The sequence below is a fragment of the Microbacterium sp. MYb66 genome, assembly GCF_002979435.1.
Taxonomy (GTDB): domain Bacteria; phylum Actinomycetota; class Actinomycetes; order Actinomycetales; family Microbacteriaceae; genus Microbacterium.
In genome coordinates this window covers 55,510-111,336 of the sequence record NZ_PCOV01000009.1, presented here as the reverse complement: position 1 = coordinate 111,336, position 55,827 = coordinate 55,510, and the positions used below count along the sequence as shown (strand labels likewise).

Sequence of the window (55,827 nt, the reverse complement as noted above, 5' to 3'; positions counted from 1 at the left end):
CGCCGGTGGTGAGTTGACGGCCTGCGAGTGGATCGGCCACTCCATGTTGTAGAGGTTGAAGATGGGGAGCGTCGAGATCAGGTCACGGTGCGCGTCGAAGAACGAATCGATCGTCCCCACGTCCCGCCAGTACGACCGGTCTCGCGGCGAGGAGCCGGGGACATCGTTCTGCTTCATGTCGTAGTACCCGGCCTCGCCGCGCTCGACGAAGTAGGGGACGATGTCTCCGCCCATGTCGTGCCCGGACACCGGTGACTCGCCGTCCGCCTCGACCGCAGCGATCAGGGCGTCCGCGTCGAAGATGTAGTTGCCCATCGATGCGAGCACCTCATGCGGCGAGTCCTCGAGTCCGGCGATGTCGGTCGGCTTCTCCAGGAACTGCTTGATCCGTCCGGATTCCGCGTCGGCGTCGATGACTCCGAACTGCGACGCGAGAGCCAGCGGCTGGCGGATGCCGGCCACGGTCGCCTTCGCCCCGGACTCGATGTGCGCCTCCAGCATCTGCCGGAAGTCCATCCGGTAGACGTGGTCCGCGCCGATCACGACGACGATGTCGGGTTTCTCGTCGTTGATCAGGTTCATGCTCTGCAGGATCGCGTCCGCCGACCCCGAGAACCATCGCTTGCCGAGGCGCTGCTGAGCAGGGACCGACGTGACATACGAGTCGAGGAGGGCGGACATGCGCCAGGTCTGCGAGATGTGCCGGTCGAGGCTGTGCGACTTGTACTGGGTCAGCACGACGATCTGTCGGAGACCCGAGTTGATGAGGTTCGAGATCGCGAAATCGATGAGCCGGTATTGTCCGCCGAACGGCACTGCGGGTTTCGCGCGATCGGCCGTGAGCGGCATGAGTCGCTTGCCCTCGCCGCCGGCGAGGATGATCCCGAAGACCTTCTTTGGAGCGGACATGGCTCCACCATAGATGCCTTCCTCCTCGCTGTACTAGCGTTCAGACATGCGAGTTGAAATGATCACGAAGGAGTATCCGCCGGAGGTGTACGGCGGTGCCGGCGTGCACGTCGCAGAGCTCGTCGCGGCGCTCAGGGAGCACGTCGACGTGCGGGTCCGGGCGTTCGGTGGGCCGCGTGACGAGGTGGGCACATTCGCCTACCGGACTCCCTCCGAACTCGTCGATGCGAACGCGGCGCTGCAGACCCTGGGCACCGACCTCGAGATCGTGTCCGCGATCACCGAGGCAGACCTGGTGCACAGCCACACCTGGTACGCGAACTTCGCCGGTCACCTCGCATCGCAGCTCCACGGCATCCCGCACGTGCTCACCGCTCACAGCCTCGAGCCGTTGCGACCGTGGAAGGCCGAGCAGCTCGGCGGCGGGTACGCCATCTCCAGTGGCATCGAGAAACTGGCGTACGAGAACGCCGCCGCGGTGATCGCCGTGAGCGCCGGCATGCGGGCGGACATCCTTCGCAGCTATCCGCAGGTCGATCCGGCGAGGGTGCGCGTGATCCACAACGGCATCGACGTCGAGCGGTGGCATCCCGTTCAGGATGAAGCCTTCCTGCAGTCGATCGGGATGGATCCTGCACGCCCCTCGGTCGTGTTCGTGGGGCGCATCACGCGGCAGAAGGGTCTGCCGTACCTGCTGCAGGCGGCTCGGCTGCTTCCGCCCGAGGTGCAGCTCGTGCTCTGCGCGGGCGCTCCGGACACACCGGAGATCATGGCGGAGGTGCAGGAAGGGGTGCGCCTGCTCCAGGAGAGCCGCGACGGTGTCGTCTGGATCGAGCGGATGCTGCCGCGGGCGGAGCTGTCCGCGATCCTCACCGCGGCGACGACCTTCGTGTGCCCCTCGGTGTACGAGCCGCTCGGGATCGTGAACCTCGAGGCGATGGCGTGTGGTGCCGCCGTGGTCGGCACCGCGACCGGAGGTATTCCGGAGGTGGTCGCAGACGGCGTCACCGGGCGACTGGTTCCCATCGAGCAGCTGCAGGACGGCACCGGGACGCCGGTGGACCCGGATCGCTATGTGGCCGACCTGGCCGCTGTGCTCACCGAGGTGGCGATGGATCCGGAGCGTGCGCGCGCCTACGGGGAAGCCGGACGCGAACGCGCACGGCGGGACTTCAGCTGGGCCGCGATCGCCGAGACGACCCGCGCGCTCTACGCGGAGCTCACTGCGTGAGCCGATAGGCTGGAACCATGCCGAGCGCTCTGGAATTCACCGACGTCGTCGTGCGCCGTGAGGGGCGCAACATCATCGATCACGTGACCTGGGAGGTCGACGACGATCAGCGGTGGGTGATCCTCGGCCCGAACGGCGCGGGGAAGACGACGCTCCTGCAGCTGGCCGACACGCTCATGCACCCGACCTCGGGGACGGTGACCGTGCTGGGGGAGACCCTGGGGCGCACCGATGTGTTCGAGGTCCGTCCGCGGATCGGTTTCGCGTCGTCGGCGATGGCCAAGCGTGTGCCGCGCGACGAGACGGTCCTCAACACCGTCCTCACGGCTGCGTACTCCGTTCTCGGCCGTTGGAATGAGAACTACGAGGACATCGACGAGCGTCGCGCGCTCCGTGTTCTGGCCGATTGGCGGCTCGACCACCTGGCCGACCGCACTTTCGGCACTCTGAGTGACGGCGAGCAGAAGCGCGTGCAGATCGCGCGCGCCGTGATGACCGATCCGGAACTCCTGCTGCTCGACGAGCCGACCGCATCGCTCGACCTCGGCTCGCGCGAGGAGCTCCTCGCGCTGCTCAGCGGATACGCCTCCTCGCCGACCACCCCTGCGATGCTCATGGTCACTCACCACGTGGAGGAGATCCCGATCGGCTTCACTCACGTGATGCTGCTCCGCGACGGCGTCGTGGTCGCGGCCGGGCCGATCGCGGAGACCCTCACGGCGGAGTCGCTCACCGAGACATTCGGCATGCCGATCGTGCTCAGCAGCGAAGACGGCCGCTACGCCGCTCGCGCAACGTCCTGACGAGCATCTGATAGAATCGATCCTTGGTGCTCACTGCACCGCAGACTTCCCTCGTCCCTGGCACAATCCAGGGCAGCAACTAAGGAATCCCATGAAGACTGACATTCACCCCGAGTACAAGGCTGTCGTGTTCCGCGACCTCGGCTCGGGCGAGACGTTCCTCACCCGTTCGACCGTGACCGGCGACAAGACCATCGAGCTGGACGGCGTGGAGTACCCCGTCATCGACGTCGAGATCTCTTCCGCCTCGCACCCGTTCTACACGGGCAAGCAGCGCATCATGGACTCGGCCGGCCGCGTCGAGAAGTTCAACCAGCGCTTCAAGGGCTTCGGCGGATCCTCCAAGTAACTTCTGCCACGAAGAAGGCCCCATGCTCCTCGGAGCGTGGGGCCTTCTTCATCCCCGGTCGGCGGCGGGTCAGACGTCGAGCCGGATGCGGCCGTCGTCGAACGTGTCGGGGGGATCGCCGGGCGCCGGCGCCGGGGCGGTCCGCTGTGTCTGGCGGTCGCGTTCGATGCCGGCTTCGTGCGCGCTCGGAGACCAGACGGCGTCGAATGCACCGCCGAGGCCCCCACCGCTGCTCTCGTACTTCTTCTCGATGGGTGCCCTCGAGAAGAAGAAGGCGATCATGACGATCACGGCCGAGACCAGGAGGAGGAGCAGGAGGACCGTCACGATCATGCCCACGCCTTCGCCCATGCCTTCCAGGGTAGGCGGCGGGCGGGTCGAGGGCATCCTCCTCAGGGAGGATCCGCTCAGCGGATGCGCCGTCCCTGGGCCAGGTCGATCAGACGAGACAGCACCGGCCCCGAGCGCAGACCGTTGTGCTCGTGCTCGCTCGTGACCCACAGCTTCACGCCCGGCAGCAGACGCGCCGTCTCGAGCGAGAACTCCATCGGCACGTAGACGTCGTCGACGTAGACCGCGGCCGCGCCGGTGGCTCCGGATGCGGCGATCGCCTCGGCGTCGTAGATGCTCGGCCATTCGAACTCAGCGAGGGCGAGGGTGACATCGCGCCACGGCTGGAACGCAGGAACCGTCTCGGTCCACTCTCGGCGGATGTGCTCGCCCGTGAACAGCGTCGGGTCGTCGCGGAAGTCCGTGGGCTCCGTGCGCTCAGCCGACCAACGGCTGGCGTGGCCGTCTGCGTAGCTCGATTCGTGGAACGCGAAATACAGCGGGTTGCGTCCGTCGTAAGGCATCGCGTGCATCAGGTCGTATCGGAAGGCGTTGGAGGACGGATCGCGCTCGAGGAGCGACCATACGGTCTGCCACCCGTCGTTCGTGCCGAGGGCCGATCCCACGGATCGCAGTCGCGAGCGCGAGACCAACTCGCCGTCGGGAAGCACGATGTCGCCGGCATCCGCCAGATCGACGAGCCGCCGCATGACGTCGCGGTGCTCGGGGAAACGACGGTAGTAGCGCTCCGAGGCCGTGCGCATCTTCTCGTAGCAGAGCGCATAGACGTCGTCGGGGTGACGTCCCACCGCGCTCAGGCCCCCGGTGATGAAGACATCTTCGAGGGACACCGCATCCGTCGTCAGGTATGCCAGCGTCGTGAACCCGCCGAAGGACTGCCCGAGCACGCTCCAGGTGGCGGCACCCAGGTGCTCGCGCATCGCCTCGCAGTCGCGGACGATCGCATCCGCGCGCAGGTGGGTGAGGTGTTCGGCGACGGCCTCCGCGCCGCGCGCGAGGTCAGCGTCACCGACCGGTGTCGATCGACCGGTGCCGCGCTGGTCGAGGAGAACCAGGCGGTAGTGCGCGAGCGCCTCGTCAAGCCAGGCGGGAGCGGTCGAGGAGTGGAACGGGCGCGGGGCTTCGTGCCCGGGGCCGCCCTGCAGGAACACCAGATAGGGAAGCGACTCGCCGCCCTCGCGCGCGACGACGCGTGCGAAGACGTCGATCGTGCGGTGGTCTGTGGCGTCACCCCAGACGAGCGGGACGGTGAGAGTGTGCTCCTCGACGGTGAGATCCAGCAGGTGGCGGACGACGGTGCTCATGTTCACATCACATTCCCGATGTAGGAGTACTTGACGAAGACCTCAGAGGCGATGCCCGACTCCTCGAGCACGCCCTGCACAGCGGTCATCATGTAGTTGGAGTCCCAGCCCATGTAGAGGAAGTGGGATTCGTCGAGCTCATCCCACTGTCCCTTCCACGCCATGTCCTCGTAGATCGGCCCGCCGTGGGCGGCGCAATAGGCGAGCGCCGCCGTCCTCGTATCGGTCCACGCACGTCGGAACACCCGGTTGAACAGGTATTTGACGTCGGGCACCTCCCAGCGCTCACCGCGGTACTCGACGTAGTCGAACTCCCGCTCCCACCCGGTCGGCCATCCGCGGCGGCGCACGGCGTCCAGGATCGGCGTCAGGCCGTCGTCGTCGATCTCCGGAAGCGCGGGACGTGCCCAGATGCGGATCAGGTCGGAGGTGAGCGCGACGGTGCGCTGCGTGATCGCCGCCGTGTTCCAGGAGGGGGTCGCGGCGAGCTCGCGTGTCGCAGGCACCGAGCTGCGGGAGTATGCCTCCGCGCGCTTGATCGGGAAGGCGGCTCCGAAGACCCGCTCGGTCAGTGGCTGCTCCAGGAGGGTGAGGTTGCCGAGCGTCGGGGCGAGCGCCCGATGGCTGTTCTGCTCATCCTCCGAGTATTCGCTCCACAGGCGCTTCCCGTCGCCCGACCAGGCATCGCCCGGCACCGTCGGGACGATGTGCTCGACGTCGAAGGAATCGAGGTCGTCGACGCCTTCCAGTCGTCCCAGCACATAGGCGGGGTGGGGGAGCTCGCTGTACTTCAGGACCGCGCTCACGCGTTCGTCCGAAGGAGTGATCCGGGCGAACGCGCGTGCGAGCGAGTCGCGACCGGCGGCGCGTGCGCGGCAGAGTCGTGCGACGAGGCGCTCAGCGGGGAGGTTGACCAGAGCGCGACGCAGGTGCAGAGCCTGGAGCCACTCCAGTGTCTCGACGAGTTCGGAGCGGTCGATGATGCCGCGGGCGTGATCGCTGTAGGCGCCCATCACGAGCGGGTACGAGGATCGGCCGAAGGTGTTCACGTGGCGCAGTTGCTGCGCGATCTCGGGGTCCTGCTCCAGCGAGGGGTCGAGAAGGATGCCGTAGATCTCGGCGTAATGCCGCCACTCGGCAGCGTCTGCCTGCAGGTGCGTGACGTCCACCCGAGGGAACGACTGGCGGAACGCGCTGTAGACACCGTGCTCGCCGTTCGCTGCGATCTCCCGGCCCGTGACCAGCACGAGGTAGTGACGCCAGAACGCGCCGATCGCCTCTCCGGTGTGACGTTCGATCGGTATCCAGAACCGGCCCTCGACGTCGACCTGCTCCGCGTGGCTCAGCCCCATCAGGATGTAGTTGTGGATCAGCTCGTGGTCGCGCAGCGGCTCACCGGTCGAGTTCAGGCTCTCGAAGATCTGCTGGGCGTTCGCCTGAGCGCCGAGGGTGATCGACACATGCTCGAGCTTCTGCAGGCCCCGCCAGATGAGCGGAACCTCCTCGACGTGGATCTGGCTGCGGAAGAAGGCGTAGTTGTCGTCGAAGCGTGATTCGCGTTCGGCGTCGCCGCGGCGATCGAGGACCACGGACTCGTAGAGGTCCGCCCAGGCGTCGTGCGGACGCAGCTTGGTGTGACCGGGGGCATCGGACCTGACCAGGACTCGAGCGAACTCCGCAGCCAAGGCGGGATCGGCGTCCCGAACCGAGTGGTGGAGGGCGGCGACGAGGAGCATCAGCGTCGTGATGCGCTGCTGACCGTCGATGAGGATCAGGTCGGAATCGGTCGATGCGCCGTCTTCGGCAGAGAGTATCGAACCGATGAAATGCCGATGGGCGTCATCTTCACGGGCGACGGCGCGGATGTCGGAGAGGAGCCGTTCGCAGCCGCCGATGTCCCACCGGTACTGCCGCTGGTACACCGGGACGACGATGGTGGTCGCGCCCGCCGCGAGCCACTCGATCGTGTTGACTGCTGTCGCTTCGACGTTGGTCGCGGTGCTCATCCTGGTGTCTCGTCCTCCCGTGGCGACGGGTGCCGAGGACTCGCCGGGCGCCCCGCTCAGTCTATTCGGTTATGCACGGCCGACCTCCGAGGCCCGCCCAGGCGTCGCTGTTAGGCTTGCCTTATCAGGGCCTGTTAAAACGTGCTGGCCCCCGATGAAAGGAACATGACTCGATCATGGGTTACATCAAGTCCGCTGCCCTCGAGGAAAAGGGATTCGTCGTCCTCGACAGCTACAACCAGGAGCTCGACCCCAAGGAGTGGCTCGACATCGAGTACAACGACTGGAAGTCGTCGGGTGACACCCGCTTCGCACCGCTCGCCAGTGCTTTCGGCGACATCGAGTGCAACGGGTTCTGGAACCACAAGCCGCCGCGCACCGACAAGGACGGGGTCTGGATCGACTCGCAGACCGAGAAGGCCCCGAACCTGACGCGTCGCGCGCAGGAGCCGGGTGCCAACGTCGGACGTTGCCGCGTCATCGAGCTGCAGCCGACGCCCTACGGCGACTGCCTCTACAACCTCCACCAGGACGACAACAACCGCCTGAACCCCGACGGCACCGGCTGGGTGGTCCGCGGCTTCTTCAACCTGACCGACGACAAGGACAGCTACTTCGTCCTGCGCGAGAACCGCACCGACCCGAGCATCGAGTACCGCATCGCTCTCCCCGCCGGCGCTCAGCTCATCGTCGACACGCAGCGTCTGTGGCACGCGGCGACGCACAACGGCACCGAGCCCCGCTACTGCCTCATCACGTCGTGGACCTCGGGTCCGGAGCTCGACGCCTACATCGAGAAGTACAACGGCACCGACGACGTGCCCAACTACGAGGTCGACCAGGAGACCCTGGAGTTCGGCTACGCCGAGCAGGCTCGCAAGGATGCTGCGCGCGCCGCCTACTACGCCGCGAAGGGCCAGCAGGTCAAGCAGGCCATGAGCGAGGCCTGACTCTCGTCAGCAACTGACGGGCGAACGAGCCCGTCGAACTCCCCGAAGGCCCCGGTCGCAGCGACCGGGGCCTTCGTCGTGGGAATGACACGCTTGTGATTTCCGGCGAACTCCGCGAGAATGGGCGCACAACCGCATATTCTCGCCACTTCGTGGTTCAGGTCGTTGGGGAAGACGCACCTGATGAAACGGAGAGATCATGGCGACGGCTTACGCACGCGGAGTGGTGTTCATCCACTCTGCGCCTCGCGCGCTCTGCCCGCACCTGGAATGGGCGGTGGGTCGCGCTATCGGGCGTGCGGTGAACTTCGACTGGACCGAGCAGCCCGTCCTCGATGGTGCGCGACGCGCCGAGTTCTACTGGGACGGCCCCGTCGGTACCGGCGCTGCCCTCGCGACCTCCATCCGCGGGTGGGAGCACCTCCGTTTCGAGGTGACCGAGGACCCCACGCCCCGCAGCGACGGTGGCCGCTGGCTGCACACTCCCGATCTCGGCATCCACTACGCCCAGACCGATGCTGCCGGCAACATCGTCATCGGCGAGGACCGCATCCGCTATGCGATGGAGATCGCCGCAGGCAGCGCGGTCGAGCTGCAGCGCGAACTGGACATCGCGCTCGGTTCCGCCTGGGATGAGGAGCTCGAACCGTTCCGTCACGCCAGCGACGATGCCAGGGTCGTCTGGCTTCACAAGGTCGGCTAGCTCGACACCACAGTCCGGGAGCGGGGGAGGCGTGAGTATCGGATGCCGGTGAATCATCCCGGACGCTGAGAAGACGTATCCCCGCTCCGCATGACGAGGACCCCGCCCCGGAAACGAGGCGGGGTCCTCGTCGTCCAAGGGGTGCAGGATCGGTCAGATGACCGCTGCATGCTGCAACTCGTCGGATCGGGATGCTGTGCCGCCTCGCACGTCGTCCCAGGCGAGAGACAGTCGCTGCATGGCCTCCGTCGTGCGGTCGGGAGTGAGGGTGATGGGGATGCGCAGACGACGCTCGAGTACCCCGCCGGTCGCGAAACGCGGGCCAGGCGGCAGGATCAGCTTCCGCTCACGCGCGGCGAGCGACAACGAGGTCGACAGTGGAGCACCGATGTCGACCCAGGCGGAGAGACCGCCCGGGGTGGAGGGCATCCTGAAGCCGGGGATCCCGGCGACACCGGCCTCGACCGCAGTGCGTCCTTCCTGAAGGCGACGGCGGACGTGCGATGTGAGCGCGGACATGTCGGCGAGCAGCTCCACGGCGATGCACTGTTCGAGCAGCGCGGTGCCGAGTTCGAAGGAGGGGCGCACGGCCAGCAGGCGCGCGATGACCGAGCGCTCAGCGCGGATCCAGCCGATGCGCATGCCTCCCCATGCGATCTTCGACATCGAGCCGACCGTGATGACGTTCGGACCGCTCGCGCCCATCGGAACGGGCGACCATCCGCGGTCGATGTCGAGCTCTGTGGTGGTCTCGTCGACGATGAGATGCGTGCCGACGTTGCGAGCCGTGGTCACCACGCGCGAGCGCTGCTCATCGGGGAGGGTCGCGCCCGTGGGGTTGTGGAAGTCCGGGATCAGATATGCGACGTGGGGACGGGAGCTCAGGAGAGTCTCGTTCAGGTGTCGCGTGTCCCAGCCCTCCACATCGACGGGAGTCGGGACCAGTCGGTAGCCGTGGCGGTGCAGGGCCTCCTGCGCATGCGGGAAAGTCGGCTGCTCGACGAGTGCGCGCTCACCTCGTCGTCCGATGGCTGTGAGGATCAGGTTCACCGCGTTGAGGGCACCCGAGGTGATGATGATCTCCTCCGCGGAGGTCGGCGCGCCGCGTTCGCTGAAGCGCTGCGCGACGGCGTCACGGAGCTCCGGGAGCCCCTGAAGGGAATAACCGCTCGTGCCGCGCAGCGCGGCGAGACGGGGGAGGGACCGCACCGTGGCGTCATACAGCCCTGGGGTCGAGTCCATCGAGGCGATGGAGAGGTCGATGGCGTCGTCGTCGGCATCGGCACCTGGCGCGGTGTGGCCGTGGGGGAGCGTGACGCGCGTGCTTCCTCCATGAAGGCGTGAGACGTAGCCATCGGTCTCCAGCAGGCCGTAGGCGCGGGTGATCGTCGAGCGTGACCTCCGCAGTTCCAGGGCGAGCGATCGCTCGCTGGGCAGACGCTCGCCGACGGTGAGGCGACCGTCCAGGATCAGCGCGCGGATCCTGTCCGCCAGGGCGGCGGCAGCGGCGCCGGCGACGCTGGATGCTCCGAGCTGTTCGACGAGTCGTGATCCCATGCATCCAGCATGGCGCAAAGTGGCCCGGCAGGGGCAGTCCACTTTCCGGGCAGTGGACTCGTTGGCGGTGCCGGCTCACGCGCCAGAGTGGAACCATGCTCCTCCGCGCCGTGTTCCTGTCCGTCACCGCCACCAGTCGGCGGGACCTCGTCGAGCGTGTCGTGCAGCTCATCGGCGGACTGTTCCTCTACGGCGTCGCGCTCGGGTTCATGGTGCGCGGTGGCATCGGCGTCGCTCCGTGGGACGTCTTGGCGCTCGGTCTCGCGGGGCAATCCGGACTCGGCTACGGGTTCATCACCGTCCTCGTGTCGATCGTCGTGCTGCTGCTGTGGATTCCGCTGCGCCAGCGGGTGGGCCTCGGTACCGTGTTGAACGCGCTCCTGGTCGGCCCGAGTGCCGATCTCGCCCTCTTCCTGATTCCGGCACCGCCCTCGGTCTGGATCGGGGCTCCGATGTTCGTGTTCGGACTCCTGCTGCTGGCGTTCGCCACCGGACTCTATATCGCCGCGGACTTCGGCCCCGGCCCGCGCGACGGGCTGATGACGGGACTGGTGCGGCGGACCGGCTGGGCGGTGTGGCTCGTGCGCACCCTGATCGAGGGCAGTGTGCTTCTCATCGGCTTCCTGCTCGGAGGCCCCGTCGGGGTGGGAACCGTGCTCTTCGCGTTCGGCGTGGGCCCGCTCATCGGGTGGTTCCTGCCGCGTATCACGCGGATGCGCGAGGCGCGTTCCCGACAGGTGGCATCGGTGCGCCCGGCCTGATTCCCCGCAGAACCGCGCTGGTTGCGCCTGGACGCGAAGAGAGCCCCGCGGATTCCCGAGGGGCTCTCTTCGTCGAATCGTGCGAACGTCAGTCAGCGCCGGCGACCACCAGGACGGCGTTGTGCCCGCCGAATCCGAAGGAGTTGCTGATCGCGATCTGCGGACCGTCGCCGAGCGGTGCAGCCTCGCCGGAGAGGCGGAAGGGCACGGCGGGGTCCGGCTCGGTCATGTTGATCGTCGGCGGTGCGACGCGGTCGCGGAGCGCGAGAAGAGAGAAGATCGCCTCGAGCGCGCCGGTGCCGCCGAGCAGATGGCCCGTCGATGCCTTCGTCGCCGACACGGGGATCTCATCGATCCGGTCGCCGAAGACCTTCTTGAGGGCGACGTACTCGTTCGGGTCGCCGACCGGAGTCGAGGTCGCGTGGGCGTTGATGTGCGTGACCTGGTCGGCCGTGATCCCGGCCTCCTCGAGGGCCTGCGTGACGGCGCGTGCCGCACCGTTGCCCTCGGGGTCGTTGCCGGTGATGTGATAGGCATCGGCAGTGACGCCACCGCCGAGGATGTAACCGTAGATCTTGGCGCCGCGTTCCTTCGCATGCTCCTCGGTCTCGAGGATCAGCGCCGCTGCGCCTTCACCCATGACGAATCCGTCGCGGTCGATCGCTCCGGGGCGGGAGGCATGAGCCGGATCGTCGTTCCGGCGCGAAAGCGCCTGCGCGGAGGCGAAGGATGCCATCGTGATGGGGTGGATCGCAGACTCGGTGCCACCGGCGATCACGACGTCGGCGAGGCCATCCTGCAGGTGGTGGAACGCGTGGATGATCGACTCGGTGCTGGACGCGCATGCGCTCACCACGGTCTGCGCGTAGGCGCGAGCGTGGAACTGGAGCGACAGGTTTCCCGCAGCGGCGTTCGGCATCAGCATCGGGACCGTCAGCGGCATGACGCGGCGCGGGCCCTTCTCACGCAGCGTGTCCCAGGCGTCGAGCAGCGTCCACAGCCCGCCGATTCCGGTCGCGAAGTCGATGCCGAGCCGTTCCGGGGCGACCTCGGGAGACCCGGCATCAGCCCAGGCCTCACGTGCCGCGATCAACGCGAACTGGGACGACGGGTCGAGTCGCTTCGCCTCGTGGCGCGGCAGAACCTCCTCCGGGCGGACGATCGCCTCGGCGGCGAAGGTGACGGGCAGCTCGTACTGCTGGACCCAGTCGTGCTCGAGGGTGCGAGTGCCGGACATGCCGGCCAGCAGGTTCGTCCAGTTCTCGGGAGCCGTGCCGCCGATGGCGGAGGTGGCGCCGATGCCGGTGACGACGATGCGCTTGGTCATGGGGAGTGGTTCCTTGTCGAAACGAGATCGAACGGGTGAGAGGGCAGGTCGGAGGATGCCACTCTCCGCGCGATGCGGGAGTGGCATCCTGCCGGGATTACTCCTGGCCCGCGACGATGAAGCTGACGGCGTCGCCGACGGTCTTCAGGTTCTTGACCTCGTCGTCGGGGATGGTGACGCCGAACTTCTCCTCTGCGTTGACGACGATCGTCATCATCGAGATGGAGTCGATGTCGAGGTCGTCCGTGAACGACTTCTCCAGAGCGACCTCGGAGGCGTTGATGCCGGTCTCGTCGGTGATCAGTTCTGCGAGGCCGGCGAGGACCTCATCGTTGGTGAAAGCCATGTGGTCTTCCTCTTTCTTGCGGGTTGTATTCGGAACCGTGGAACAGTCTAGGGAAGGTCAGCGCATTCTCAGGGAAGGACGACGACCTGTGCGGCGAAGACGAGCCCGGCGCCGAAGCCGATCTGCAGCGCGAGTCCTCCCGACAGCTCGGGGTGCTCGGCCATGAGACGGTGGCTGGCCAGGGGGATGGACGCGGCCGAGGTGTTGCCCGTGGTCTCGATGTCGCGAGCGATCACGGTGGTCTCCGGCAGCTTGAGCTGCTTGGCGAACTCGTCGATGATGCGCATGTTCGCCTGGTGCGGAATGAAGGCCGCGAGGTCGGAGGCCTCGATCCCTGCTCTGTCCAGAGCCTCGCGCGCGACCTTCGCCATCTCCCACACCGCCCAGCGGAACACGGTCGGTCCCTCCTGGCGGAGTGTCGGCCACGGGGCCTCGCCGTCGCGGAACTCGGTGAGCGTGGCGTTCATTCCCACGGCATCGGCCTTGGACCCGTCCGAGCCCCATACCGCCGGGGCGATGCCGGGTGTGTCGCTCGGACCGATCAGCGCGGCCCCGGCGCCGTCGCCGAGCAGGAACGAGATGCTGCGGTCCGTCGGGTCGACGACGTCCGACAGCTTCTCGGTGCCGATCACGAGTGCGTAGCGGGCCGCGCCGGCCTTGATCAGGGCGTCCGCCTGGGCGATCGCATAGGCGTATCCCGCGCACGCGGCGTTGATGTCGTAGGCCGCGGCCGGGTTCGCACCGACACGGTCTGCGACGATCGCAGACACCGAGGGCGTCTGCTTCGGGTTGCTGATCGTCGCGACGATCACGAGGTCGACCTGGTCGGCGGGGATGCCCGCCTTCTCGATCGCCTCGGACGCCGCGGCGCTCGCGAGGTCGATCGCGTCGGTGCTCGTGTTCGCGCGGGCGCGGGTGATGATCCCGGTGCGCTGACGGATCCATTCGTCGCTGGAGTCGATCGGGCCGATGAGGTCGTCATTCGGAACCGCGTTCTCCCCGCGAGCCGCGCCGAAGGCATAGATGCGCGTGTAGGCGGGGCCGGTGACCTGGGCGAGGGTGGCGCTCATGCGGCTTCTCCGTTCAGCAGCGCGACGGCTGCGTCGAGGTCGTCGGGAGTCTTCACAGCGACCGTCGGGACGCCACGAAGACCGCGCTTCGCGAGTCCGACCAGTGCGCCGGCGGGAGCGAGTTCGATGACACCGGTCACGCCGGCATTCGAGAAGGACTGCATGCAGAGGTCCCACCGCACCGGCGAGGAGACCTGGTCGACGAGGTAGCCGAGCGCCTGTGCGCCGTCGGCGACCACGGAGCCGTCCCGATTCGTCCACAGCGTGATCTCGGGGTCAGCCGGGGTGACGTCGGCGACGGCGTCACGAAGGGCGGCCACCGCGGATGCCATGTACCGGGTGTGGAAGGCGCCTGCCACCTGGAGGGGGACGACCCGCGTCCCCCTCACCGGTTCCTCGGCGAGTGCAGCGAGGGCCGGGAGCGCACCGGCGACCACGAGTTGCCCGCCGCCGTTGTAGTTGGCGGGGGAGAGATCGAGCTCGGCGAGCCGGGCGAGGAGGGCATCCTCGTCCCCGCCGAGCACCGCGCTCATACCGGTGGGGGTCTGTGCTGCGGCATCCGCCATCGCGCGTCCGCGGATTCCGACCAGCCGCATTCCGGTATCCGCGTCGATCACGCCGCTGCCGACGAGCGCGGCGATCTCGCCGACGGAGTGTCCGGCGATGCCGTCCGAGCGTCGCCCCGCGCGGTTCGTCAGCGCGTCACCGGCGATCAGGGAGGCGGCGACGATGAGCGGCTGAGCGATGCGCGTGTCGCGGATCGTGTCGGCATCCGAAACCGTTCCGTGCGCGCGGAGATCGACCTCCGCAGCATCCGAGTACGCGGCGAGGCGCTCGGCCACCCCGTCGAGCTCGAGCCAGGGGGCGAGGAATCCGGGGGTCTGCGAGCCCTGTCCAGGGCATACGACGACAATCACCCACCCAGTCTGCCAACGAATCCGGCCAAGCGGTGGATGATGCATCACAAGAATGCGAGAAACCCTTGTGTGTGGCGCACAGAAAGATCGGGAATCGGGATCAGCGCTGTGGGCGACGAAGGGGCGTTCGCCTTCGAACCTGCTCTGCCGCACCGATAGAACCGAGGATCAGGGCCGTCTGCAGGATGAGAGCCTCGCGAGGGCCGGTGGCATCCCAGCCGATGACTTCGCTCACGCGCTTGAGTCGGTAGCGCACGGTGTTCGGATGCACGAACAGCTCACGGGCTGTCGCTTCGAGGGAGCGACCGTTGTCGAGGTAGCTCCACAGCGTGGTGACCAGGTCGGTCGAGTGGGCCTGCAGTGGACGGAAGATGCGCTCGATCAGGGTCTGCTTCGCGAGCGGGTCTCCGGCGAGGGCCCGCTCCGGGAGCAGGTCGTCGGCCTCGACGGGGCGAGGAGCACCGCGCCACGCACGCGCGACCGCGAAGCCCGCGAGCGCGGCACGTGCGCTCTGGCTCGCATCCACGAGTGCAGCGACTTCCGGGCCGAGGACGACATATCCCGGGCCGAAGGACGGCTCGAGGCGGGTGGCGATCTCCTGGAAGCCGAGTTCCTCTTCCTCGCCTTCCTGGCCCTCGACACGGGCGCGTCCGAGCACGAGGACGAGTCGTGAGCCCTGCACGCCGATGAGCACGTCGACGGCGAGCTTCCTGGCGGTGCGGCGGACCAGGTCGACGTCGAACTGCGGCGGCGTCGTGCCGACGAGGACGGCGACCTCGCCATGACCATGCCAACCGAGCGCGGCGATCCGGCTCGGGAGCTCTTCGTCGGCCTCGCCGGTGAGGATGGAGTCGACGACGAGTGCTTCCAGGCGTGCATCCCACAGGCCCCGCGCTTCGGCGGCCCTGGCGTACACGTCGGCCGCAGCGAAGGCGACGTCGCGGGAGTAGAGCAGGATCGCCTCGCGGAGATCGTTCCCCCGCCCGGCGACGCGCTCCTCGGTGACCTCGACGGTCACTCGGATGAGCTGCAGGGTCTGCTGGAGGCTGACGCTGCGCAGCAGCTCACGCGGGGCTGCGGCGAAGATGTCCGCTGCGATCCACGGCGTGGAGGTGGGGTCTTCATACCACTGGATGAACGACGTGATGCCGGCCTGAGCCACCAGCCCGACCGCGGAGCGGCGGGCTGGTGGCATGTCGGCGTACCACGGGAGGGTGTCCTCCAGGCGCTTGATCGTCACCGAGGCGATGTCACCGGAGATCCGGCGCAGCCAGGTGAGCGTCGCGGCCTTGTCCATGCCGGAAGGAGGAGAACCTGTCACCGAGGGCTCAGCTTTCGCCGCCCGCGTTGCCGCTGGTTCCGGCGTTCACATCGTGCAGGCTGTACTTCTGGATGGCCTGCGCGGCGAGAGAACGGTCGACGACCCCGTCCTCGGCGAGCGACTGCAGAGTGCGGACGACGATCGAGGGTCCGTCGATCTTGAAGAAGCGACGCGCTGCGGCCCGGGTGTCCGAGAAGCCGAAGCCGTCGGCACCGAGCGTCGCGAAGCGGTTCGGAACCCACGGACGGATCTGGTCCTGCACGGCGTGCATGAAGTCGCTCACGGCGACGACGGGGCCTTCAGCACCCTGCAGCTTCTGGGTGAGGTACGCGGTGCGGGGCTCTTCCTCCGGGTGCAGGAAGTTGTGCTCGTCGGCGGCGAGACCGTCGCGGCGCAGCTCGGTCCAGGAGGTGACCGACCAGACGTCGGCGATCACGCCCCAGTCGTTCTTCAGCAGCTGCTGCGCCTCGAGGGCCCAGGGGAGTCCGACGCCCGACGCGAAGAGCTGGGCACGGTGGCCCTCGCCCTCGCCGACCGAGACGCGGTGGATGCCGCGCACGATGCCGTCGACGTCCGCGTTCTCCGGCTCCGCCGGCATCACCATCGGCTCGTTGTAGAGCGTGATGTAGTACATGACGTTCGGGTCTTCGTGTTCGCCGCCGTACATGCGCTCGAGACCGGAGCGCATGATGTGCGCGATCTCGTAGCCGTAGGCCGGGTCGTACGAGACCGTCGCCGGGTTGGTGGCGGCGAGCAGGTGCGAGTGACCGTCGGCGTGCTGCAGGCCCTCACCCGTGAGGGTGGTGCGACCTGCCGTCGCGCCCATGATGAACCCGCGGGCCATCTGGTCGCCCGCCGCCCACTGGGCGTCGCCCGTGCGCTGGAATCCGAACATCGAGTAGAAGAGGTAGATCGGGATCAGCGGCTCGCCGTGCGTGGCGTAGGAGGTGCCGGCCGCGGTGAATGCCGCCAGCGCGCCTGCCTCGTTGATGCCGACGTGCACGATCTGGCCCTGCGGGCTCTCCTTGTAGGCGAGGAGGAGCTCGCGGTCGACGGACGTGTAGTGCTGGCCGTTCGGGTTGTAGATCTTCGCCGACGGGAAGTAGGCGTCCATTCCGAACGTACGCGCCTCGTCCGGGATGATCGGGACGATGCGGTGGCCGAAGTCCTTCGAGCGCAGCAGGTCCTTCAGCAGACGGACGAACGCCATGGTCGTGGCGATCTCCTGCGTGCCGGAGCCCTTCTTGGGCAGGGCGTACGCCGAGTCGTCCGGGAGCGACAGTCCGACGTGAGTGGAGCGGCGCTCCGGCAGGTAGCCGCCGAGAGCCTGGCGACGCTCGAGCATGTACTGGATCGTCTCGTCCTGGGGGCCCGGGTTGTAGTACGGGGGCAGGTACGGGTTCTCCTCGAGCTGCGCATCCGTGATCGGGATGTGCATCGCGTCGCGGAACGTCTTGAGGTTGTCCAGCGTCATCTTCTTCATCTGGTGGGTCGCGTTGCGGCCCTCGAAGTGCGGACCGAGGCCGTAGCCCTTGACGGTCTTCGCGAGGATGACGGTGGGCTTGCCCTTGTGCTCGGTCGCTGCCTTGAACGCGGCGTAGACCTTGCGGTAGTCGTGGCCACCGCGCTTGAGGTTCCAGATGTCGTCGTCGGAGTAGTCCTCGACGAGTGCGGCCGCGCGCTCGTCGCGTCCGAAGAAGTGCTCGCGGACGTATGCGCCGGACTCCGCCTTGTACGTCTGGTAGTCACCGTCAGGGGTGACGTTCATCAGGTTGAGCAGCGCACCCTCGGTGTCGCGGGCGAGCAGGTCGTCCCATTCGCGACCCCAGACGACCTTGATGACGTTCCAGCCGGCGCCGCGGAAGAACGACTCGAGCTCCTGGATGATCTTGCCGTTGCCGCGCACGGGTCCGTCGAGGCGCTGCAGGTTGCAGTTGACGATGAACGTGAGGTTGTCGAGGCCCTCGTTGGCTGCGACCTGCAGCTGGCCGCGGCTCTCGACCTCGTCCATCTCGCCGTCGCCGAGGAATGCCCAGACGTGCGACTGCGACGTGTCCTTGATGCCTCGGTTCTCGAGGTACTTGTTCGACATCGCCTGATAGATGGCGTTGATCGGACCGAGCCCCATGGAGACGGTCGGGAACTGCCAGTACTCCGGCATCAGACGCGGGTGCGGGTACGACGGGATGCCGTTCGGGGCGTGCGACTTCTCCTGGCGGAATCCGTCGAGCTGGTCCTCGCTCAGGCGTCCTTCGAGGTACGACCGGGCGTAGGTACCGGGCGAGGCATGGCCCTGGATGAAGATCTGGTCGGCACCACCGGGGTTGTCCGCACCCTTGAAGAAGTGGTTGAAGCCGACCTCATAGAGAGCCGCCGAAGAGGCATAGGTCGAGATGTGACCGCCGACGCCGATGCCGGGCCGCTGTGCGCGGTGCACCGTGATCGCGGCGTTCCATCGGATCCAGGCGCGGTAGCGGCGCTCGACCTCTTCGTCGCCAGGGAACTCGGGCTCGTTCTCCGGCGCGATGGTGTTGATGTAGTCCGTCGTCGGGACCATCGGCACGCCCAGGTGCAGCTCCTTCGAGCGCTTGAGCAGGCTGAGCATGATCTCGCGGCCGCGGCCGTGGCCCTTGGCATCCACCAGCTCGTCGAGGGACTGCTGCCACTCACCGGTCTCTTCCGGATCGCTGTCGAGGGGGCCCTGGGAGTAAGGATCCTGGTCGTGCACGGTCACGGGGCGAACCTTTCGTCAAGCTGGCAGGTCATGCCAAGGAAACGGGAAGCGACACGGGCAGCCTTGTCAGCTGTGCACAACGCGCGCCGCCATCAGCCTATCCCTCTTCTACGACACGGGTGCGCATCGGCCGCCCGATACACTGAGAGCACCAGGGCCTTTAGCTCAGCTGGTAGAGCGCCACGTTTACACCGTGGATGTCGTCGGTTCGATCCCGGCAGGGCCCACCGGAAAAAGTTGAGTCTGGCCCGACGGATCCCGCTTCAGCACTCCCTCGCGCAACGCCGCCCTCCTGGACTATCGGGATCTCGCCGTGATCAGCGAACTCGGGATGTGCCCGGCGGCGAGTACCGCCGCCGCGATCGCGATCCACGGATTCTGCAGCCATGCCGAACCGGAAAGGAACGCGGCGACCGGCAGCAGCGCCATCGGCACGGGAATCCGGAGGACCGGTGCGAAGAGCGACGCCCGCTGTCTGCCAGACACGATGTAGCGCAGCCACAGGGCCCAGTACGCGATGACGAAGATGCCCACCGGGAGCACCCCCCACCAGAGCACGAAAGCACCCACGGTGATCGCTGGAACCGTGACGCAGAGTGCCTGCCCTGATCGCTCCAGAATCTCGAGGACCCTCGGCACCTCGCCGCCCTCGATCGGCGGCCGAGGCGGGAACCACAGAAGCAGCAGATTCGGCGCGAAGATGGCGAGGCTCAGAGCGAGCCCGAGCACCGAGAAACCCATGCTCGCGAGACTATCGGGCGTGGGGCGTGAGGCGTGACCGTGCGAGCCGCCGGCCTTCTGGCGGCGGTCGCGTCGCGGATCTAGGCTCCCCGCATGGGAATACTGACCTTCAGCATCAACGTCACGCTCGACGGCTGCGTCGACCATCAGGAGGGCGCGGCCGACGACGAGACCCACGCCTTCTTCACTCGCCTCCTGGACGAATCCGGTGCGATGCTCTGGGGCCGCACCACCTACGAGATGATGGAGAGCTACTGGCCGGCAGTCGCCCGCGGTGACGTGGAGGCTCCGCCCGCGCTGCGCGAGTGGGCCGTGAAGCTGGATGCCAAGCCGAAGTACGTGGTGTCCTCCACGCGAGACGACTTCCCGTGGTCCCACACCCATCGCATCGACGGTGACCTGCGCACGAGCGTGCAGAAGCTCAAGGACGCGACCCCCGACGGGGTTCTCCTCGGAAGTGGCATGCTCGCGACGGAGTTGGACCGGCTGGACCTGATCGATGAGTATCAGTTCCTCGTCCACCCCAGGATCGCCGGTCACGGTCCGACGCTCTACCAGGGAGGGCTGCCCGGCACGCGACGACTCGAACTCGTCTCGGCGACACCGCTCCGCATGGGTGCGGTCGCGATGCACTACCGACGCGCGGTCTGAAGAGGACCGTCCGGTTGCCGCAGTGGCGCGTACGCTGGACCGCACGACACGACTCGATGATCGAGGGACGGGGAGCTTTCACACATGGCGCGACGCATCGTCGTCAGCGGGGCATCGGGACTGATCGGATCGGCCCTCGCCTCATCGCTCCGCGCCGACGGCGTCGAGGTGACCGCACTCGTCCGCCGTGCCCCGCGATCCGACGATGAGGCGCAGTGGGAACCGGGGGAGAGCCCACTCGACCCCGAGGTGCTCTCAGGTGCGGATGCCGTCGTCGCTCTGGGCGGAGCCAGCGTGGGACGGCTGCCCTGGACTCGCCGGTATCGCCGGGAGCTGGTCGACTCCCGCTTGCAGGCGACCCGCACGATCACGACCGCCCTGCGCGCGCTGCGCTCCGACGCTCCCGCACTCGTCTCAGCATCCGCCGTGGGCTACTACGGCTCGGTGCCCGGGGAGATCCTCACGGAGGACTCCGCCGCCGGTCAGACATTCCTTGCCGACCTCAGCGCGCGCTGGGAGGCCGAGGCGCGGCAGGCCGAAGATCACACGCGGGTCGTGTTGCTCCGCACCGCCCCTGTCATCCACCGCCGCGGAGTGCTCAAGCCGCTCATCCAGCTGACCCGCTTCGGCGTCTCCGGGCCCCTCGGCGGCGGCACTCAGATCTGGCCGTGGATCTCCCTCGACGACGAGGTGCGGGCCGTTCGCCACATCCTGGACAGCAAGATCACCGGTCCCGTCAACCTCACCGGTCCCACTCCGGCCTCCGCGAACGACATCGGCCGCGCCCTCGCGAGCCGGATGCACCGTCCCTTCTGGCTTCCTGCACCGGCTTGGGCGCTGCGCCTCGCACTCGGTGACGCGGCCGAGTCGCTGCTACTGCCCGACGCCGACGTGCGGCCGCAGGTGCTGGAGCGCTCCGGATTCCGCTTCATGCAGGAGACCGCGGCGCAGGCGGTCGCCGCCGCACTGTGACAGCTCTGCGGTGAGCGAGATTGATCCGGCGAGACTCCTCCCTGATCGAGCCCCGCCACTGCAAGACTGAGCGCATGGAGATCATCGAGAACTCGAAACTCACGGTCGTCGGTGCGGGAAGCGTGGGATCGAGCGTTGCATACGCGGCGCTGATCCGAGGGTCCGCCCGTCACGTGGCGCTCTACGACATCGCGACCGCGAAGGTGGAGGCCGAGGTGCTCGACCTCGCCCACGGCACGCAGTTCACGGGTTCGAGCGACATCATCGGCGGCAGCGACATCTCGGTGGCCGCCGGGTCGCACGTCGTGGTGATCACCGCCGGCGCGAAGCAGAACCCCGGGCAGACCCGCATCGAGCTCGCCGAGGTCAACGCGGGGATCATCCGTCGCATGATGCCCGACCTGCTCCAGGTCGCCCCGAACGCGATCTACGTGATCGTCACGAATCCCTGCGATGTGCTCACGGTCATCGCGCAGGAGGAGACGGGTCTGCCGCCGGAGCGGATCTTCGCCTCGGGAACGGTTCTCGACACCTCGCGGCTGCGGTGGAAGCTGGGTGAGCGCGCCGGCGTCTCGACGGCGAGTGTGCACGCCCACATCATCGGAGAGCACGGCGACACCGAGTTCCCCCTCTGGTCGCGCGCGACCATCGGCACGGTGCCGATCCTGGAGTGGGAGACGCCGGGGCATCCGCGATTCACTCTCGACGAGTTGCACGAGATCGCCGTCGACGTGCGAGATGCCGCCTACAAGGTGATCCAGGGGAAGGGCGCGACCAACTATGCGATCGGCCTGTCCAGCGCGCGCATCGTGGAAGCGATCCTCCGCGACGAGCACGCGGTGATGCCGGTGAGCACGGTGCTGCGCGACTTCCACGGACTCGACGGTGTCGCTCTCTCCGTGCCGTCGATCGTGAGCGCGGCCGGCGCGGTCCCGATCAGGAACACCTCGTTCTCGGAGCACGAGCTGGCGCTCCTTCGTCAGTCCGCCGACGCGCTCACGGCCGCGGCTGCTTCGCTGCGCGATTGACGGGACGTCGGCGTCGTGCCGACGTCCCGTCTCCGTTCAGCGTCCGTGGGGATCCGTCCGATTCAAGGTGGCGACGACCTGGTCGTAGTCGCCGCGGGCTTCGCCGTATCGGAGGAACTTCACGCGCTCGACCTGCACTTCCGTGGCATCCGGCCGATTCTCCAGCAGCTCCATGACCTCGTCGATGAACTCGTCCAGAGGCATGGCTGCCTCGTTGTCCTCGTGCCCCGGCATGAGCGGCGTGCGGACGGCCGGCGGTTCGAGCTCGAGCACCGACACGCTCGTCCCGGCGAGCTGCAGCCGCAGCGACTCGCTGAGCATGTGGATCGCGGCCTTGCTGGCGTTGTAGGTCGGCGTCACCCGCAGCGGAGCGAACGCGAGCCCGGACGAGACCGTCATGATGGTGGCATCCGGCTGCGCGCGCAGGTGCTCGATGAACGCGGCGACGAGCCGGATCGGACCGAGGATGTTCGTCGTGACGGTCTCCTCGGCCGTCGACAGGAAACCGTCAGGCGTCGTCCAGTCCTCGGCGCGCATGACACCGGCCATCGTGATGAGCACGTTCAGCCCCGGGTGTGCGGTGATCACGGCGCGGGCGGCTCTGTCGATGCTGCTCTCATCCGCCGTGTCGATGCGGACGGTGTGGATGCCGGGATGCTCCGCGGCGATCGCCGCGAGGCGGTCCTCCCGACGCCCGCCCACGATCACCGTGTTGCCGCGGTCGTGCAACCGCAGAGCGAGGGCGAGACCGATGCCGCTGGTCGCGCCGGGGACGAAGATGGTGTTTCCGCTGATGTTCATGTCTCCAGCCTCGGCGGGACGGGCGGATCGCTCCAGAGAGCGGTCATCCAGGGATCGCGGATCCCTGGATCGGGCGCCGGTGCCGGGGGATACTTCAGGGGTGGATCGCGAAGCACTGGCCGAATTCCTCCTCCGTCGGCGTGAGGCGCTGACGCCGGCCGACGTCGGACTCTCGACGGGACCGCGGCGTCGCACCGCCGGCCTGCGCCGCGAGGAGGTGGCACACCTGGCGACGATGTCGACCGACTACTACACGCGTCTCGAACAGCGCCGGGGGCCGCAACCGAGCGTGCAGATCCTCGCCGCTCTTGCCCGCGCGCTGCGTCTCACCGAGGACGAGCGCGACTACCTCTTCCGGCTCTGCGGGCACAGCGCTCCCGACCGGGCTCACGTCGCCGACTACGTGCGACCGGGCATCCTGCGCGTCCTCGACCGGCTGCACGACACCCCGGCGTTCGTCGTCTCGGTGCTCGACGAGGTCCTCGTGCAGAATGACGCCGCTCGCGCGCTCATCGGCGATGCGAGCGGCCTCACCGGTCTCGAGCGGAGCGGCATCTACCGCTGGTTCGCGTATCCGGAGATCGAGCGGCGGAGATATCGGGAGATCGATCATGCTCGACAGAGTCGTGCGCTCGTGGCTTCTCTTCGTGCCGCGCACGGAGTGATGGGCGCCCGATCGCGGGCGGGGGAGATCGTCACCGAGCTCTCGGTCCGCAGTTCCGAGTTCCGCCGGCTCTGGGCCGCGCACGAGGTGAGTCGTCGGTTCGAGCAGCACAAGGTGATGGTGCATCCTGAGCTCGGCGAGATCGAGGTCGACTGCCAGGCGCTGTTCACCGAGGACGAATCGCAGGCGCTGATCGTCTTGACCGCTGCGCCGGGAAGCGACGCGGCGAGCAAGCTCGAGTTCCTCCGGGTGCTGGGAACGCAGAACGTCTGACGGCTCGGGGGCGTCAGGACTCCTCGTGGGTCCTCGGGTCTGCGCCGAACAGGCGTCCGTCCGGACGACCGAGTGCCGTGATCGCCGCCACCTCGGCGTCGTCGAGCACGATCTCGGCGGCAGCCAGGTTCGCGACCTGGTGATCGAGCGACGATGCCTTCGGGATGGAAACGGTGCCGCGAGCCACGTGCCAGGCGAGCACGGTCTGCGCCGCGGTGATGCCGTGCGCGTCGGCGATCTCACGGATCACGGACTCGTCCAGCAACTCGCGGGCGCGGCCCAGCGGGCTCCACGCCTCGGTGAGGATGCCGTGCTCGCGATGGTAGGCGAGCTGCTCCTCCTGAGGGAAGTATGGATGCACCTCGATCTGGTTCACGACGGGGCGGACGCCGGTCTCGCGCTCGATCCGCTCGAGGTGCTCCGGCAGGAAGTTCGACACGCCGATCTGTCGGACGACGCCGCGCACCTGAGCGTCGACGAGCGCCGCCCATGCCTGGACGTATTCGTCCTGGCTGGGGTTCGGCCAGTGGATGAGATGCAGGTCGGTGGCGTCCAGTCCGAGGCGCGAGCGGCTCTCCTCGATGCTCGTGCGCGCCTTCTCGGACGGGTGGTGGCGCCCGGGGAGCTTGGTGGTGACGATGATCTCCGCACGATCTGCGTCGGAGGCGGCGACGCCGCGGCCGACCGAACCCTCATTCTCGTAGTTGAAAGCCGTGTCGACGAGACGGTAGCCCGCGCCGATGCCTCCGGCGACGGCATCCGCGCCGGCGTCTCCGTTCAATCCGTAGGTGCCGAGGCCGATCGCCGGAAGGGCGAACCCGTTGTGCGCGGTGAACGAGGGGACGACGGGCTGAGTGGTCATTGTGCTCCTTCTTGGCCTTTTCCTCGAGCGTACGCTGAGGAGATGACAGCAGAGGCGAGATGGCGCAGGATGACGTCGTGATCGAAGACGAGGCGCGCTGCCCGTGCTCGTCAGGTGATGTGTTCGGCGCCTGCTGCCAACCGCTGCTCGAAGGCGTATCCGCTCCCACGGCCGAGCGTCTGATGCGCTCCCGCTACACGGCCTTCGTGCTCGAGGACGCCGCACACCTGCTGCGCACCTGGCACCCGACAACCCGGCCGCGGACGATCGACTTCGAGCCGGAGCTGGAGTGGCGACGACTGCTGATCCTCGATCGCGCTGCCGGCGGTCCTTTCGACCGCGAGGGGATCGTGGAGTTCGAGGCGTTCTGGCGGCAGGGTGCCGAGCGCGGGTCCCTGCACGAGCGCAGTCGCTTCGTTCGCGAGGACCGGACCTGGTACTACGTCGACGGTGACGTGCGCTGATGGGCGGATGCCGCCGCAGCGACTAGATTTGAGAGCGTGAACGCCAGCCCCGAGAACCAGCGCACCCTGCTCGACATCGCCGACCTCGACCGGCGCATCGCGCAGGCGGAGCGTGCCCGGACCAAGCCGAGCCAGGCGGGGCGGATCACCGAGCTCGTCGCCATCCGTCAGGAGCAGCTTCGCGAGCTGACGACCCTGACCGGCACCCGTGACGATGTGCGCACCGAACTGAAGCGGTTGGAATCCGACGTCGCGGTCGTCGAGGCACGCCGGAACCGCGACGCCGAGCGACTCGCCGCGTCAACCAACTCGAAGGATGCGCAGGCGCTCGAACACGAGCTCGCCAGTCTCGCCAGGAGGCAGAGTGATCTCGAAGACGCCGAACTCGACGTGATGGGCCGGCTCGAGGAGGCCGAGGCCGCCGTCGCGGCGCAGCAGGCGCTTCTCGACACGACCACAGCGGAGGGCACGAGCCTCACCGCGCAGGCCAAGTCCGACGTCGCGGCAGCGACCGACCTCGGTGCGCAGCTCGCCCGGGACCGTGCCGCGGTCGCCGACGGCATCGCCCCCGACCTCCTGGCCGAGTACGAGCGGCGTGCCAAGAACAGTGCCGGCGCAGCGCTTCTCACGCGCGGAACCTGCGAAGGCTGCCGCATCCTCCTTCCCAGCACCGACCTGAACGACATCCGCCGCGCTTCCGACGAACTCGTGGTCTCGTGCCCCGAATGCGGTTGCATCCTCGTGCGGACCGAGGAATCCGGGCTCGCATGACCGGTGCCCGCGCCTACCGGCCATGACCCTGCCGGCGCCGGGAGCCGAAAGACGCATCGCGCTGATCTCGGTCGCTCCGCAGGAGTACGTCGCGGTCGAGCTGGACGGGAACGCCGAGGAGCAGAGCCGCACGCAACTGCGTGCCGATGACCTCGCCGAGTGGGTCGCCGCCGTCGAAGCGGCCGAGGCTCCGCGCTGGATCCTCCGCACCGCCGCCGAGACGTACGCCTCTCTGCTCCGCGACGGTGTGCGTATCGGTCGGAGCCACGATCTGGTTCTGTGCCACGCGATCCTGCGCGACACCGCGTCCGTGACCGCCCCGCTCCCGGCTTCTGCGGGCTGGGAGCGGCGGGAGCCCGCTGTCGCGATTCCGTCGCTGTTCGACGTGTTCGAAGAGGCGAGCGGCGATGAGGCGATCGACACGACGCTCGACCAGTACCGAGCGCAGCGCGACGTGATCGCGGCCGCACCCGACGGCCGTCTCACCCTCCTCTGCGCAGCAGAGTCGGCGGGCGGACTGATCGCGGAGGAGATGCGGGTCGCGGGCTTGCCGTGGGACGAGGCCGTTCATGATGCGATCCTGACCGAGACTCTCGGCACCCGGCCGGTCGCAGGTGGACTGCCGAGCCGCATGGTCGAAATCGGCGATCGCGTGCGGGAACTGTTGGGCGATGCGACCCTCCATCTCGACAGCCAGCAGAAGCTCCTGCGGGCGCTGCATCGCGTCGGAGTACAGGTCGAGTCCACAGGCCGGTGGGAGCTGGCCGAGCACGACCACCCCGTGATCGAGCCGCTGCTCGCCTACAAGAAGCTCTCCCGATTGCTGAGCGCCAACGGCTGGGCGTGGCTCGCCGAATGGGTGCACGAGGGGCGCTTCCGTCCGGTATACATCCCGGGCGGTGTCGTCACCGGTCGCTGGGCGTCGGCGGGCGGGGGCGCGCTGCAACTGCCGCGGAGCCTGCGCCCCGCGGTGCGCGCCGACCCCGGGTGGACCCTGGTGGTGGCGGATGTGGCGCAGCTGGAGCCACGGATGCTCGCCGCCATGGCCTCGGACGAGGCGATGGCTCGCGCCGCCCAGGGGAGCGACCTCTACGCCGGAGTGGTCGCCTCGGGCGCGGTCGCCACGCGCGAGGAGGCGAAGTACGCGGTCCTCGGCGCCATGTACGGGGCCACGACGGGGGACAGCGGTCGGCTCGTGCCGCGTCTGCGCAAGGTCTATCCGCGCGCCATGGCTCTGGTCGACGCGGCGGCGCGGACGGGGGAGGACGGCGGGATCGTCTCCACCTGGCTCGGTCGGTCCTCACCGCGTCCCTCGGGGGAGTGGATGCGACTTCAGGCCGAGGCGACCGGTGCCGACGCCGATCCCGCGGTGGTGGCGCTCGCGCGGCGGCGAGCGCGGGACTGGGGCCGGTTCACGAGGAACTTCGTGGTGCAGGGCACTGCCGCGGAGTGGTCGCTGATCTGGCTCGCCGAGATCCGGCACCGTCTGCAGCAGATCCCGGAAGTGTTCGCGGAGGCGACGGCATCCGGTCCCTTCGCGCGCGTGCCCCACCTGGCCTTCTTCCTGCACGACGAAGTGATCCTGCACGTTCCTCAGGAGCACGCGGATGCCGCCGCCGAAGCCGTCCGAGATGCTGCGGCGACCGCGACGACGCGTCTGTTCGGCTCGTTCCCGATCGATGTCCCGCTCGACCTGCGCATCGCGGAGTCGGCGGAGAAGTAGTCTCAGGCTCCGCATCCGGAGAACGTAGACTGGAGACGCGAATGGGTCGACTGGACGGCCGCGTGGCGGGCAACCGCACCGAGGAACGTCCGGGCTCCTCAGGGCAGGACGGTGGGTAACGCCCACCCGGAGCAATCCGCGAGAAAGTGCCACAGAGAGTAGACCGCCCCGCAAGGGGTAAGGGTGAAAGGGTGGTGTAAGAGACCACCGGGGGCCATGGTGACATGGCCCGCCAGGTAAACCTCGTCCGGAGCAAGGTCAGACAGAGGATGTTGACGCGGCTCGCCGAGTCCTCGGGTAGACCGCTAGAGTGCCACGGCAACGTGTCGCCGAGAGAGATGGCCGTCGAAGGGGCGAAGAACCCCGGAACAGAACCCGGCGTACAGGTCGGCCCATTCGCTTACATCGACCTGGACAGGCTCCTTCGTTGCCGGCGGCTCGCACCGCGCGGAGTCCGCATCACGGCTAGTGTTGCCGCGTGGAGACCCCCGACGGAGCGCAGACGCGCGCGGCGACATCTGCGCGGTTCCCTGGGGCCACTTCGCTCACGCTGCGGGCATCCCCGAGGACGCCCGCAGAACCCATGCGATTCACCGGGGGAGACTTCGCTGCCGGAGCGGTCACGGCGTGGGTGCTCTTCCTGATCCTGCACCAGCTCGCACTTCTCGTTCCCCTGTGGGGCTATGGGATCGCCGGGCTGGCATACACGCTTCCCTGGTCTGCCGGGGCGTTGCTCCTCGGGTCGCCACTCGCCTATCTCCTCGGATGGACGCTGCGACGTCAGCCCTCGATCGCGGTGCATCTGGTCGCCTTCTCGCTGTTCGGAGCGATCATCGGTCTCGGCACGACGGCACTCGCGCTCGCTATGCCGCCCCCATGGGGACTGGGCATCGGCTTCGGATCCGATCTGACCCCCGCTGTGATCGTCGCGGCGTCAGCGGTGCCGGCCGTCGCGCTGGGGTGGTGGGCTGCCGCCCGTAGTGCGCTCCTCGACGACAAGCGCTCAGCGGACAGCGCCTGATCCGTCTCACCACGAGCGAAGGCCCCGATGACGGTGGAGCCGTCGGGGCCTTCGCGTCGCCGGTGTCCTGCTGGTCAGTCCCCGGCGAGGGATGCCGCGCCGATGATGCCCGAGTTGTTGCGGTGGATCGCCGGGACGATCGGCGTCTTGAGGTCGAGCAGCGGAAGGAAGTCACCGGCGTTCTTGGAGACCCCGCCGCCGACCACGAACAGGTCGGGGCTGAAGAGGAACTCGATGTGCGAGTAGAACGCCTGCAGGCGCTCCGCCCACGCGGCCCAGCTGAGGCCCTCGCGCTCACGTGCCGAGGTCGCGGCATACGTCTCGACCGACTCGTACTCGCCGAAGTTGAGGTGCCCGAGCTCGGTGTTCGGCAGCAGCACCCCGTCGTAGAGGAAGGCGGATCCGATGCCGGTGCCGAGCGTCGTGAGAAGCGTGAAACCGCGCACGTCCCTGGCTGCTCCGTGGCGGGCCTCGGCGACGCCGGCGGCATCCGCGTCGTTCACGAACACGATGTTGCGGCCGAGTCCGTCGCGGAAGAAGCGCTCGGCATCGAAGTCGATCCATTCCTTCGACACGTTCGCCGCGGAGAGCGTCTTGCCGCGCTTGACGATCGCCGGGAAGGCGACCCCGAGCGGCAGCGTCGAGTCGTGCACGTCGAGCGTCTTCAGAACGGTCTGCACGGCGTTGAGGACATCCTGCGGCGAGGCGCCTTCCGGAGTGGGGACCCGCACCCGGTCGGATGCCATGATTCCGTGCTCGAGGTCGACGATTCCTGCTTTGATTCCCGTGCCGCCGATGTCGACGCCGATCGCTTTTGCCATGGGCGATAGCTTAGCGACCGCGGTGCGCGCCAGTAGGATCAATGACATCACGTGAAGAAGGGGCAGACATGTCTGACGGTGACCACAAGTACTGGTACAACTCCGAGACCGGCGAGGTCGAGTTCGGCATGATCTCGCCCTCCATCGACCGCATCGGTCCGTTCGACACGGAGGCCGAGGCCCGCCGTGCCCCCAAGGTCGTCGAGGAGCGTTCGCGCGCCTGGGCCGAGGAAGAGGCCGTCGAGCAGGGCTGGGACGTCAAGGGCGACGCAAAGGGCCAGGGCGCAGAGTAGTCATGGATAAGCAGAGGGACTTCGTCCTCCGGACCATCGAGGAGCGCGGCGTCAAGTTCGTGCGGCTATGGTTCACCGACGTCATCGGCACGCTGAAGTCGGTCGCGATCGCTCCGGCCGAAGTGGAGGGCGCATTCGCCGAGGGCATCGGATTCGACGGCTCGGCGATCGAGGGTCTGACCCGCACCTACGAGTCCGATCTGCTCGCCCAGCCCGATCCGACGACCTTCCAGACGCTGCCGTGGCGCGGTGAGATCGATCCGACCGCGCGCATGTTCTGCGACCTGACGACTCCCGACGGCCAGCCGGCGGTCGCCGATCCCCGGCACGTGCTCAAGCGCACGCTCGCGAAGGCCGCTGATGCCGGGTTCACGTTCTACACGCACCCGGAGATCGAGTTCTATCTGCTCAAGTCGTCGTCGTTCGGGCCCGACGGTCCCGTTCCGGTCGACTCGGCGGGCTACTTCGACAACGTTCCCGGCGGCACGGCGCACGACTTCCGTCGCCGGTCGGTTCGGATGCTCGAAGACCTCGGCATCTCCGTGGAGTTCAGCCACCACGAGGGCGGCCCCGGCCAGAACGAGATCGACCTCCGTTATGCGGATGCCCTCACCACGGCCGACAACATCATGACCTTCCGCACGGTGATCAAGGAGGTGGCGATCGAGCAGGGCGTCTACGCGACGTTCATGCCGAAGCCGCTCAGCGATCAGCCCGGCAGCGGCATGCACACCCATATGTCGCTCTTCGAAGGCGACCAGAACGCCTTCTACGAGGAGGGCGCGAAGTACCAGCTCTCCAAGACCGGTCGGCACTTCATCGCGGGTCTCCTGCGACACGCGAACGAGATCTCCGCCGTCACGAACCAGTTCGTGAACTCGTACAAGCGGCTCTGGGGTGGCGACGAGGCGCCGAGCTTCGTCACCTGGGGGCATGCGAACCGTTCGGCCCTCATCCGCGTGCCGATGTACAAGCCGAACAAGAGTCAGTCGTCGCGCGTCGAGTACCGCGGCATCGATTCCGCCTCGAACCCCTACCTCGCCTACGCGCTGCTGCTCGCGGCAGGACTCAAGGGCATCGAAGAGGGCTACGAGCTGCCGCCCGAGGCAGAGAACAACGTGTGGTCGCTGAGTGACGCCGAGCGGCGTGCACTGGGATACGAGGCGTTGCCCGCGAGCCTCGACCACGCTCTGGAATACATGGAGGCATCCGAGCTCGTCGCCGAGACGCTGGGGGAGCAGGTCTTCAACTACGTGCTGCTCAACAAGCGGAAAGAATGGGAGGCCTACCGCGGCCAGGTCACCCCGTTCGAGCTGAAGAGCAACCTCGAACTGCTCTGACCTGCGCCGATGGCCCGACCGGACGACTCCGTCTCCCTCTCCGCCCTGGCCAGGCTCGGTTTCGCCGAGTTGAGCGAAGCGGCGACATCCCTGTCCGAGTTGGCGACGGTTCTCGGAATCTCGCGATCGTCGCTTCTCGAAGGAGCGGATGCTGCCGACCCCGACGCCGCGGTACGGGGATTGGTCCGTGTCGCACGTCGGGACGCCGGACCCCTGAAGGCTCTGCTCGAAAGCGCGGAGACGCGTCACCGCGTGTGGCGGGTCTTCGGTGCCTCGGAGGGGCTGGCCGACTTCTTCCTCCGGCATCCCGACCAGCTCTCGGTGCTGGGCGAGCCTCTCGACGTCCTGCCGTCGCCGGAGTCGCTCCGTGCGCAGCTGCTGGCATCGGTCGGCGCCCGAGATGGCTTCGCGACGTCAGCGGACGATGCGGCGGTCGTTGCCGTGCGTGTCGCCTACCGACGCAGTCTCGCCGCGACCGCCGCCTATGACCTGACCCACCCCGAGCCGAAGACGGTGGTCGCTGCGGTGTCCGCTGCACTGTCGGACGCCGCCGGAGCGGCCTTGGAGGCCTCGCTCGCGATCGCACGCGCGCGCCTCAGCGAGACCACCCCGCAGGAGCAGGTGGCGGCGACGCGGCTCTCGATCATCGGCATGGGAAAGGCCGGCGCTCGCGAGCTCAACTACGTCAGCGACGTGGATGTGATCTTCGTGGGCGGCACCAGCGACGAGGAGGTCGTGACGGAGGCCCGCGCGATCGACATCGCGACGCGGCTGGCCCGCGAGACGATGCGCGGTCTCGACAGCATCGAGGTGGAGCCCCCGCTGTGGGAGGTCGACGCCAACCTGCGGCCTGAGGGCAAGCAGGGCGCTCTGGTGCGCTCGCTCGCCTCGCACCTCGCCTATTACGATCGCTGGGCCAAGAGCTGGGAGTTCCAGGCGCTCCTCAAGGCACGACCCCTCGCCGGGGACGCCGACCTGGGCGCCGAGTACATCGAGGCGGTGCAGCCGAAGATCTGGTCCAGCGCCGCCCGCGAGGATTTCGTCGAGAGCGTCCAGCGGATGCGCGAGCGCGTGACCGAGCACATCGATCCGGACGACGCTCCGTATCAACTCAAGCTCGGCGCGGGCGGTCTGCGCGATATCGAGTTCACCGTGCAGCTGCTTCAGCTGGTCCACGGCCTCACCGACGAGTCGATCCGCACGCGCGGCACGCTCGAGAGCCTCGATGCTCTCGTCGCCGGCGGGTACATCGGACGAGCGGATGCCGCGACGTTCGCTGACGACTACCGCATCCTGCGACTCATGGAGCACCGCCTGCAGCTGCGCGAACTGAGCCGCACGCATCTGCTTCCGCGCACTCCCGCAGGTCTGCGAGTACTGGCGCGCAGCACGGCCCTCGCCGAGAGCGGCGACGGTGTGTGGACGCGGTGGGAGGCGGTGCGTCGCGAAGTGCGCGAGATCCACACCCGGCTGTTCTACCGTCCGCTGCTCAGTGCCGTGGCCAGTCTCCCGGAGGAGGAGCGCACGCTCTCCACGGCGCAGGCGCATGACCGCCTGGCGGCCATCGGGTTCCGCGATCCCGCGGGCGCCCTGCGGCACATCGGTGCACTCACGACCGGGCTCAGCCGCAAGGTGACGATCCAGCGGGCGCTGATGCCGATCATGGTGCGGTGGTTCGCCGATGGAAGCGACCCGGACTACGCGCTTCTCGCCTTCCGCCGGATCAGCGAGCGCCTCGGCGACACCCCGTGGTTCCTTCGCATGCTGCGCGATTCCTCCGGCGCGGCCGAGAGCCTCACACGGCTGCTGTCCTCGTCGCGCTACGTGGGGGAGCTGCTGGAGTGGATCCCCGAGTCGGTCGCCTGGCTCGACAGCACCGAACGGCTGCGTCCGCGCGGTGCGGCCGCGCTCGACGAAGAGGCGCGGGCCATCCAGACGCGTCACGAGACCATCGGCGAGGCCCTTCGAGCGGTGCGGGCACTGCGCCGTCGCGAGCTGTTGCGGACCGCGATGGGGGCCGTCCTCGGCGTGCTGACGATCGAGGAGGTGGCTGTCGCGCTCACGGAGATCACCGAGGCGACCATCCAGGCGGCCCTGCGCGCCGTCATCCGCGAGGTGGTTCCCGATGACGCCGCAGAGCTCGACTTCGCCGTCATCGCCATGGGGCGCTTCGGAGGTGCCGAACTCGGTTTCGGTTCGGACGCCGACATCCTCTACGTGTACGACGCGAACGGTGTCGACCCGCAGCGGGCCCAGAAGCTCGCCACGCAGATCGTGGCAGGACTCCGCGAGCATCTCACCGATCACCGGGTCCCGCTCGATCTCGACGCCGACCTTCGGCCGGAGGGGCGCAACGGGCCGGTCGTGCGATCGATCGGGGCGTATGCCGAGTACTACCGGCGCTGGTCGCTCTCCTGGGAGGCGCAGGCCCTGCTCCGTGCGCGGGGCGTGGCCGGCAGCGCGAAGCTCATCGAGCGGTTCACGGCCCTCGCAGACACGATCCGCTACCCGGAATCGGTCGACCTTCAGGGCACGCGCGAGATCAAGCGCATCAAGGCCAGGGTCGAGGGTGAGCGGCTGCCGCAAGGCGCCGATCCGCGGCGACATCTGAAGCTCGGTCCCGGCACGCTCAGCGATGTCGAGTGGCTGGTGCAGCTGCTTCAGTTGCAGCACGCGCACGCTATCCCCGGTCTCCGGACGACCGCGACACTCGGTGCGCTGGACGCGGCCGTCGCGGCAGATCTCGTGGAGGAGGGCGACGCCGAGCGGCTGCGGGAGGCGTGGCGCCTGTCGAGCAGGCTGCGCTCGGCGATCACGCTCCTCACCGGGCAGACGAGCGATCTCCTCCCCGCCGATCGACGTCAGCTGGATGCGATCGGCAGCCTGCTGGGCTACCCCGACCGTTCGGCGACCGAGCTCGAGGAAGACTACCTCGGCGTCACGCGGCGCGCGCGCAAGACCTTCGAGGAGCTCTTCTACGGATAGCCGGACGGGTGAGTTTGCAGTATCGGGCGACGTGTCCCAAGCTGACGATATGACCCCTACGCGCATCGGCATCGTCTGGAATCCCTCGAAGGTCGATCACGACGTTCTGCAGACCGCGGTGAGCGAGGTGTTCGACGAGCAGTACGACATCCGCTGGTGGGAGACCACACCGGAGGACCCGGGCCGCGGGATGGCGCGGGAGGCTCGCGAAGACGACCGTGGCATCGTGATCGCCGTCGGGGGAGACGGCACGGTCCGCGCGGTCGCGGAGTCGCTGGCGGGTTCGGAGACCGCTCTCGGGATCGTCCCGCAGGGCACGGGCAACCTCCTCGCGCGCAATCTCGAGGTACCACTGAACAACGTCGCCGCAGCGCTCCAGAGGGTTCGGGACGCCGAGCCGCGTCGCATCGATCTCGGTTGGGTGTCGTATGACGGCACCGAGCACGCGTTCGCCGTCATGGTCGGCTTCGGCGTCGACGCGCAGATGCTGGTGGAGACCGACGACGACCTCAAGTCGAAGGCCGGTTGGCTGGCCTATGTGGAGGCGATGGGCCGTGCCCTCGCCGGCACCGAGATGACGGACATCACTCTCGCGATCGACGGCGAGAAGGCGGTCGCGGTGCGCGGCCACACCATGCTCATCGGAAACTGCGGGATGGTGCAGGGCGGTATCCGTCTGCTCCCGGACGCCGTCCTCGACGACGGCAAGCTCGACGTTCTCATGATCAGCGCCGACGGGGCGCTGCAGTGGCTGGACACCTTGCGCTCCTTCGTCTGGGACAACGGCATCCGTCGCCTCCTCGGCGCGACGGATGAGGCCGTCAGCACCGATTCCGCCCGTCATCTGCCGGTCGAGACCGTCTCGGTGGAGCTGAAGACGCCACTCGTGTTCGAGATCGACGGCGAGGAGATGGGCGAGGTCTCCTCCTTCGACGTGCGGGTGGAGCCGGGCGCGCTGCTCGTCCGCTGAGGCTGCTCGCGCTCCGCGAAGACTCTGACGCCGATCAGGGGGTGGTCGCGGGGGGAACGATCTTCCGGTCCTGCGCGGGGAACGTCACCTTCTGCACGATGATGATGATGCTCGCCGCGACCGGGATCGCGACGAGCGCGCCGAGGATGCCGCCCAGCGCGCCGCCGGCGACCGCAGCGATCACGACCAGGGCTCCCGGTACGGCCACCGCCTTGCTCATGATGCGCGGTGACAGCACATATGCCTCGATCTGCATGTAGATGAGGTAGTAGATGATCGCGATGAGTGCGGTCACCGGCGAGACGAAGAGGCAGATCAACGAGTTGATGATGGATGCCGTCAGCGTCCCGACCAGCGGGATCATCGATCCGATGAAGGCGATGAGTGCGAGCAGCGCGGGTACCGGCGCTCCGATGATGCTGAGGAAGATCAAGCTCAGGATGCCGTTGATGAGCGCCAGGCTCGCCTGCCCGATCACATACCGGCCGACGGCCCCGGAGACGTCCTCCAGCAGGCCGCTGAAGGTGTCGCGCTGGTAGGCGGGGACGAAGCGGGCCGCGACGTGCTTCATGCTCCGCAGGGAGGCCATGAAGTAGAGGGTCAGGATGAGGACGATCGTGATCCCGGTGAATCCACCGGCGATCCCTGCCCCCACCGCGAACACGCCACCACCGATGTCGAGGAAGTTGTCCGGATCCTGCACGAAGTCGAGGACTCCCTGCACCGCATCGTCGATCGTGGAGCCGAACTGGCCGCTGACATCCTTGAACCAGGCACTGGCCATGAAGTCCTCGACCATCTTCGGTCCGTCCTTGATCAGATTGCTGATCTGCTCCACGAGGATCGGGACGATGGCGAGGATGATGCCCGCGAAGGCGAGGACCACGCCGGCGACGACGATGGTGACGGCGGCCGGACGCGGGAGCTTCTTCTCGATGAAGGTGACGATCGGGTCCAACCCGAGAGCGAGGAAGATCGCCACTCCGATGTAGACGAGCACGGTCGCGAGTTGCCCGACGACGCTGCCGATAGCCAGTGCGACCAGCACACCGAGCGCGCCGAGCAGTCCGAACTTGAACGGGTTCGTCCTGGCATACGCGGCGACCGTATTGGACGGCTGCGCCGGGGTGGCCTCCGACGGCGTCCGCAGCTCGGTGTAAGCGGTCACTCTTCTACGGCGCATGATTCCCCCGGTCGACGGTCAGACTCACCAGTTGATCACCCGGATCACGTGCGGTCAAGCAGGTCGTGCGGCGTGGCGATGTCTGCTCTCTCAGCGCGTGTCGGCGGCATGCACGGCCGCTCGTCGCGACGTGACGCCGAGCTTCCGATAGATGGATCTGATGTGGGTCTTCACGGTGGGGTATGCGACGCCCAGATGCACGGATATCTCCTCGGCCGTCATCGTCGTGCGCAGAGAGGCGAGGACCTCGGTCTCTCGAGGGGTGAGCACGCCGGTCAGATGCCGAGCCAACTGGCCTCTTCGCTCCAGCACGACACGGAGGAAGTTCTCGCTGCGCGATCCACGATGGGCGTGCGCACCGAGGAGATCGCCGATGATCGGGTCGTCGGAGAGGAAGGGCGCGACGATCCCTTCGGGAGCGGCTGCATCGAGTGCGCGTTCGAGGGTCTCGTGCGCCTCCGCCCCGTGACCCGCGCTGGAGCGGAGCGCCGCAGCGGTGACCAGCGTGCTCACCCTCGCGTAGCGGGGGAGGGCAGACGCCGATGCGAGCCGGAGCGCCTGCGCGGCCAGGGCGGGCTCGTCGAGGACCCGGTAGAGCTCGGCGAGCACCGCGTGAGCGACGGCGGCACCGGAGCGGGCGAGTGCGGGCGCTGCGATGCTTCTCGCGCGTTCGTCCCTCCCATCCGCATGAGCGAGCAGCGCCGAGACCACTCGACGCAGGGTGTCCCACGGGATGCCGTGCTTGTCGGCCCTGCTCACCCCCTGGAGCAGGCCGGCTGCGGTGTAGTACCGGTCCTCGCGTCTGAGGGCGACGAGGCTCATCACGAGGTAGAGACGGGCGAGTGCCTCGAAATTGTGTCCTGAACCGCTCTCGCTGACGACAGCCTCGAGCCGGGTGATCGCCTCGTCGTAGTTCCCGCGCCAATAGGCGATGGTGCCGCGATTGGCCTCGGGAAGTCCCCCTTCGAAGAGGTCCCAATCCGACGGCGAAGGTGAGACGGGCAGGGCGTCCAGGGTCTGCTCGGCTTCCGTGAAGAGGCCGGCGTGGGTCAGGGCGAAGGCGAGGTTGGACTGCGCGAGGCGGAAGGTCTCCGCACGTCCGTGTAGGCGTGCCTCGTCCGCCGCCGACCGGAGTAGTCCGATCGCGTCGGCGAGATCGCGGCGGAGTCGGACCTCCGTCCAGCCGAGCAGGAACAGAGCCGAGGGATAGTCGTCGTCGGGCCCGCACCCGGTGAGCGCATCGCGGGCGCGGTCGGCGGCCGCGGCCTTCGTCGTGGCGTCGGTGGCGAGCAGGAGCTCGGTGAAGCAGACGACGAAGTCGTCGTCGGCGATTCGCAGCCCCTGGCCGCGCAGGAAGGCCGCTCCGTGCGAATCGCCGAGGAGGTCTCGGCAGCAGGCGCGGATGAGCAGCACATGCGAGTCGTGCGGTTCGGGGTGCGCGAGGCACAGCTGCTCGAGCTCGCGGGTGCGGGATTCGAGGATCAGGCGGAGCCAGTTCCGGCGCAGATTCGCTCGGGCGTGTGCCGGATCGCTGGGGGAGAGGTCCTCGCGGACGGCATCGATCACGGGTCAACGATATCGGCGTCGGAATCAGCGTGGATCGAGGATGACGGGAGATCTCATCCGACGAGGATGACGAGCGCGTCCGAAGGTCCCCCAGGCGGAAAGAATCGCAACGAGGCCCTGCTCCGGGCCGCGTCCGGGGCGGGCCACCCGACCCTGACCTTCGCATCGCGACGTGCCGTGTGCTCCGCGAGAGAAAGGAACGCCATGTCCGTCACGAAAGTGAACGTCCGCAACTTCGCTCGGGCGGAGTCCGACCTGATGTTCTCCCGACTCGCCGCCGGGATCGGACTCGGCACGTGGAATCACACGCGGGGGCTGAAGTCCCTCGACGACCAGCCCATCATCCGGCAGAACAGGGACACCCTCTACAGCAGCGCCATCATCGATGTACGCGAGGGGGTCACGCTCACGCTGCCCGAAACCGGTGGGCGTTACATCTCCGCATTCGTCGTGAATCAGGATCACTACGCGCCGTTCCTGCTGCGCGAGCCCGGCGAGCACGTGCTCACCCGCGAAGCTGTCGGGAGCGACCATGCGGCGGTCCTGGTTCGCATCCTCGTCGACCCGAACGACGCTGACGACGTCGCCGCGGTGAATCGCCTCCAGGACGGGCTTCGTCTCGAGGGCGGCGGCTCGGGAGAGTTCCTGCTCCCCGAGTACGACGAATCGTCGCAGTCGGAAACCCGTGACGCTCTGCTCGCCCTCGGCCGCGGCGTCTCGACCTACGATCGCGCGTTCGGCACGAAGGAGGACGTGGATCCGGTCATGCACCTGCTGGGTGCCGCCGGCGGGTGGGGTGGCCTGCCCGAGTACGAAGCGACCTATATCAGCGTCGACGAGGGCCTGCCCGTCGCCGACTACCGCCTGCGCTTGACGGACGTTCCTGTCGACGCCTTCTGGTCCGTCTCGCTCTACAACGCCGCTGGGTACTTCGAACAGAACGATCTCGGGGTGAACAGCATCAACAGCCTGACAGCGACCGCGGACGATGACGGCGGAATCACCATCCACTTCAGCGCGCACCCCGTAGGCCTCACGAACGCGCTGACGATCATGCCCGGCTGGAACTACACGTTGCGGCTCTACCGACCGCGCCTGTCCGTTCTCGACGGCACCTGGGTCGCGCCACGACCCGAAACGATCTGACCCCACGGACGATGCCTGCCTCTCGGAAGGAACTCCTATGGCCACCGTGATCGACCGTCGAGTCCCGTTGCGCAGCGCTCCCAATCTTCGCGATCTCGGCGGCTTGCCGGCCGATGGAGGGCTGGTGCGCACTCGTGCGGTGTATCGGTCGGCGACTCTTGCCCGCCTGGAGGGCGATGACCTCGAAGCCTTCCGCAGACTCGGCGTCGCGACCGTCTACGACCTGCGCACCGCGGGGGAGCGCATCGCCTCTCCGGATCGCCTACCCGACGGCGTGAAGCTCGTGGGATTGGACGTGCTGGCCGACAGCACGACCGATGTCGCGGCCGGGGTCGGCCAACTCGCATCGGACCCCGCTGCTCTCGCGGCGTCGCTCGGTGAGGGGCGGGGCGTCGCCCTCATGCGGGATTCCTACCGGAACATCGTGAGCCTTCCGTCCGCTCTCGCCGCATACCGGTCGTTCTACCTCGACCTGATCGATCCGGTTCGCTCGGGCGCAGCGCTGTTCCATTGCACGACCGGCAAGGATCGCACGGGCTGGGCCGCCGCTTCTTTGCTCCTTCTGCTCGGCGTGAGCGAGGAGGACGTGCGTGCCGACTACCTCGAGACGAACGCCGACCTGCTCCCCGCCCTCCAGCCGCTCCTCGCCGTGGCAGCCGCGAAGGGCGTCGACACCCAGCTCCTCCTCCCGGTGCTCGGTGTCCGTCGCGAGTACCTCGAGGCCGCCATCGAAGAGGCGCGCACACGGTTCGGCAGCGTCGAGGGGTATGCGACAGAAGGACTCGGGCTCGACACCTCGGATCTCGAAGCACTGCGTCGCCGGTTCGTCGTGCATTCGGGCCGATGAGGGCGCTCACCGCGATCGACGTCCTCCTCGATCCCGATGAGCCGATGCGGGCGTTCGCGGCGGATCTGAACGGGCGGATGCTCGCGAGCATTCCCTCGCCCCCCGGATTCGCGCTCGACGAGAATCACCGCCCGCACGTCACGGTTCTGCAGAGGTACGTGCGCACCGCAGCACTCGACCAGGTGTGCGAGGCGATCCAGGAGGTGCGCGCATCGGTGGATCTGTCGACGCTGCGCCTCACCGCCCGCGCTCTGACTCACGTGGTGCTGCAACCGTCGATCGGCATCGCCGTGATCGAGGTCGCGCCCGGTCCCGATGTCCTGTCGTTGCAGGCGCGTCTCATCGAGGTGCTCCAGCCGTTCACGGAGCGGGGAGGCAGCGCCGAGGCCTTCGTGCGCACGCCCGCCGAACCGGATATCGGTGAGGAGACCGTCGAGTTCATCGAAGACTATGTGCCGCGGCACAGCGGCGCGAACTACGTCGCTCATGTCACCGTCGGCCTGGCGGCTCCGGAGGACCTCGCCGTTCTCGAAGCGGCACCGTTCCCGCCGTTCACCTTCGCCGCGGACGCGCTGAGCATCTACCAGCTCGGGAACGCCGGGGCCGCGGCGCGGTGCCTGCAGACCTGGAAGGGATGACGGCATCGCGCCGCTCCGGTCGGAACGCGGAAGAGCCCGCCCCAGCAGAAGCTGAGACGGGCTCTTCGCGATGTGCTGCGGTCGTCAGACGCCGAAGTACAGCTCGTACTCGAACGGGTGCGGGCGCTGGGCCATCGGCAGGATCTCGTTCTCGTACTTGTACGAGATCCAGGTCTCGATGAGCTCCTTGGTGAACACGCCGCCCTCGAGGAGGAACTGGTGGTCGGCCGCCAGGGCGTCGAGCGAGTCGAGCAGCGAGTTCGGAACCTGCGGGATGTCCTTGGCCTCCTCGGGCGGAAGCTCGTAGAGGTCCTTGTCCACCGGCTCGTGCGGCTCGATGCGGTTCTTGATGCCGTCGAGGCCCGCCATCAGCTGCGCGGCGAAGGCGAGGTAGGGGTTTCCGGAGGCGTCGGGCGCGCGGAACTCGATGCGCTTCGCCTTCGGGTTGGAGCCCGTGATCGGGATGCGGATCGCGGCGGAGCGGTTTCCGGCCGAGTAGACCAGGTTGACCGGAGCCTCGAAACCCTTGACCAGACGGTGGTAGCTGTTGAGCGTCGGGTTGGTGAAGGCGAGCAGCGCCGGCGCGTGGGCCAGGATGCCGCCGATGTACCAGCGTGCGATGTCGCTGAGCTGGCCATAGCCGGCCTCGTCGTAGAACAGCGGCTTGCCGTCGCTCCACAGCGACTGGTGGGTGTGCATGCCCGAGCCGTTGTCGCCGTACAGCGGCTTGGGCATGAAGGTCGCGACCTTCCCCCACTCCTCGGCGGTGTTCTTAACGATGTACTTGAACTTGAGGATGTCGTCCGCCGCGTGCACCATCGTGTCGAAGCGGTAGTTGATCTCCTGCTGGCCGCCCGAGCCGACCTCGTGGTGCGAGCGCTCGAGGATGAACCCGGCGTCGATCAGCTTGAGGGTGATGTCGTCGCGGAGGTCAGCGGTCTTGTCGACAGGGCTCACCGGGAAGTAGCCGCCCTTGTAGGGGGTCTTGTTCCCGAGGTTGCCGCCCTCTTCCTCGCGGCCGGTGTTCCAGGCGCCCTCTTCCGAGTCGACGCTGTAGAAGCTCGAGTTCGACGTGACGTTGTAGCGGACGTCGTCGAAGATGTAGAACTCCGCCTCGGGGGCGAAGAAGGCGGTGTCGGCGATGCCGGTCGAAGTCAGGTACTTCTCTGCCTTCTTGGCGACCTGACGCGGGTCCTTCGAGTAGATCTCGCCGGTGCGCGGGTTGTAGATGTCGAACAGCATCACGAGGGTGCTCGCCTCGCGGAACGGGTCGACGTACGCCGTCGTGACGTCGGGGATGAGCTGCATGTCGGACTCGTGGATGCTCGCGAAGCCACGGATCGAGGAGCCGTCGAACAGCTGGCCGTCGGTGAAGAACGCCTCGTCGACCGTCGATGCAGGAATGTTGAAGTGCTGCTGCACACCAGGGAGATCGGTGAAACGGATGTCAAGGAACTTGACGTCGTTCTCCTTGATGTAGGTCAGTACCTCGGACGAATCTTTGAACATGTACGACTCCTGTAATGCGGATCGATGGCTTCACGGCCACTCTGCAGAGTACGGACGGGGGATTTCTCTACGGTATCCGCTTTGTTTCGGGCGTGTTACAGGCGAGACGGCGTCCGGGCGGCATTTCGCGCTCGGTAGGCTGGGGGAGTGACGGATGCTGTGAACACGTACCCCGGCGAGCGACTCGGTCTCCCCGAATCCGGCCCGGGAAGCATCGCCCGTCCCGGCCGGCGCATCGGTGCACTCCTCATCGATTACGCCGCGGCGACGATCATCGCGACCGGCTTCCTCGGGTTCGACCAGTTCGCGCTGCCCACCGAGGCGGGCCTCTCGCAGTTCGCTCCGATGTTGGTGTTCGCCGTGCTGCAGATCCTCTTCATCCCGACGGCGGGGGGCAGCCCGGGGCACCGCATCCTGGGCATGCGCCTGGTCCGTCTCGACGGTGGCTGGATCGGACTGTGGCGTCCGATCGTCCGCACGCTGCTGCTCGTGGTCGTCGTGCCCGCGGTGATCTGGGATGCGGATCAGCGCGGCATTCACGACAAAGCCGTGGGCGCTGTCCTCATCCGCGCCTGAACGGAGTCAGGCCCTGCCGCGATTTCGGCGGCGCGCCTCGCGCGGTGCTCGCCCGCCGAGGAACGACCGCGCCGGGTCGACGGCGAAGCCCTGGCGCAGTGCTTCTCGACCGATGAGCATCCGGAATCCCATCTCGTCGCGGTTGCTCAGCGTGACCTCCGCCAGCACCTCGCGGTCCACGAGACGGATCAGCAGTTCGACCACGAGCCGTTCCTGGGCGTGTCCGGATGAGCTCCGCACCGCGCGTCGGTCGTGGACCGGACACTCGACGACCACGGCATCCTCTTGGCTGTCCTGCCAGGGTTTGACCTTGAAACGGACCCAGGGCTGGTCGTCCTGCTCGAACTCCACGATGTCGAACGCGTGCAGTGAGGAGGTGCGCGCACCCGTGTCGATCTTGGCCTTGAGCCAGTCGACTCCGAGATCGGGCAGGCTCACCCACTCTCGCCACCCCGTAAGGGTGTTTGAATGGGGGGTAGTCCTACTCACCTGATACATCCTGGCAGGAAAATTCCCCCGTGAAGATCGCAGTGCTCTCCCGTGCGCCGCAGGCGTACTCCACCCAGCGACTGCGTGCTGCCGCGCTTCAGCGCGGACACAACGTCAAGGTGCTCAATACGCTGCGGTTCGCTATCGACCTGACCGCTGATGAACCGGACCTTCACTACCGGGGTCGGCAGCTCAGCGATTACGACGCGATCCTGCCGCGCATCGGGAACTCGATCACGTACTTCGGTACCGCCGTCGTGCGGCAGTTCGAGCAGATGGACGTGTATACGCCGAACACCGCGAACGGGATCTCGAGCGCCCGGGACAAGCTGCGCGCCAACCAGATCCTGTCGCGGCACAACATCGCGATGCCACCGACCGCGTTCGTGCGCAACCGCGCCGACGTGCGCCCGGCGATCGAGCGCGTCGGCGGGGCCCCCGTCGTCATCAAGCTCCTCGAGGGCACGCAGGGGATCGGCGTCATCCTGGCTCCGCAGGTGAAGGTGGCGGAGGCGATCATCGAGACACTGCATTCCACCAAGCAGAACGTGCTCATCCAGAAGTTCATCTCGGAGAGCCGCGGGCGGGATATCCGCGCGCTGGTCGTCGGGGACCGCGTGGTGGCGGCGATGCGGCGCTCCGCGGCGGGCGACGAGTTCCGCTCGAACGTCCACCGAGGCGGATCCGTCGAGGCCATCGAGCTCGACCCCGTCTACGAGCGGGCCGCCGTGCGCTCGGCGCAGATCATGGGTCTGCGTGTGGCAGGTGTCGACATGCTGGAAGGCGATGACGGGCCGCTCGTGATGGAAGTCAATTCGTCGCCGGGACTCCAGGGCATCGAGACGGCGACGAAGCTCGACGTGGCGGGCGCCATCATCGACTACATCGCAGGCCAGGTCGCGTTCCCCGAGATCGACGTGCGCCAGCGTCTGACGGTCTCGACGGGCTACGGAGTCGCCGAGCTCATGGTGCACGGTGCGGTCGACCTCGTGGGGAAGACCCTGGGTGAGGCCGGCCTCTGGGAGCGCGACATCACGGTGCTCACGCTGCATCGCGGTGTCAGTGTGATCCCCAACCCGCGCAAGCACGTCGTCCTGGAGGCCGACGACCGACTGTTCTGCTTCGGCAAACTCGACGAGATGCGTTCGATGGTTCCCGAGCGTCGTCGTCGTCGCGCGAAGGTCCGTCGTCTGCCCCGGCAGCCGCTCTCCGAGTGAGAAAGAAGAGCGCGGCCACCCTCCAAGGAGGATGACCGCGTTCGAGAAGTCTGTGGCGTCGGAGCTCAGCGAGGGCGCTGCGAGCGTACCTTCGTCGGGTCGATGCCCTTCGGGATCGGCAGCGACGACAGCGACTGCGAGACGGAGTCCACGCGGCGGATGACGGCAGCCATCGTGGCCTTGTCGATCGCCTTCGGGAGCTTCTTGATCGTCTTGGACAGATCGGCGATCGCGACCTCGTCATCGCCGTGCCCGACGTAGAGGACCGTGACCGGGACGCCGTGTGCGACGCGCTGGGCCTTGCTGCGCTCCTCGTTGACGAGACGCGTGAGCCGCCCGCGTGCGCCTTCGCCCACGACGACGATGCCGCCGCGGCCGATGGTGCGGTAGACCGCCTCCTGCGTCTTCGGGTTGATGCCGACGGGAGTCTCGGACGCCTGCCAGCTGCGTCCGAGGCTGGTGCTGAGCACGTGGCCGGTGGCCCCGGGCATGCCGTCGATCTTCATGTACATCGCGGACGTCGACAGCCGTGTCATGAGGAACAGGGCGCCGAGGATGCCCAGCATCAGACCGGTGATGCCCCAGAGGATGAGCGTCCAGACCTGGAAGGGCGGGATCAGATATCCGGCGAGGAGGCCGACGAGGACTCCGCCGACGAGGATCGCGATCTGTGCCCAGGGGAGCCAGGAATAAGCCTCACGCGTGAACCGGAAGAGGGACTTGATCTGGGAGAAGAACCCAGGACGCTTTTCGGGTTCAGAAGCACGCTTTGCCATGAGGACCAGCCTACCGAGTCCGCGGGCCTCGTGATGTCGTCGTTCGCGCGGAGCGGAGCGGAAGGACTCCCACTCGTCCTGCACGATCGCCACGCCGGCGGAGATCTGTCCCGATGGGCCGGAAAGGGGGTCGGAGCCGGCCCTCGCTCCGCTGTGATGGAGGAATGGCAGATGACGAGATCGAGGGCGGCCGGGGAACAGCGCTTCTACCGGGGGCGCATCGGGTGGTCCGGACACTCGATGCGAAGGAGGGGCCGTTCGCGGGCACCCTGGTCACCCAGGGGGATGGGGTGGCGGTGCGGGTGGACGCCGTCGCCCTCGGGGGCTGGGTGGGTTGGCGGTTCTCGGGCGCGGAACACGTCGCCGCACCCATCGACGTCTGTCGGCGCAGGGGAGGGCACGATGCGCTCCTTCCGTGGTGCACGGACCGGGTCCTGGGGTTCCTGGTTCGTCGCACTGCGGAGGGAGGAGCGCTGGCACCGGGCGAATGCAGCACGCTCGTGATCAGTCTCCTGCGGGGACTCGACGAACTGGGAGAAGGGGTCGATGGAGTACGGAGCGGCGTGTGGTGGCTCACTGATGGTGGGCGCCCGATGTTCGTCTTCGGGGATGGCCCCGATGCACGGGAGGGAGCTGTGGAGGTGATCCAGCGGTTGCGGGAGCAGTGCACCGACAAGGTGCTCAGGCGCGCGCTCGGCGCGGTCGAGGAGGGACTGGGGAAGGCTCTCGCTCAGCCGCGCCTTCCGCGCAGGCTCACAGATGCGTGGGAGCAGGAACTGCTGAGCGTCGCCGCACCGCAGCCGCTGGAGCGGAGTTCCCACGCGCCCGAACGCGCCAGGGACGTCGCGCGCGCGGTTGCCGCGCGTGACCTTGTCGCGCCGTCGAGTGGCCAGCGGCTGCGCGCGGATCGGGCAGGAACCCGCAACCCTCGACGTGCCACGGATGGAGGGGGATTCATCCATGGTGCCGTGGAGGACTTCCTCGGCGTGATCCGCATCCTCGTCCGAGGAATCCGGAAGATGATTCCCGAGCGGCGCACTGCGGGGGTGCCTGAAGCTGCAGGCGCCGATGCGCGAGGGCGCCTCCGACGGCGCTCGTTCATGATCGCGGGCGCGGCCGCTGCGATCGTGCTCGTCGGAGGACTGCTCTGGCCGAGCGGCGACGCGCCGAGTCAAGCCTCGGACGCGACCGGCGGTAAGCCGTCCGCGGTGCCGTCACACGAGCGGAAGGCGGAGGAGGAGACCCATCCGACGACCGATGCCGGTGGTGACAAGAAGGTCGAGCCGGACTCCGCCGCCGGGGACCCTGTGGCGGCAGTCTCCGGACTGTTGAAGACGATCGCGGAGTGCCGCGCCGCGGGAGACGCGGAGTGCGCCGGCGGGGTGGCTGCGGGCTCCGTCGGCGTCATGGATGCTCTTGCGACCGTGGAGCCGGGCTCCTCGACCGCGGAGGTCGTCGACGTGTACGGAGACGTCGCCGTGATGCGGCTCAGCGGGGGTGCGCGTGAGGGCGACGTCGAGGGCGGGCGAGTGGGCGCGTCCCCGCAGGCGATGCTCGTCCTCGTGCGCGCAGACGAGAAATGGCTGGTCCGCGACGTCTACGACGTCGCGGACCAGCCAGAGTGATTACGCCGAGGTCAGGCGCCGAGCTGAGCGGCGAACTGCGCCGACTCGAGTCGAGTCTTCACCGCGCCCAGGAAGCGTGCCGCGTCTGCCCCATCGATGATCCGGTGATCGTACGAGAGTGCGAGGTACACGTAAGACCGGATGGCGATCGCATCCGCGCCGCCGACCTTCACCAGACCGGGGCGCTTGACGACCGTTCCGGTGCCGAGGATCGCCGACTGCGGGAGGAAGACGACCGGAGTGTCGAACAGGGCGCCCCGCGAACCGGTGTTGGTCAGCGTGAACGTTCCTCCGGCCAGCTCGTCGGGCTTCAGCTTGTTGTCGCGGGTGCGCGCGGCGAGATCGGCGATCTCGTGCGCGATCTGCGCGATGTTCTTTGACGCGGCGTCACGCAGCACCGGAGTGAGCAGTCCGCGTTCGGTGTCGACCGCGATCGACACGTTCTCGCTGGCCGGATACACGATGTTCTCGCCGTCGACCGTAGCGTTCACGATCGGGAAGGCCTGCAGCGCCTCGGCAGTGGCGAGAGCGAAGAACGGCAGGAACGACAGCTTGTCGCCGGTCTTCTCCAGGAAGGAGGCCTTCACGCTGTCGCGGTAGTCGGAGAGCGCAGTGACGTCGACCTCGACGACCGTCGTCAGCTGGGCGGTCTGCTGCATGGACTCGACGGCGCGCTTGGCGAGGACCTTGCGCAGACGCGACATCGGCTGCGTGGTGCCACGCAGCGGCGAGACCTCGAGCGGAGCCGGCGCAGCGGCTGCCGGTGCAGCAGCCGGGGCTGCCGAAGCGGTCTCTGCTGCCTTGAGCACGTCTTCCTTGCGGATGCGACCGCCGACGCCGGTCCCGCTGACCGTAGCGAGATCCACGCCCTGCTGTGCGGCCAGACGACGCACCAGCGGCGTCACATAGAGGTTGTCGTTCTCGGTCGGCAGCGAGAGCTTCGGTGCGGCCGGAGCCGGAGCCGGAGCCGCGGCAGGCGCCGGAGCCGCGGCAGGCGCCGGAGCTTCGGCCGGTGCTGCTGCGGGGGCCGGAGCAGCCGGAGCGGCGGCAGCTGCCGGTGCAGGAGCAGCAGGCGCAGCCGCCGGGGCCGGGGCCGGAGTCTCTGCGGCAGGTGCGGGGGCGGCGGCCGGAGCCTCCGCGGCAGGTGCAGGGGCGGCCGGTTCCGGGGCGGCACCCGAGCCGACGCGTGCGAGCACCGCGCCGACCTCGACGGTCTCGTCCTCGGCGGCGACGATCTCCTGCAGCACACCGGCCACGGGCGACGGGATCTCGGTGTCGACCTTGTCGGTGGAGATCTCCAGAAGGGCCTCGTCGACCTCGATGCTGTCACCGACCTGCTTCAGCCAGCGAGTGACGGTGCCTTCGGTGACGCTCTCGCCCAGCTCGGGAAGCACGATGTCCGTCGCATCTCCGGACGGGGCTGCGGGCGCAGCCTCGGCCGTCGGAGCTTCGGCCGGAGCCTCCGCTGCCGGAGCCTCCGCTGCCGGAGCCTCGGCAGCCGGAGCCTCGGCGGGCGCTGCTTCAGCGGCGGGCTCGGCAGCGGCGGGAGCATCGGCTGCGGGAGCAGCGGCGGCGCCGTCACCGATCCGCGCGAGAAGAGCGCCGACCTCGACGGTCTCGTCCTCGGCCACGAGGATCTCCTCGATCACGCCGCTGACGGGGGAGGGGATCTCGGTGTCGACCTTGTCGGTCGAGATCTCGAGCAGGCCTTCATCCGCCTGCACGGTGTCTCCCACCTGCTTGAGCCAGCGGGTGACCGTACCCTCTGTGACGCTCTCGCCGAGAGCGGGGAGGACGACGGATGTGCTCATGACTGAGTCTCCTTCAGGAAGTTGTATGACGCTTATCTAGCTTAGTGACTCGGGCACCGGTTGGTGCTCAGAGGGCGTGCAGGGGCTTGCCGGCGAGGGCGAGGAACGCTTCGCCGAGGGCCTCGCTCTGTGTGGGGTGGGCGTGGATCAGCGGAGCGACGTCCTCGGGGTGCGCCTCCCAGGCGACAGCGAGCTGACCCTCGGTGATGAGCTCGCCCACGCGATCGCCGAGCAGGTGCACGCCGACCACGGGGCCGTCTTTGAGGCGGACGACCTTGACGAGGCCGGACGTTCCGATGATCTCGCTCTTGCCGTTGCCGGCGAGGTTGTACTCATAGGCGACGATCGCGTCTGCACCGTGCTCGGCGACCGCCGCTTCCTCGGTCACTCCGACCGAGGCGACCTCGGGGCTCGAGTACGTCACCTTGGGGATCTGCACGTCCGGGATGTTCGCGGGGGAGAGGCCGGCGATGCGCTCGGCGACCGCGATGCCCTGCTGGAATCCGCGGTGAGCGAGCTGGAGACCCGGGACGATGTCGCCCACGGCCCACACGCCTGCGACGCCGGTGCGCAGGTCCTGGTCGACCGTGACGAAGCCCCGGTCAAGAGTTATACCGGCCTCCTCGAACCCGAGGTCGGAGGTGACCGGACCGCGCCCCACGGCGACGAGAAGATAGTCGGCCGTGAACTCCTTGCCGTCATCGAGGGTGACAGTGACGGACGAGTCGTCCTGTGTGGCGCTCTGGAAGCGGATGCCCAGGGAGTACTGGATGCCCCGACGGCGGAATGCGCGCTCGAGGCCCTTGCTGAGCGCGATGTCCTCGTTCGGCACGAGGTGCGGCAGCGCCTCGACGATCGTGACCTCGGCGCCGAAGGACCGCCAGACGCTGGCGAACTCGACACCGATCACACCGCCGCCGAGGATGATGACGCGCTCGGGGATGACGTCGAGGGCGAGTGCCTGCTCGCTGGTGAGGATTCGGCCGCCGATGTCGAGGCCGGGCAGCGATCGGCTGTACGAGCCGGTCGCGAGCACGACGTCCGTTCCCACGTACACGTCGTCGCCGACGCTCACGCTGCGGTCGGGGTTGAGTCGACCGAGACCGGGGACGGTCGTGATGCCTCGGGCCTTCACGAGACCTTCGAGGCCCTTGAACTTCTTGGCGACGATGCCTTCCCGATACGCGCGTACGCCGGCCGGGTCGATGCCGTCGAGCGTGGCGGTCACACCGACGGACGCGGCGTCACGCACGTGCTCGGCGACCTCGGCCGCGTGCAGCAGAGCCTTGGTGGGAATGCAGCCGCGGTGCAGGCAGGTGCCGCCGACCTTGTCCTTCTCGATCAGTGCGACGGATTTGCCGAGTTCGCTCGCGCGCAATGCCGCGGCGTATCCGCCGCTGCCGCCGCCCAGGACGACGATGTCGAAGGTGTGAGTGGTCATTTGTCATGCCTCCTTGTGGGATGCTGCGGCGAAGGCGATGATCGATCGGGCCATCGCCCCCGTGGGGCCCTTCTCGGTGAAGCCGTACGGAGATCCGCCGTGTTCGCCGGAACCTGCGATGTCGAGGTGAACCCACGGGATCCGCGGTGCATCTTCGGCCTCCGAGGTGCGACCGACGAATCGGCGAAGGAACAAGCCGGCGAACGAGGCACCGCCCATGCGGTCTCCCATGTTCGCGTTCTGCAGATCGGCGATGGGGGACTCGAGCGACTCCTCCATGTACGTCGGCAGGGGCATGTGCCAGGCGGGCTCGTCCGCATCCGCGGCAGCCGCGAGGAACTCTGCGACCGTGTCATCGTCGCCGAAGACGCCGGTGTGGCGATGTCCCAAGGCCGCGACGATCGCGCCCGTGAGGGTGGCGACATCGATGATGACGTCCGGCTGCTCACGGCTCGCGGCCACGAGTCCGTCTGCGAGCACCAGTCGGCCCTCGGCGTCGGTGTTCTGCACTTCGACGGTCGTGCCGTCGAGGATTCGGATGACATCGCCCGGCCGGAGCGCACGACCGGACGGCATGTTGTCCGTGATGCACAGCCACGCGGTCACACGGACCGGGAGTCGCAGTGCGGCGATCGCACGGAGCGCGGCGAGAGACGTTGCTGCTCCCGCCATGTCGAACTTCATCCCGACCATGGATGCCGCGGGCTTGAGCGACAGACCGCCGGTGTCGAAGGTGATGCCCTTGCCGACGAGCGCGATGTGTCGCTCGGCGGCGGCGGGGGAGTAGTCGAGGCGTACGAGTCGCGGGGGACGATCCGATCCCTGACCGACGCCGAGGATGCCGCCGAAGCCCTTCTCGGCGAGGGCGGTCTCGTCGAAGATCTCGACGGTGACATCGAGGTCGGCGACGCTGTCGGCGGCGCTCTGCGCGAGCTGCGCGGGGCTCTGCCATTCGGCGGGGACGTTCACGAGGTCCTTGATGAGGGCGACGGCATCGCCCACGACCTGGGCGCGGACGGCGGCTTCGTCTTCGAGGGGCGAGTGCAGAGTGACCGCGGTGGCGCGTGTCTTGCCCTTCTCGGTGCGGTATCCGTCGAATCGGTGACCACCGAGCACCGCTCCCTCGGCCGCCGCTGCGGCGAACTCCGCGAGGTCGTCGGAGAGCGCGACGGCGACGTGATCGAATCCGACGAGTGTGCGCAGCGCGACACCGGCGGCATTGCGCACGGCTGCGGCATCCGGCTTGTCTCCCGCGCCGACGACCGCGAAGGGGAGCGAGGTCACATCCGGTGCGTACACCCGGGTGAAGGATCCGGTCGAACCGGTGAATCCGACGCCGGACAGCGCGTCCGCGAGGCCGGGGTAGGCGGCGAGTGATTCGGTCGACTCGGAGAGGGAGGAGACGACGAGCACTGCGGCATCTGCAGCGCTTCCGGGGAACTGAGCGGTGGTGTGCGAGAGCACGGGAAGCGTCATGCCTCCATCCTAGGATCTCCGCCGCAGCATGGTCGCGCGCCCTCGGTGCGCGTGTTCGCTCTCAGCATGATGTGCCGCGCCCTCGCATCCGGACCTGCTCGTAGCATGGAGGCATGCCCTTCTCCGGTGAGATCCACGAACGCGTCGCGATTGCGCCGACGGTGCCGCACGGCCTGCCCCTGGTGCTGCTTCTCACCGGTTTCACCGATGCCGGGAGCGCGGTCTCCGGCCTCATCGATCACCTGCGCGAGACGGCTTCTCCGGAGCCGATCGTCGTGTTCGACAACGACGTGCTGCTGGACTACCGGGCTCGTCGACCCGTGATCTCGTTCGATCAGGATCACCTGACCGAGTTCCGGCCGCCGCGGCTGGAGCTTTCGCTCGCGACGGATGCCCTCGGGCGTCCGTTCCTGCTTCTCGCCGGCTACGAGCCCGATTTCGCGTGGAATGCTTTCGCGAGCACGGTGCTCTCCTTGGCGGCGGAGTTCGAGGTTTCGGGCCTGCACTGGGTGCATTCGATCGCGATGCCCGTCCCCCACACCCGACCGATCGGCACCACCGTCAGCGGGAACCGCCGTGAGCTCACGGTCGCACATTCGGTGTGGCGACCGCGCACCCAGGTGCCCGCGACGGCCGGTCATCTCCTCGAGTTCCGATTCGTCGAGCGCGGCGACCGCGCCGTCGGCTTCGTGCTGCTCGTGCCGCACTATCTCGCCGAGACGGAGAACCCGGACGCGGTCATCGCCGCCGCCGAACGCCTGATGGCCTCCACAGGACTCGTGTTGATGCTGGATGCCGTGCAGGAGCGCCGCGAGGACTACCTGACCCGTGTCGACGAGCAGGTGGCGGGAAACGACGAGCTCCAGCAGATGGTGCACAACCTCGAGCGCCGCTACGACGCGTACATGGCCGGCCGGAACCCCGATGACGACACGTACGACGAGGGCGGTTTCAGCGAGCGCGATCTTCCCAGCGCCGATGAGCTGGCCGCTGAGCTGGAGCGTTACCTGGCTTCGCGTCCGTCCGGCGACGAAGACAAACCGGGCCGCGGTTGAAGCGGATACGCGAGAACTTCGACGGAATGCATCCGCATCGCCACACGTGTGCGATACTAGGACTCTGACCCGTTGTCAATCGGTGTTTTCGAGCACTGGACTTGACAAGGGTCTTACTAGTGTCCGAAATGTCCCGGGGCTACCCAGCAGCCCCGTGAAAGGCGAAACGTGACTCCTGCCACGACGAAGAACACCCGGACGAAGAAGGCTGCCGAAGAGACGACCGCCGACGCTCCGGTCGAGGCCGAAGCGCCCGAGAAGCCCGCGCCGCTGAGCGCGGCCAAGCGTGCTGCCGCGAAGCGCGCCCCCGTCAAGAAGAAGAAGGCCGAGGACGTCGTCGAAGAAGACGAGGCTCCTGCCGTGGCCGCTGTCGACGACGACGAGGACGAAGACGCCAAGCCGAAGTTCACCGAGCCGCTGCCGACCGGCGCGATCGTCATCTCGTCGAACGACGACGAAGACGTCCCGGTCTACTCGACGCAGATCACCGGAGCGACGGCCGACCCGGTCAAGGACTACCTGAAGCAGATCGGAAAGGTCGCTCTGCTGAACGCGGCCGAAGAGGTCGAGCTCGCGATGCGCATCGAGGCGGGCCTCTTCGCCGAAGAGAAGCTGTCGGCGATGTCACCTGCAGAGAAGACGGGCCAGCTCGGACTCGACCTGCAGTGGGTCGCCCGTGACGGTCAGCGCGCGAAGAGCCACCTGCTCGGCGCGAACCTCCGTCTCGTCGTCTCCCTCGCGAAGCGCTACACCGGCCGCGGGATGCAGTTCCTGGACCTGATCCAGGAGGGCAACCTCGGTCTGATCCGCGCGGTCGAGAAGTTCGACTACACCAAGGGTTTCAAGTTCTCGACGTACGCGACGTGGTGGATCCGCCAGGCGATCACCCGCGCCATGGCAGACCAGGCCCGGACGATCCGCATCCCCGTTCACATGGTGGAGGTCATCAACAAGCTCGCCCGTGTGCAGCGTCAGATGCTGCAGGACCTCGGCCGCGAACCCACTCCGGAAGAGCTCAGTCGCGAGCTCGACATGACGCCGGAGAAGGTCGTCGAGGTGCAGAAGTACGGTCGCGAGCCGATCTCCCTGCACACCCCGCTCGGTGAAGACGGAGACAGCGAGTTCGGTGACCTCATCGAGGACACCGAGGCCGTGGTCCCTGCCGATGCCGTGGGCTTCACGATGCTGCAGCGCCAGCTCGAGCAGCTGCTCGACTCGCTCTCCGAGCGCGAGGCCGGTGTGATCCGCATGCGCTTCGGCCTGGGCGACGGTCAGCCGAAGACGCTCGACCAGATCGGTGACACGTTCGGTGTGACCCGTGAGCGCATCCGCCAGATCGAGTCGAAGACGATGGCGAAGCTCCGCCACCCGAGCCGCTCGCAGTCGCTGCGGGACTACCTCGAGTGATGCAGGCGAACGAGGGCAAGGCGCTCGAGACGAGCGTCGACGGCAAGAGCTATGCGCGCATTCCGCTGCGCACCCGTGTCGTGATGCCGGATGACGACCTCGCCGCCGTCATCACGGAGTACGCGAAGGACGCCGTGCAGCCGGGTGACCTGCTGTTCGTGACCGAGAAGATCGTGGCGATCACGCAGGGGCGGTCCTACCGACTCGACGAGATCAAGCCTCGCAAGCTCGCTCTGTTCCTCTCCAAGTACGTCACCCGCACGCCCTACGGCATCGGTCTCGGCATGCCGGAGACGATGGAGATGGCGTTGCGGGAGTGCGGCACGCCCCGCATCCTGTTCGCGTCCGCGGTCGCAGCGGTGACCAAGGCGTTCGGTCGTCGTGGTGACTTCTACCGCATCGCGGGCGACAAGGCGCGTGCGATCGACGGTCCCACCAAGCACACCATCCCTCCGTACAACGAGGCGGTCGTCCTCGGCCCGAAGGATCCGGATGGCGTCGCCGCCCGCGTGAAGGCGCTGATCGGAGGCCAGGCGGAGGTCGCCGTGGTCGACATCAACGACCTCGGGGGCAACATCCTCGGATCGACCCTCGACAAGGACGGCGAGCGTCGCCTGGTGAAGATCCTCGGCGACAACCCGCTCGGCCAGGGCCTGGAGTCCACGCCGCTCGGCATCGTCCGCGCGATCTGACCCGTCAGGAACCTACGAAGAGGGCCCCGGATGCCGAGCATCCGGGGCCCTCTTCGTAGGTTCAGAAGCCGATGACCTCGCGGTAGCGGGGCTTGTGACCCGTCCGGATGCCGGTGACGCTGGGCTTGTTCTCGTATACGCCGGCGCCCCAGTTGCCCTCGACGAGCACCGGTCCGTCCGGGGACACGACGATGTCCCACCCCACGTACTGCACCTGGGGCACGACCCGGGCGACCTCGTCGATGAATGCCCGCACCTCGTCCATGTACGGCAGCTGGAAGTCGGCGATGCGGTAGCCGGAATCGGGATGCGTCTCGTGCACGTGTCCGTGCGAGTCGTAACCCGCACCCACGGAGTGGCCGTTCTCGTCCAGCATCGTGTAGAAACCACCGAAGGTCATCTGGTCGCTGACAGCGCCGCGACCGAACTTCTGCGCCATCGCGAGGATGTGTGCCTTCTCACCGTCGAAGAACGCTGTGATGCGCGTCGTGTTCACGGTGCCGGGGCACACGGCAGCGAGTGCGTCGTGCTGCCGGATCACCTCTTCGATCAGCAGCTCACCGCGCGCCAGCAGCCCGCGGTGGAAGTCGTCCCAGTCCTCGATGTCGGCGGCGTGGTAACGGTGCACACCTGTCCCGGCCTGGCCGACCGGCTCTTTCGTGACGATCGTGCCGAGGCGCTGGGTGAGCTCCCGGACCGCATCCGCATTGCCCTCCTCGACGACCAGCCACTCGCGCTTCAGGAAGGGAGAGAACTGCTTGTCGAACTCGACCTTGTCCTGGAAGATCCAGCGGTAGTCCGGATGGTCGTAACGCTGGGAGAGCTGGTTCGACACCGGGTGCGTCATGAACGTCTCGCGCTCTGCCCTGGTCAGCATGGCGAAGTCGTAGTCGATGTAGTCCTGGAACCCGACGTTGTGCCGCGCGGCGGACCAGAGCATGTCGACGACGATGGCGGGCACGGCCTTGTGGTGCTGTTCCGACGCCTCCTTGGCTCGATCCACCACCGATCCGACGTCGATGCGGCGAGCACGTCCCAGCAGATAGCGAATGCGGGGCGCGAGGGAAAGACGAGACATGAGGCTCCAGGGTCGGGGTCCCCACCAGTCTACGGGGGCTCGGGAGACCGACCTGGGAGGTGGAAGATAGGCTGGAGCGCGTGTGTGAGACGACTTCGAGCGCCCTGCCCCGCGCCATAATCTCCCGCTCCGGGCTGGCCGCAGGAGCCTCCGCAGCAGTGCTCGCCGGCGGGCGCGTCGCCGATCTCCGCCGCGACGCCTGGGGGCACGGGGTTCTCGCCGTCGCGCAGGCGGTGACCGCGGCCGGCGCCGACAGCGTTCTCGTGGACGCGCGCG

52 protein-coding genes, 1 tRNA gene and 1 other RNA gene (2 of these 54 cut by a window edge) are annotated in these 55,827 nt (G+C 67.9%); 30 read left to right on the top strand and 24 right to left on the bottom strand.

Annotated elements, in window-relative coordinates:
* On the bottom strand, positions 1-909 hold the 5' portion of the coding sequence (locus CQ045_RS16085; RefSeq protein WP_105725520.1) for a glucose-1-phosphate adenylyltransferase. Its footprint begins 333 nt before the window's first position; only the first 909 of its 1,242 coding nucleotides appear in the window; it begins with the start codon at positions 907-909; its stop codon lies off the left edge, out of view.
* 46 nt (positions 910-955) lie between these two features.
* Between CQ045_RS16085 and glgA the strand changes: the two genes are divergently transcribed.
* The 3 genes from glgA to CQ045_RS16070 all read left to right on the top strand — a co-directional run bounded on the left by glgA (position 956) and on the right by CQ045_RS16070 (position 3,292).
* Positions 956-2,140, top strand: coding sequence for a glycogen synthase (gene glgA, locus CQ045_RS16080; protein ID WP_105725518.1), 1,185 nt, complete (start codon positions 956-958; stop codon positions 2,138-2,140).
* A 17-nt stretch (positions 2,141-2,157) separates the two neighbouring features.
* A complete protein-coding gene (locus CQ045_RS16075) occupies positions 2,158-2,943 on the top strand; it encodes an ABC transporter ATP-binding protein (protein ID WP_105725515.1) in 786 nt (261 codons plus the stop codon).
* A 91-nt stretch (positions 2,944-3,034) separates the two neighbouring features.
* A complete protein-coding gene (locus CQ045_RS16070; RefSeq protein ID WP_028501712.1) occupies positions 3,035-3,292 on the top strand; it encodes a type B 50S ribosomal protein L31 in 258 nt (85 codons plus the stop codon).
* A gap of 69 nt (positions 3,293-3,361) precedes the next feature.
* Here CQ045_RS16070 and CQ045_RS16065 read toward each other — a convergent pair whose 3' ends face one another.
* From CQ045_RS16065 to CQ045_RS16055, 3 genes are read right to left on the bottom strand one after another with little or no spacing between them, the layout of a single operon-like run.
* Positions 3,362-3,643 (bottom strand): hypothetical protein, encoded by a 282-nt coding sequence (locus tag CQ045_RS16065; protein ID WP_105725513.1) that lies wholly within the window; start codon positions 3,641-3,643, stop codon positions 3,362-3,364.
* Between the two features lie 56 nt (positions 3,644-3,699).
* Positions 3,700-4,953, bottom strand: a complete 1,254-nt coding sequence (locus CQ045_RS16060; RefSeq protein WP_105725511.1) for an alpha/beta fold hydrolase — start codon at positions 4,951-4,953, stop codon at positions 3,700-3,702.
* On the bottom strand, positions 4,950-6,953 hold the full coding sequence (locus CQ045_RS16055) for a DUF262 domain-containing protein (RefSeq protein WP_105725509.1): 2,004 nt from the start codon (positions 6,951-6,953) through the stop codon (positions 4,950-4,952). The genes CQ045_RS16060 and CQ045_RS16055 overlap by 4 nt, the downstream gene beginning before the upstream one ends.
* A 176-nt stretch (positions 6,954-7,129) precedes the next feature.
* Here CQ045_RS16055 and CQ045_RS16050 point away from each other — a divergent pair, with 176 nt between their 5' ends.
* Together CQ045_RS16050 and CQ045_RS16045 are read left to right on the top strand one after the other, a co-directional pair.
* Positions 7,130-7,903, top strand: coding sequence for a hypothetical protein (locus tag CQ045_RS16050; RefSeq protein WP_105670086.1), 774 nt, complete (start codon positions 7,130-7,132; stop codon positions 7,901-7,903).
* Between the two features lie 199 nt (positions 7,904-8,102).
* A complete protein-coding gene (locus CQ045_RS16045; protein WP_017830431.1) occupies positions 8,103-8,606 on the top strand; it encodes a DUF3145 domain-containing protein in 504 nt (167 codons plus the stop codon).
* Positions 8,607-8,759: 153 nt separating this feature from the next.
* Here the strand turns inward: CQ045_RS16045 and CQ045_RS16040 are convergent, their stop codons facing one another.
* On the bottom strand, positions 8,760-10,163 hold the full coding sequence (locus CQ045_RS16040) for a PLP-dependent aminotransferase family protein (protein WP_105725507.1): 1,404 nt from the start codon (positions 10,161-10,163) through the stop codon (positions 8,760-8,762).
* Positions 10,164-10,258: 95 nt separating this feature from the next.
* Between CQ045_RS16040 and CQ045_RS16035 the strand changes: the two genes are divergently transcribed.
* Positions 10,259-10,924 (top strand): YitT family protein, encoded by a 666-nt coding sequence (locus tag CQ045_RS16035; protein WP_105725505.1) that lies wholly within the window; start codon positions 10,259-10,261, stop codon positions 10,922-10,924.
* Positions 10,925-11,012: 88 nt separating this feature from the next.
* Here the strand turns inward: CQ045_RS16035 and CQ045_RS16030 are convergent, their stop codons facing one another.
* The 6 genes from CQ045_RS16030 to aceE form a co-directional block, all read right to left on the bottom strand.
* Positions 11,013-12,251: a beta-ketoacyl synthase gene (locus tag CQ045_RS16030; protein WP_105725503.1), complete on the bottom strand. Its 1,239-nt coding sequence runs from the start codon at positions 12,249-12,251 to the stop codon at positions 11,013-11,015.
* Between the two features lie 97 nt (positions 12,252-12,348).
* The gene (locus tag CQ045_RS16025) at positions 12,349-12,597 is read right to left on the bottom strand and encodes an acyl carrier protein (RefSeq protein ID WP_017830435.1); all 249 of its coding nucleotides are present in this window, start codon (positions 12,595-12,597) and stop codon (positions 12,349-12,351) included.
* Between the two features lie 68 nt (positions 12,598-12,665).
* Complete coding sequence (locus CQ045_RS16020) at positions 12,666-13,667, bottom strand: beta-ketoacyl-ACP synthase III (RefSeq protein WP_105725501.1); 1,002 nt, start codon at positions 13,665-13,667, stop codon at positions 12,666-12,668.
* A complete protein-coding gene (locus tag CQ045_RS16015; protein ID WP_105725499.1) occupies positions 13,664-14,584 on the bottom strand; it encodes an ACP S-malonyltransferase in 921 nt (306 codons plus the stop codon). Before CQ045_RS16015 ends, CQ045_RS16020 begins: the two co-directional genes overlap by 4 nt.
* Before the next feature lie 100 nt (positions 14,585-14,684).
* A complete protein-coding gene (locus CQ045_RS16010) occupies positions 14,685-15,881 on the bottom strand; it encodes a CdaR family transcriptional regulator (RefSeq protein WP_105725497.1) in 1,197 nt (398 codons plus the stop codon).
* 31 nt (positions 15,882-15,912) lie between these two features.
* Positions 15,913-18,639: a pyruvate dehydrogenase (acetyl-transferring), homodimeric type gene (gene aceE, locus CQ045_RS16005; protein ID WP_105725495.1), complete on the bottom strand. Its 2,727-nt coding sequence runs from the start codon at positions 18,637-18,639 to the stop codon at positions 15,913-15,915.
* Between the two features lie 154 nt (positions 18,640-18,793).
* Between aceE and CQ045_RS16000 the strand changes: the two genes are divergently transcribed.
* A tRNA-Val gene (locus CQ045_RS16000) sits at positions 18,794-18,866 on the top strand.
* 70 nt (positions 18,867-18,936) lie between these two features.
* Here CQ045_RS16000 and CQ045_RS15995 read toward each other — a convergent pair.
* A complete protein-coding gene (locus tag CQ045_RS15995; RefSeq protein WP_105725493.1) occupies positions 18,937-19,380 on the bottom strand; it encodes a hypothetical protein in 444 nt (147 codons plus the stop codon).
* Positions 19,381-19,473: 93 nt separating this feature from the next.
* On the opposite strand from CQ045_RS15995, the gene CQ045_RS15990 reads away from it, so the two are divergent.
* The 3 genes from CQ045_RS15990 to CQ045_RS15980 all read left to right on the top strand — a co-directional run bounded on the left by CQ045_RS15990 (position 19,474) and on the right by CQ045_RS15980 (position 22,031).
* Positions 19,474-20,031: a dihydrofolate reductase family protein gene (locus CQ045_RS15990; RefSeq protein WP_105725491.1), complete on the top strand. Its 558-nt coding sequence runs from the start codon at positions 19,474-19,476 to the stop codon at positions 20,029-20,031.
* Positions 20,032-20,115: 84 nt separating this feature from the next.
* Complete coding sequence (locus CQ045_RS15985; protein WP_105725489.1) at positions 20,116-21,003, top strand: TIGR01777 family oxidoreductase; 888 nt, start codon at positions 20,116-20,118, stop codon at positions 21,001-21,003.
* Positions 21,004-21,077: 74 nt separating this feature from the next.
* A complete protein-coding gene (locus CQ045_RS15980; protein WP_105725487.1) occupies positions 21,078-22,031 on the top strand; it encodes an L-lactate dehydrogenase in 954 nt (317 codons plus the stop codon).
* Positions 22,032-22,067: 36 nt separating this feature from the next.
* Here the strand turns inward: CQ045_RS15980 and CQ045_RS15975 are convergent, their stop codons facing one another.
* Entirely contained in the window at positions 22,068-22,832 is a 765-nt protein-coding gene (locus tag CQ045_RS15975; RefSeq protein ID WP_105725485.1) for an SDR family oxidoreductase, read from the bottom strand.
* Positions 22,833-22,932: 100 nt separating this feature from the next.
* Here CQ045_RS15975 and CQ045_RS15970 point away from each other — a divergent pair, with 100 nt between their 5' ends.
* Positions 22,933-23,769 carry a helix-turn-helix transcriptional regulator gene (locus CQ045_RS15970; RefSeq protein ID WP_105725483.1) on the top strand — a complete coding sequence of 279 codons (837 nt, stop codon included), beginning with the start codon at positions 22,933-22,935 and terminating at the stop codon, positions 23,767-23,769.
* Between the two features lie 13 nt (positions 23,770-23,782).
* Here CQ045_RS15970 and CQ045_RS15965 read toward each other — a convergent pair whose 3' ends face one another.
* Positions 23,783-24,631, bottom strand: a complete 849-nt coding sequence (locus CQ045_RS15965; RefSeq protein ID WP_105725481.1) for an aldo/keto reductase — start codon at positions 24,629-24,631, stop codon at positions 23,783-23,785.
* Positions 24,632-24,690: 59 nt separating this feature from the next.
* On the opposite strand from CQ045_RS15965, the gene CQ045_RS15960 reads away from it, so the two are divergent.
* From CQ045_RS15960 to CQ045_RS15940, 5 genes are all read left to right on the top strand, one after another.
* Positions 24,691-25,095 (top strand): YchJ family protein, encoded by a 405-nt coding sequence (locus CQ045_RS15960; protein WP_105725479.1) that lies wholly within the window; start codon positions 24,691-24,693, stop codon positions 25,093-25,095.
* Between the two features lie 36 nt (positions 25,096-25,131).
* On the top strand, positions 25,132-25,866 hold the full coding sequence (locus CQ045_RS15955; protein WP_105725477.1) for a zinc ribbon domain-containing protein: 735 nt from the start codon (positions 25,132-25,134) through the stop codon (positions 25,864-25,866).
* A 22-nt stretch (positions 25,867-25,888) separates the two neighbouring features.
* Positions 25,889-27,589 carry a bifunctional 3'-5' exonuclease/DNA polymerase gene (locus CQ045_RS15950; protein ID WP_105725475.1) on the top strand — a complete coding sequence of 567 codons (1,701 nt, stop codon included), beginning with the start codon at positions 25,889-25,891 and terminating at the stop codon, positions 27,587-27,589.
* 42 nt (positions 27,590-27,631) lie between these two features.
* Positions 27,632-27,988: RNase P RNA component class A (gene rnpB / locus CQ045_RS15945), an RNA gene on the top strand.
* A gap of 79 nt (positions 27,989-28,067) precedes the next feature.
* Positions 28,068-28,610 (top strand): hypothetical protein, encoded by a 543-nt coding sequence (locus tag CQ045_RS15940; protein ID WP_146115262.1) that lies wholly within the window; start codon positions 28,068-28,070, stop codon positions 28,608-28,610.
* A gap of 74 nt (positions 28,611-28,684) precedes the next feature.
* Here the strand turns inward: CQ045_RS15940 and ppgK are convergent, their stop codons facing one another.
* The gene (ppgK, locus tag CQ045_RS15935) at positions 28,685-29,431 is read right to left on the bottom strand and encodes a polyphosphate--glucose phosphotransferase (RefSeq protein WP_029261802.1); all 747 of its coding nucleotides are present in this window, start codon (positions 29,429-29,431) and stop codon (positions 28,685-28,687) included.
* 68 nt (positions 29,432-29,499) lie between these two features.
* Here ppgK and CQ045_RS15930 point away from each other — a divergent pair, with 68 nt between their 5' ends.
* The 4 genes from CQ045_RS15930 to CQ045_RS15915 are packed head-to-tail and all read left to right on the top strand — an operon-like array spanning position 29,500 to position 35,019.
* Complete coding sequence (locus CQ045_RS15930) at positions 29,500-29,724, top strand: hypothetical protein (RefSeq protein ID WP_105725469.1); 225 nt, start codon at positions 29,500-29,502, stop codon at positions 29,722-29,724.
* A 2-nt stretch (positions 29,725-29,726) separates the two neighbouring features.
* Positions 29,727-31,064, top strand: a complete 1,338-nt coding sequence (glnA, locus tag CQ045_RS15925; protein ID WP_029261804.1) for a type I glutamate--ammonia ligase — start codon at positions 29,727-29,729, stop codon at positions 31,062-31,064.
* A gap of 9 nt (positions 31,065-31,073) precedes the next feature.
* Positions 31,074-34,049, top strand: a complete 2,976-nt coding sequence (locus CQ045_RS15920; protein ID WP_105725466.1) for a bifunctional [glutamine synthetase] adenylyltransferase/[glutamine synthetase]-adenylyl-L-tyrosine phosphorylase — start codon at positions 31,074-31,076, stop codon at positions 34,047-34,049.
* Positions 34,050-34,098: 49 nt separating this feature from the next.
* Positions 34,099-35,019 (top strand): diacylglycerol kinase family protein, encoded by a 921-nt coding sequence (locus CQ045_RS15915; protein ID WP_105725465.1) that lies wholly within the window; start codon positions 34,099-34,101, stop codon positions 35,017-35,019.
* 34 nt (positions 35,020-35,053) lie between these two features.
* Here CQ045_RS15915 and CQ045_RS15910 read toward each other — a convergent pair whose 3' ends face one another.
* Together CQ045_RS15910 and CQ045_RS15905 are read right to left on the bottom strand one after the other, a co-directional pair.
* The gene (locus CQ045_RS15910) at positions 35,054-36,187 is read right to left on the bottom strand and encodes an AI-2E family transporter (protein WP_258131106.1); all 1,134 of its coding nucleotides are present in this window, start codon (positions 36,185-36,187) and stop codon (positions 35,054-35,056) included.
* Positions 36,188-36,292: 105 nt separating this feature from the next.
* Positions 36,293-37,768, bottom strand: a complete 1,476-nt coding sequence (locus tag CQ045_RS15905; RefSeq protein ID WP_105725461.1) for a LuxR family transcriptional regulator — start codon at positions 37,766-37,768, stop codon at positions 36,293-36,295.
* Between the two features lie 204 nt (positions 37,769-37,972).
* Here CQ045_RS15905 and CQ045_RS15900 point away from each other — a divergent pair, with 204 nt between their 5' ends.
* From CQ045_RS15900 to CQ045_RS15890, 3 genes are read left to right on the top strand one after another with little or no spacing between them, the layout of a single operon-like run.
* Positions 37,973-38,914 carry a DUF1214 domain-containing protein gene (locus tag CQ045_RS15900; protein ID WP_105725459.1) on the top strand — a complete coding sequence of 314 codons (942 nt, stop codon included), beginning with the start codon at positions 37,973-37,975 and terminating at the stop codon, positions 38,912-38,914.
* Between the two features lie 37 nt (positions 38,915-38,951).
* Complete coding sequence (locus CQ045_RS15895) at positions 38,952-39,761, top strand: tyrosine-protein phosphatase (protein ID WP_105725457.1); 810 nt, start codon at positions 38,952-38,954, stop codon at positions 39,759-39,761.
* Positions 39,758-40,399, top strand: coding sequence for a 2'-5' RNA ligase family protein (locus CQ045_RS15890; protein ID WP_105725455.1), 642 nt, complete (start codon positions 39,758-39,760; stop codon positions 40,397-40,399). The genes CQ045_RS15895 and CQ045_RS15890 overlap by 4 nt, the downstream gene beginning before the upstream one ends.
* Positions 40,400-40,483: 84 nt before the next feature.
* Here the strand turns inward: CQ045_RS15890 and glnA (CQ045_RS15885) are convergent, their stop codons facing one another.
* Positions 40,484-41,908, bottom strand: a complete 1,425-nt coding sequence (glnA, locus tag CQ045_RS15885) for a type I glutamate--ammonia ligase (RefSeq protein WP_105725453.1) — start codon at positions 41,906-41,908, stop codon at positions 40,484-40,486.
* Between the two features lie 147 nt (positions 41,909-42,055).
* Here glnA (CQ045_RS15885) and CQ045_RS15880 point away from each other — a divergent pair, with 147 nt between their 5' ends.
* A complete protein-coding gene (locus CQ045_RS15880) occupies positions 42,056-42,484 on the top strand; it encodes an RDD family protein (protein ID WP_258131105.1) in 429 nt (142 codons plus the stop codon).
* A gap of 6 nt (positions 42,485-42,490) precedes the next feature.
* On the opposite strand, the gene CQ045_RS15875 is transcribed toward CQ045_RS15880, so the two are convergent.
* The gene (locus tag CQ045_RS15875) at positions 42,491-42,982 is read right to left on the bottom strand and encodes an ATP-dependent zinc protease (protein WP_181156608.1); all 492 of its coding nucleotides are present in this window, start codon (positions 42,980-42,982) and stop codon (positions 42,491-42,493) included.
* A gap of 20 nt (positions 42,983-43,002) precedes the next feature.
* On the opposite strand from CQ045_RS15875, the gene CQ045_RS15870 reads away from it, so the two are divergent.
* On the top strand, positions 43,003-44,190 hold the full coding sequence (locus CQ045_RS15870; protein WP_029265073.1) for a RimK family alpha-L-glutamate ligase: 1,188 nt from the start codon (positions 43,003-43,005) through the stop codon (positions 44,188-44,190).
* A gap of 65 nt (positions 44,191-44,255) precedes the next feature.
* Here CQ045_RS15870 and CQ045_RS15865 read toward each other — a convergent pair whose 3' ends face one another.
* A complete protein-coding gene (locus tag CQ045_RS15865) occupies positions 44,256-44,966 on the bottom strand; it encodes a DUF4191 family protein (protein ID WP_105725540.1) in 711 nt (236 codons plus the stop codon).
* 224 nt (positions 44,967-45,190) lie between these two features.
* Between CQ045_RS15865 and CQ045_RS15860 the strand changes: the two genes are divergently transcribed.
* Positions 45,191-46,591 carry a hypothetical protein gene (locus CQ045_RS15860; protein WP_258131104.1) on the top strand — a complete coding sequence of 467 codons (1,401 nt, stop codon included), beginning with the start codon at positions 45,191-45,193 and terminating at the stop codon, positions 46,589-46,591.
* An 11-nt stretch (positions 46,592-46,602) separates the two neighbouring features.
* Here the strand turns inward: CQ045_RS15860 and sucB are convergent, their stop codons facing one another.
* The 3 genes from sucB to CQ045_RS15845 form a co-directional block, all read right to left on the bottom strand.
* Positions 46,603-48,402, bottom strand: coding sequence for a 2-oxoglutarate dehydrogenase, E2 component, dihydrolipoamide succinyltransferase (gene sucB, locus CQ045_RS15855; RefSeq protein ID WP_105725445.1), 1,800 nt, complete (start codon positions 48,400-48,402; stop codon positions 46,603-46,605).
* Between the two features lie 67 nt (positions 48,403-48,469).
* Positions 48,470-49,843 carry a dihydrolipoyl dehydrogenase gene (gene lpdA / locus CQ045_RS15850; protein WP_105725443.1) on the bottom strand — a complete coding sequence of 458 codons (1,374 nt, stop codon included), beginning with the start codon at positions 49,841-49,843 and terminating at the stop codon, positions 48,470-48,472.
* Between the two features lie 3 nt (positions 49,844-49,846).
* The gene (locus tag CQ045_RS15845) at positions 49,847-51,319 is read right to left on the bottom strand and encodes a leucyl aminopeptidase (protein ID WP_105725441.1); all 1,473 of its coding nucleotides are present in this window, start codon (positions 51,317-51,319) and stop codon (positions 49,847-49,849) included.
* A gap of 113 nt (positions 51,320-51,432) precedes the next feature.
* On the opposite strand from CQ045_RS15845, the gene CQ045_RS15840 reads away from it, so the two are divergent.
* The 3 genes from CQ045_RS15840 (at position 51,433) to CQ045_RS15830 (ending at position 54,473) form a co-directional block, all read left to right on the top strand.
* On the top strand, positions 51,433-52,374 hold the full coding sequence (locus tag CQ045_RS15840; protein WP_105725439.1) for a proteasome assembly chaperone family protein: 942 nt from the start codon (positions 51,433-51,435) through the stop codon (positions 52,372-52,374).
* 168 nt (positions 52,375-52,542) lie between these two features.
* Positions 52,543-53,781, top strand: coding sequence for an RNA polymerase sigma factor (locus CQ045_RS15835; RefSeq protein ID WP_105725437.1), 1,239 nt, complete (start codon positions 52,543-52,545; stop codon positions 53,779-53,781).
* Complete coding sequence (locus CQ045_RS15830) at positions 53,781-54,473, top strand: coenzyme F420-0:L-glutamate ligase (RefSeq protein WP_181156607.1); 693 nt, start codon at positions 53,781-53,783, stop codon at positions 54,471-54,473. Before CQ045_RS15835 ends, CQ045_RS15830 begins: the two co-directional genes overlap by 1 nt.
* A 61-nt stretch (positions 54,474-54,534) precedes the next feature.
* On the opposite strand, the gene CQ045_RS15825 is transcribed toward CQ045_RS15830, so the two are convergent.
* Positions 54,535-55,551 (bottom strand): sugar-transfer associated ATP-grasp domain-containing protein, encoded by a 1,017-nt coding sequence (locus CQ045_RS15825; protein WP_105725433.1) that lies wholly within the window; start codon positions 55,549-55,551, stop codon positions 54,535-54,537.
* Positions 55,552-55,631: 80 nt separating this feature from the next.
* On the opposite strand from CQ045_RS15825, the gene CQ045_RS15820 reads away from it, so the two are divergent.
* Positions 55,632-55,827, top strand: the beginning of a protein-coding gene (locus tag CQ045_RS15820) for an alanine racemase (protein WP_258131102.1). The gene runs 509 nt beyond the window's last position; the window shows 196 of its 705 coding nt (coding positions 1-196); its start codon is at positions 55,632-55,634; its stop codon lies beyond the right edge, outside the window.

Coding starts and splice junctions, on each gene's coding strand:
- glgA (WP_105725518.1), top strand. CDS start 956: ATGCGAGTTGAAATGATCACGAAGGAGTATCCGCCGGAGGTGTACGGC.
- CQ045_RS16075 (WP_105725515.1), top strand. CDS start 2,158: ATGCCGAGCGCTCTGGAATTCACCGACGTCGTCGTGCGCCGTGAGGGG.
- CQ045_RS16070 (WP_028501712.1), top strand. CDS start 3,035: ATGAAGACTGACATTCACCCCGAGTACAAGGCTGTCGTGTTCCGCGAC.
- CQ045_RS16065 (WP_105725513.1), bottom strand. CDS start 3,643: ATGGGCGAAGGCGTGGGCATGATCGTGACGGTCCTCCTGCTCCTCCTC.
- CQ045_RS16055 (WP_105725509.1), bottom strand. CDS start 6,953: ATGAGCACCGCGACCAACGTCGAAGCGACAGCAGTCAACACGATCGAG.
- CQ045_RS16050 (WP_105670086.1), top strand. CDS start 7,130: ATGGGTTACATCAAGTCCGCTGCCCTCGAGGAAAAGGGATTCGTCGTC.
- CQ045_RS16045 (WP_017830431.1), top strand. CDS start 8,103: ATGGCGACGGCTTACGCACGCGGAGTGGTGTTCATCCACTCTGCGCCT.
- CQ045_RS16040 (WP_105725507.1), bottom strand. CDS start 10,163: ATGGGATCACGACTCGTCGAACAGCTCGGAGCATCCAGCGTCGCCGGC.
- CQ045_RS16035 (WP_105725505.1), top strand. CDS start 10,259: ATGCTCCTCCGCGCCGTGTTCCTGTCCGTCACCGCCACCAGTCGGCGG.
- CQ045_RS16030 (WP_105725503.1), bottom strand. CDS start 12,251: ATGACCAAGCGCATCGTCGTCACCGGCATCGGCGCCACCTCCGCCATC.
- CQ045_RS16025 (WP_017830435.1), bottom strand. CDS start 12,597: ATGGCTTTCACCAACGATGAGGTCCTCGCCGGCCTCGCAGAACTGATC.
- CQ045_RS16020 (WP_105725501.1), bottom strand. CDS start 13,667: ATGAGCGCCACCCTCGCCCAGGTCACCGGCCCCGCCTACACGCGCATC.
- CQ045_RS16010 (WP_105725497.1), bottom strand. CDS start 15,881: ATGGACAAGGCCGCGACGCTCACCTGGCTGCGCCGGATCTCCGGTGAC.
- CQ045_RS15995 (WP_105725493.1), bottom strand. CDS start 19,380: ATGGGTTTCTCGGTGCTCGGGCTCGCTCTGAGCCTCGCCATCTTCGCG.
- CQ045_RS15990 (WP_105725491.1), top strand. CDS start 19,474: ATGGGAATACTGACCTTCAGCATCAACGTCACGCTCGACGGCTGCGTC.
- CQ045_RS15985 (WP_105725489.1), top strand. CDS start 20,116: ATGGCGCGACGCATCGTCGTCAGCGGGGCATCGGGACTGATCGGATCG.
- CQ045_RS15980 (WP_105725487.1), top strand. CDS start 21,078: ATGGAGATCATCGAGAACTCGAAACTCACGGTCGTCGGTGCGGGAAGC.
- CQ045_RS15975 (WP_105725485.1), bottom strand. CDS start 22,832: ATGAACATCAGCGGAAACACCATCTTCGTCCCCGGCGCGACCAGCGGC.
- CQ045_RS15965 (WP_105725481.1), bottom strand. CDS start 24,631: ATGACCACTCAGCCCGTCGTCCCCTCGTTCACCGCGCACAACGGGTTC.
- CQ045_RS15960 (WP_105725479.1), top strand. CDS start 24,691: ATGGCGCAGGATGACGTCGTGATCGAAGACGAGGCGCGCTGCCCGTGC.
- CQ045_RS15950 (WP_105725475.1), top strand. CDS start 25,889: ATGACCCTGCCGGCGCCGGGAGCCGAAAGACGCATCGCGCTGATCTCG.
- ppgK (WP_029261802.1), bottom strand. CDS start 29,431: ATGGCAAAAGCGATCGGCGTCGACATCGGCGGCACGGGAATCAAAGCA.
- CQ045_RS15930 (WP_105725469.1), top strand. CDS start 29,500: ATGTCTGACGGTGACCACAAGTACTGGTACAACTCCGAGACCGGCGAG.
- glnA (WP_029261804.1), top strand. CDS start 29,727: ATGGATAAGCAGAGGGACTTCGTCCTCCGGACCATCGAGGAGCGCGGC.
- CQ045_RS15920 (WP_105725466.1), top strand. CDS start 31,074: ATGGCCCGACCGGACGACTCCGTCTCCCTCTCCGCCCTGGCCAGGCTC.
- CQ045_RS15915 (WP_105725465.1), top strand. CDS start 34,099: ATGACCCCTACGCGCATCGGCATCGTCTGGAATCCCTCGAAGGTCGAT.
- CQ045_RS15900 (WP_105725459.1), top strand. CDS start 37,973: ATGTCCGTCACGAAAGTGAACGTCCGCAACTTCGCTCGGGCGGAGTCC.
- CQ045_RS15895 (WP_105725457.1), top strand. CDS start 38,952: ATGGCCACCGTGATCGACCGTCGAGTCCCGTTGCGCAGCGCTCCCAAT.
- CQ045_RS15890 (WP_105725455.1), top strand. CDS start 39,758: ATGAGGGCGCTCACCGCGATCGACGTCCTCCTCGATCCCGATGAGCCG.
- glnA (WP_105725453.1), bottom strand. CDS start 41,908: ATGTTCAAAGATTCGTCCGAGGTACTGACCTACATCAAGGAGAACGAC.
- CQ045_RS15875 (WP_181156608.1), bottom strand. CDS start 42,982: ATGTATCAGGTGAGTAGGACTACCCCCCATTCAAACACCCTTACGGGG.
- CQ045_RS15865 (WP_105725540.1), bottom strand. CDS start 44,966: ATGGCAAAGCGTGCTTCTGAACCCGAAAAGCGTCCTGGGTTCTTCTCC.
- sucB (WP_105725445.1), bottom strand. CDS start 48,402: ATGAGCACATCCGTCGTCCTCCCCGCTCTCGGCGAGAGCGTCACAGAG.
- lpdA (WP_105725443.1), bottom strand. CDS start 49,843: ATGACCACTCACACCTTCGACATCGTCGTCCTGGGCGGCGGCAGCGGC.
- CQ045_RS15845 (WP_105725441.1), bottom strand. CDS start 51,319: ATGACGCTTCCCGTGCTCTCGCACACCACCGCTCAGTTCCCCGGAAGC.
- CQ045_RS15840 (WP_105725439.1), top strand. CDS start 51,433: ATGCCCTTCTCCGGTGAGATCCACGAACGCGTCGCGATTGCGCCGACG.
- CQ045_RS15830 (WP_181156607.1), top strand. CDS start 53,781: ATGCAGGCGAACGAGGGCAAGGCGCTCGAGACGAGCGTCGACGGCAAG.
- CQ045_RS15825 (WP_105725433.1), bottom strand. CDS start 55,551: ATGTCTCGTCTTTCCCTCGCGCCCCGCATTCGCTATCTGCTGGGACGT.